This is a genomic window from Caulobacter sp. UC70_42 (assembly GCF_044056025.1).
GTDB lineage: Bacteria > Pseudomonadota > Alphaproteobacteria > Caulobacterales > Caulobacteraceae > Caulobacter.
This window is the reverse complement of sequence record NZ_CP171994.1, coordinates 2,588,645-2,643,208: the sequence shown is the minus strand read 5'-3', so window position 1 is coordinate 2,643,208 and position 54,564 is coordinate 2,588,645. Positions and strand designations below refer to the sequence as shown.

Here is a 54,564-nt window from a genome sequence, read left to right as displayed (position 1 = left end):
AATGCTCCAGCGTGTCGATGATCAGCTTCTGCTCGACCTCGGCGACGGTCGAGCCGACGAAGGTGCGCGAGACGGCGTCGGCGGCCATCTGGGCGCCGCGGGCGACGGCGACATCCGGCGCGGGGGCCAGTTGCTGACCGTCCGGCAGGCGGATGGCGAACTCCTCGATCTCCGGACCGGTCGACAGCAGCACCGCGCGGTGCATGGCGTTTTCCAGCTCGCGGACGTTGCCCGGCCAGCGGTGGGCGATCAGCCGACGGCGGGCTTCGGCCGAGATCGGCTTTTCCGCCACGCCGTTGGCGGCCGAGTACTTCTTCACGAAGAACTCGCACAGGCTGATCACGTCGCCCGGGCGCTCGCGCAGCGGCGGCAGGCGCAGGTTCACGACGTTCAGGCGGTAGAGCAGGTCTTCGCGGAAGACGCCGTCCTTCACGGACTGAGCCAGGTCCCGGTTGCTGGTGGCCAGGATGCGGATGTTGACCTTGACCGGCTTGGAGCCGCCGACGCGGTCGATCTCGCGCTCCTGGATGGCGCGCAGCAGCTTGGCCTGCAGGCGCACGTCCATTTCCGAGATTTCGTCCAGCAGCAGGGTGCCGCCGTCGGCTTCCTCGAACTTGCCGATGCGGCGGGCCATGGCGCCGGTGAAGGCGCCCTTCTCGTGGCCGAACAGCTCGCTCTCCAGCAGGTTCTCGGGGATGGCGGCGCAGTTGACGGAGATAAACGGCGCCTTGGCCCGGCGCGACTTGGAGTGGACGTAGCGAGCCATCACCTCCTTACCCGAACCGCTTTCGCCGGTGATCAGGATCGAGGCGTCGGAGGGGGCGACCTGGTCGGCCAGCTTGATGACCAACTCCATGGCCGGGTCGCGGACGACCATCGGCTTTTCATCGTCGGTGACGGCGGCCAGGACGGCGGCGATCAGCTCGGCGTCCGGCGGCAGCGGGATGAACTCCTGGCGCCGGCCTTGATGGCCGCGGCCGCGCGCATCGGGTCGGCGTCGACGCCGCAGGCCACCACCGGCACCCGCATCCGCTCGGCCTCGTTGGCCGCGATCAGGCCGGCGATATCCAGCGAGTACTCGACCATCAGCAGGTCGGCGCCCTGCCCGGCCCGCAGCGCGTTGGTCGCCTGCTCCGTCGTTTCGACGTGCGAGACCTTCGCGCCCGCGTTCATCGCCATCTTCACGGCGACCGAGAGCTGCCCGTTCAGTTTTCCGACGACCAGAAGCCGCATTTTCCACTCTCCCTCACGGACGGCGGGGCGTTAGCCCTGGTCGCCGTCCTTGATGATTTCCGTCATGGTCACGCCCAGGCGCTCGTCGACGACGACGACCTCGCCCCGGGCGACCAGGCGGTTGTTGACATAGATGTCGATCGCCTCGCCGACCTTGCGGTCCAGCTCCAGGATCGACCCCTGGTTCAGTTGCAGCAGCTGCGCCACGGACATGTGCGCGCGTCCCAGCACGGCCGAGATGTTGACCGGCACGTCGAAGACCGGCGCCAGGTCCGACGCGGTCTTGTCGCTGAGCTCGACCGGCATTTCGGAGGCCAGCATCGAGCCTCCGAATTCGTCGAGCGTGAGATTGTCTTCGGCCATCTTGGATCAGCCTTTTCAGGAGAACAGGGGTTCGGCGTGGAGACCTTCGGCGGCGATGGCCGCTTCCAGCGCTTCGGCGACGCGCTGGGCGGCGCCGTCTGGATCGAAGGCGGCGCGGCCTTCCCCCCAGTCGAAAGTGAAGGCCGCCGGGGCCATGGCGCCGTCGGCGCGGGCGACGATCTGGCCCTGGAAGCCGATCTGGGTCGCCACGTGCTCCAGCGCCTGCTGGGTGCGCTCCTCGAGCTCTGGCGACACCCGCACGAAGATGCGCGGCTGGGCCTCGACCTCGCGGGCCAGGGCTTCGAGGGCCGCCGAGACCGGAGCCTCGGGGAAATGGTGCAGGGCCGCGTCGGCGATCTTGCGGGCGCAGGCCAGGGCCAGCATGGCCGAGCCTTCGCGGTGCTCGTGGGCCACCTGGTTCAGCGACCCGAACGCCTCGCGGATGGCGTGGGCCACCTCGTTCAGGGCGTGGGCCGCCTCCTGCTCGGCGCGGGCCACGGCCGAGCGCTCGCCGTCCTGATAGGCCTGGGCCTTGGCCGCCTCGACCTCCTCGGGCGTGAAGCTCTTCTTCACCTTCGGCGGGGTGTAGGCGACGCCGCCGCGGTCGTCGAAGACCGTGTCGAAGGCGAATTTGCGGTGAGGGGTGTCGTTCATGCCATCCGCCTCAGTAGATCAGCTCGTCGTCGCCGCCGGAGCCGGCCAGCATGATCTCGCCCTTGGCGGCCAGGTCCTTGGCGACCTGCACCATGCCCACCTGGGCGGCGTCGACGTCCTTCAGGCGCACCGGGCCCATGCTTTCCATGTCCTCGCGCATGATCTTGGCGGCGCGCTCCGACATGTTGGAGAAGAACATGTCGCGCAGCTTGTCCGAGGCGCCCTTGAGGGCCAGGGCCAGCTGCTCCTTCGGCGTGCCGCGCAGCAGGGTCTGGATGCCGCCCGGGTCCAGCTTCGACAGGTCCTCGAACACGAACATCAGGGCCCGGATGCGCTCGGCCGCCTCGCGGTTGCGCTCCTCCAGGGCCGCGATGAAGCGGGCTTCGGTCTGGCGATCGAAATTGTTGAAGATCTCGGCCATCATCTCGTGGCTGTCGCGCTTGGACGTCCGCGCCAGGTTCGACATGAATTCGGTGCGCAGGGTCATCTCGATCTTGTCGAGGATCTCGCGCTGCACCGGCTCCATCCGCAGCATGCGGGTGACGCATTCCAGGGCGAAGTCTTCCGGCAGGCAGGCCAGCACGCGCGCGGCGTGATCGCTCTTCACCTTCGACAGCACCACCGCGACGGTCTGCGGGTATTCGTTCTTCAGATAGTTGGCGAGAACGGCTTCGTTCACGTTGCCCAGCTTGTCCCACATGGTTCGACCCGCCGGACCGCGGATCTCTTCCATCAGGGCGTCGACCTTCTCCTGGGGCATGAACGAGGCCAGCAGGCGCTGGGTCTGCTCGTACGACCCCATGATCGCGCCGGTCGAGCTCATGCCCGAGACGAACTCGACCAGCAGCTCTTCGACCACGCTGGCCGAGACCGTGCCGAGGCCGGCCATGGCCTGGGAGACTTCCTTGATCTCCTCGTCGTCCAGGGCTTCCCAGATCCTGGTGTGATCTTCGCCGAGGGCGAGCAGAACGATCGCGGCCTTTTCGGGCCCCGAGAGGTTCTTGATATCGTTGACGGCGACTTTCATAGCCATCAGTTCGACTCGTGCAGCCAGTTACGGAGGATCGCGACGGACTCTTCCGGATGCTTCTCGACGAACTCTGACACGCGCTTGATAGACGAGGCCTTAACCTGCCCCTCGATCTTGGCGATGTCGATGCGCGAGTCGATGTCGGAGACCGGGCCGGCGATGGCGATGGGCTCGCCCGCCTGGTCGATGACCACCTGCTGCTGGGTGCCGTCCGACAGGGTGACCAGACGGGTCACCGGCGCGCCGCCCGGACCGGCCAGGGCCACCGGGCCCGGCGCCGGCGTCGACAGGTTGTTGATGAACGGACGGACCGCGAACAGCAGGATCAGCAGGGCCACGACGCCCAGGACGCCCAGTTCGGCGAAGCGCATGATGTCGTTCTTGTCGAAGCCGGCCAGCATACCCTGCTTCTCCAGACCCTGGTCCTCGGGCTGCGGGAACTTGATGTTGGTGACCTTCACCTGGTCGCCGCGCTGAGCGTCGAAGCCCACGGCGGTCTTCACCAACTCCTCGATCTGGGCGATCTCCTGAGCGGTGCGCGGCGTATAGGCTCCCGGCTTGCCGTCCTTGCCCGGAGGGGCGGAGACGCCGTCGATGGCCACGGCCACGGAGACCTTGCGGATCGTCCCCGGCTCGCGGACGGTCGTGGTGACCGACTTGGAGATCTCGTAGTTGGTGACGCTCTCGTTGGCGTTCGAGCGCGAGCCCAGTTGCTGGAAGCCATTGGCCCCGCCCTGGCCCGGCACGTTCGAGGTCGCGGTGACGCCCGAGGTGTCGTCGTTCTTGGTCTCGCTGTTGCCTTGCTCGTTGGTGCTTTCCGAGCGGACGACCTGACCATCCGGGTCGAACTTCTCTTCCTGGGTGGTCACGCGGTTCAGGTCGAGGTCGGCGGTGACGTTGACGCGGGCCTTGCCCGGGCCGAGCACGCCTTCGATCATGTCCTTGACGGTCTTGGCGATGCGGGCCTCGGCCTCGGTGCGACGATCCTCGGCTTCCTTGCCGGCCAGGCTGTCGTCGCTGGGGGCCGACAGGGTCTTGCCATGCTGATCGATGACCGCGACCTTTTCGGCCTTCATGTTCGGGACCGAGGACGACACCAGGTTCTGGATGGCGCGGACCATTTCCGACGAGGGCTCGCGAGCGCCGACGCCGATGGTGACGGCCGCCGAGGGCTGCTCGGCGTCTTCCTCGAAAAGCTGGCGCTTGGGCAGCACTAGATGGACGCGGACGCTGTTGACGCCCTGCATGGCCTTGATCGTGCGTTCCAGCTCGCCCTGCAGGGCCCGCTGACGGTTCAGCTGCTGGACGAAGTCGGTCTGACCCAGCGCGTTGTTGCCGTCGAAGATTTCGTAGCCGATGGAGCCGGAGCTCACGAGCCCCTTGCCGGCGACCATCAGGCGGGCGCTGGCGACCTTGTCGCGCGCCACCATGATCGTCGAGCCGTCGCCCTTGGTCTGGTACTTGATGCCGGCCTGGTCCAGCGCCTGGGTGACCTGCGAGGCTTCCTTCAGGTCCAGGTTCGAATACAGCAGCTCATTGGGCTCCTTGCCCATGAACATGACGAGGGCCACCAGGACCGCGACGACGCCGGCGCCAACGCCGAGCATCGCGGCCAGACGGCCGACGCCAAACTGCTTGATCGAGCCCAGAAAGCTTTCCACGAAGCCTCACCCTTGATCCCACGCCCCTCCGCGAGGAGGAACCGGCGGGCGAACGAGAACCGCCCATCGGTAGGCAGGATTTACCCAGTACAAGGTAAACGAGGCGTTTATATCTTGGCCCGGAAGGCGGCCTGGGCGGCGCCAAAACGTCGCGGCCGCCCCCTTGCGAGGGCGGCCGCTGAACGTCTTCAAACCTTTGTGGCGCAAGGCCTCGGGGTTCTCAGGAAGAGCAAGGGGCGGTCATAATATCGCACCCCATGGCCTAACGAGCGGCCCTTAACGGTACTGCTGGATCCGGGTGGTCCGCAGGCCCGCCAGGCCGTGCCGGTCGATCGACTGCTGCCAGGCGAGGAACTCCTCGTTGGTCAGCTTATAACGATCGCAAGCCTCGTCGAGCGAGAGCAGGCCCCCCGCGGACGGCGGCCACGACCTCGGCTTTACGACGGATCACCCAACGCTGGGTCTCCGGCGGCGGCAGATCGGACAGGGTAAGAGGAGCACCGGTCGGACCGATGACATACTTCTCACCCCGGCTGTTCGTGCGCTGCTGTTGCAACATGGCTTTACGCCTTTCCCACAACCATCACTGTTGAAGGCCACTATAGGCGCCGCCTAATAACAGCGACTTAATCCCAATAGTAAAGAAGGCCTGAACAGAGTGGCTCCTCTAGCAGTCCGTAGTGTCTCGATGTGAAACACAAGAATTAAAGAGCGTTAATCCCTATGATCAGCGCTTAATATTCAGAAGCTCTTCAAGCATCTGATCCGCCGTCGTGATGATCTTCGACGACGCCGAGTAGGCGCGTTGCGTGGTGATCAGGCCCGTAAACTCAGTAGACAGATCGACCGTCGAAGCTTCCAGCGTCGAGGGCGCCAGGGCGCCGGCCCCGCCCTGGCCCGGAGCCTTCAGGCTGTAGGTGCCGCTTTCGTTGGTGACGCGATAGGCGTTGCCGTTCACGCCCTTCAGGCCGTTCGGGTTCGAGAAGGTGGCCACGGCGACCTGGGCGATCCGGCGGGTGACGCCGTTGTCGAAGATGGCCGAGACGTAGCCGTCGTCATCCACCTCGATATTGGTCAGGTTGCCGAAGGCGGTGCCGTTGGTGTTCACCGACTGGACGACCGACTGGCTGTTGTACTGGGTCAGGCCGCCGGCGGCGTTCGCTAGGTCGATCTGGACGTCCTGGGTGTCGATGCCCAGGGCGTCGGCCCAGATCGGCGGTTGCGGCAGTTGCGCGGCCGGCGGCGCCGGCTGGACCACCAGCGGCGTGCCCGAGGCCTGGACCGAGATCGAGGTCGGGTTGGTGCCGCCGAACAGGTTGCCCGTGTCCTTCAGCTTGCCATCGGTGGTGAATTCGATGATGCCAGAGCTGATCAGGCCGTTGGCGTTGTTGGCTAGGTCGCCCGGCTTGGCGCGCAGTTCGGCGTACCACTGGTTCGGGCCCGGGCCCTTCAGCAGCGACAGGGTGACGGTGCGCTGGCCGCCCTTGGAGTCCGACAGCGGAACCTGGATCTCGAAGTCCGGCTTGACGCCCTTGGTGTTGTCCAGGGCGTAGTCCGACATCGACCACGTGGCCGGATCATAAAGCTTGCCCAGCTTGACGTCGGCGTCGGTCGAGATGCCCAGGTCGACCAGGTCGACGGTGTCGCCGGCCGAGTTGATCGCCGTGTCCGTGGTGTTGCCGGCCGGGGTGGCGGCGCCCTTGTAGTCGATCGTCGAGCTGACCAGGGCGCCCGTCGAGTCGTAGCCGACCTTGCCGGTGGCGACGATCACGCCGTTTTCCTTGATGTCGACCAGGTACTCGTTGTTGCCGGCGACCGGGTTGGCCACGCCCGTCGAGCTGTAGACGACGTCGAAATTGTGGTTGACCAGGGCCGAGTCCTGGACGTTGGTCTTCGACGGCGAGCCGGCGGTGCCGACCTTGTAGGAGACGGCGGCCGCGACCGGCTGTTCCGAGCGCAGGTTGGCGTTGACGCCGACGCGGGTCGTCTTCTCGGCCGTGCCGCCGACGCTGCCGACGTTGATCGACGACAGCTGCATCAGGTCCGACGGGTCGGGCGTGATCATGCCGCTGACCGGATCGGCCAGCCAGCCCTGCAGGTAGAGGCCAGCGTCGTTGCGCAGGTAACCCAGGTTGTCCAGCTGGAACGAGCCCGCGCGGGTGAACGAGCGGGTGTCGGTCGCCGTCAGGTTTTCCGGCTTCTCGGTGGTGACGAAGAAGCCCGAACCCGAGATCGAAAGGTCGAGGTTCGAGGTGGTCGACTGGGTCAGGCCCTGCTGGCTGACATACTGGTGCGTCTGGGCCTTCACGCCGCCGGCGCTGTAGGCCTGGTTCTTCGAGCCCGAGGTCACCAGGGTCGAGAAGTTGGCGCTGGAGCGCTTGTAGCCGACCGTGTTGACGTTGGCGATGTTGTCCGAGATCGCGGCCAGGGCCGACGAGTTGGCGATCAGGCCGGAGACGCCGGCGAGCATGGCGCTGTTGATGCTCATGACTGAATTCCTGCTTCTAAAGGGGTTCGAAGGGTTCAGCGCTGTTTGCGTTTGGGTCCGGGGGAAGACCGTCTTCCGGGGACCGCGTCGGCGTCTTTCTGACGCCCGTTCGATAGGGTGGTGGTCGGCCTAGGCGGCTTTGTCTTCCGTCTTGGTGTCGGTCTTGGTGTCCGAGTTGGCGGCCACGGCGGTGACGCCGATGACGTTGTCGATGGGGACCGGCTTGCCGTTGATGATGACCTGCGGCGAGCCGGTGGAGTTGTCGACCGCCGTGACCACGCCCTCGGTGCGGCCCTTGATGTTCGTCGCCTTGATTTCCTTGCCGTCGGCGCCCTTGGCGGTGACGGCGATGGTGTAGACGCCGCCGTCTTCCAGCTGGGCGCCGCTGTCGTCCTTGCCATCCCAGGTGATGGTGTGGTCGCCGCTCTTCTGGTCGTCCGGATGTAGCGTGCGGACCACTTTCCCGGCCGCGTTCTTCACTTCGACCGTCAGCGAGGTCGAACCGCCCGGCTGGCTCCACGAGAAGGTCGCCTTGCCGTCCTTCAGGGTCGAGTTGTCGGTGGTCGCGGTGACCTGCTTGCCGATCATGTTGACGCCTTCGGACAGGCCCGTGCCGGTGTTCATCCCGACCAGGGCGGCCAGCAGGTCGTTGGTGACCAGTTGCTGCTCGACGCCCGTCATCTGGGTGATCTGGCTGGTCATCTGGGTCGTGTCGGTGGGCGACAGCGGGTCCTGGTTCTTCAACTGGACGGTCAGCAGCTTGAGGAACGTCTGCTCGTTGTTGGCGAGCGACGTGCGCGAGTTGTTGATCTTGTCGAGGACCGAAGAGGTGTTCTGAGACGAGACGGCGGTGGCCATGACTCGGTCCTTCCTTAGATGCGGATGTCGAGACCGCTGTCGGCGACCGTCTTCAGGCCGGGCAGCAGGTCAGCGGGGGCGATGGCGATGTCTTCCTCGCCGGTCAGCGAAGCCTGGAAGGCGCGGCCCGAGAAGGCGCGTCGTCCCTGGTCGCCGAAGTCCTGGAAAGCGAGGAAGGGGTTGGAATTCTGGCCGTTGTTCTGGCTGGAGACGTCGAACGAGAGGCCGTTGTCGGCCACGTTGAAGCCGGCGTCGTTCAGGGCCTGGCGCAGTTCGCCCGCCTTGCCGCGCAGCTCCTGCGCGGCGTGGAGGGTGTCGAACCTCATCGAGGCGGTCACCGCGCCGTCGCGGCCGATCTCGATGCGCACGTCGACCTTGCCCAGGTTGTCCGGGGTCAGGGTCACGTCGAAGCGGGTGGCCTTGTCGGCGCGCTTGAGGATCTCGGCCGACAGGGCGGCGACGGTCTCGGGCGAACCGCGCACGGGGGCCGCCGCCGCGGCCGGCGCGGCGGCGCTGGCGGCCTGAGCCTGGGCGGCCGGAGCCTGGACGGCCATGGCGTTGGTGTCGACAGCGGCCGCGGCGGCGGCGGCGACCGGCGCTTCGGCCGAGACGATCGTCGCGGCGGTCTGGTCCGAGCCCTTGGCGTCGGTGGTCGTTTGCCCCTTGTCCGCCGCGACCGCGGTGACGGCCTGGGCGGTCTCGACGGCGACCGCGTCCGCGGCCTTGGCCTGGGCGGCCAGCGGCGACGGCGCGGTCTTGGGAGCCTCGGCGGTCTTGGTCGTCGTCGGGGCGGCTTCCGGTTCGGCGGCTTCGGCGGCGACGTCCGCGGCGTCCGCGACGACGGTCTCGGCGACGACCGGAGCGGCCTCGACCACCGGCGCCTCGACCACCTCGGCGGCGACCTGGACGGCAGGCGCAACGACCGGGGCCACGGGCGCTTGCGCGGCGGCCGGCTGGGTTGGGGCGGTCTTGGCCGTGTCGACGGTCTTGGCGGCGGCGGCCTTGGGCGCGGTCAGGTCGTCGGTCGAGACCGCCGTCGCTTCGTCGCTGGCGAGGGCGGCCAGGGCCTCGAGCGCGGCGGCGTCGACGGCCTGGCCTTCCGGCGCGGCGGCGACCGGCGCGGCCGTCTGGACCGGCGCCTGAGCAGCGACGGTCTGTTGCTGGGTCGAGGCGGGCTGAGCGGCTTCGGCGGCGGCCGGCGCGGTCGTCTGGGCTTGGGTCTGGGCCGTCTGCACGGCGGCGGCGAAATCGGCGACCTGGTCGGCGGCGACGGCCGTCGCGTCCACGGCCGGCTGAGCGTCGGCGGCGACTTCGGCCGGGGCCGGGGCCGGGACCGGCGTTGTCATGGCGGCGATCAGGGCGGCGGCGGCCTGGGCCGTGGCGTCGGCGGCGCTCGCCGCGTCATCCTTCTGGCCGGCGTCCTTGTCCGAGGCCTTGTCGTCCGCGGCGTCGCTCTTGGCGTCCTTGCCGGCGTCGGCCTTGTCCGAGGCCTTGGCGTCGGCGGCGTCCGCCGTCTTGGAGTCCCGAGCGGCCTTGGCGTCTTGAGCGTCGTCGGCCTTGTCCGCGCGATCGGCGCGCTTGGCGTCGCTCTTGCTGTCCGTCCTGGCCGGCTTGTCGGCGGCCCTGGTGTCGCGGTCGTCGTCGCGAGCGTCGCTCTTCGACTCCGTACGCGACGGGGCGCGGGGGGCGGAAGCCTCTTCGCTCTTGCCGGCGATGGCCAGCAGGGCGTCGAAGCCGTCGCCAGACGACTTCCCGTTCGCGGCCGGAGGCGGCGCGGCGGGAAGAGCGGCGGTGGGGGCGGCGATCGCGGTCATTCGCAGTCGTTGCTCGGTTGAGACGGCGGTCCATGACGAACACGCCTTTGTCCGGCCTCCTTACGCAACGGTCGGGCCAACTCGTCAGAATGACATCAAGCCGTTGTTTTATTTGATTTTAATAGCTTGTTTACGAAGCAAAAACGCTCTCCGCGCGGCGCTTTTTGCCGAGCCCGCCCGGTCGAAAGGGACGGGAGTTGCCGCGTCGCCCCGTCGCGGGGCCAGTCGGCGCCGTCCTTGCGCATGACGTCTTGTCGAATTTCCGACCACCGGAACTTTTCGCAATGAAATTCAGTAGCTTGGCAAATACCGGGAACGCAATTCCCTCTGTGACCCGGCAAGTTTCGCCGGGCAACGACGCGTCGTGCGTTGCGCGGTTTGCCGAGCTTATGGGGGTTACCGCATGTCGCTGAATGCGATCATGAATACGGCGACGTCCGGCATGATGGCCGCGCAGACGGGTCTGCGCGTCACCTCGGACAACATCGCCAACGTCAACACCACGGGCTACGTCCGCAAGACGATCTCCCAGTCGAACCTGCTGTCCAACGGCATGGGCGTGGGCGTCAGCATCGACGCCATCAAGCGCGCGACCGACCGCTTCCTGCAGTCGGCCAGCCTGAACGCCGCCTCGGACAGCGGCCGCACCTCCGTGGTGTCCGACACGCTGAACCGCGCCCAGCAGCTGTTCGGCGATCCCAGCGGCGACACCAGCTTCTTCTCGACCCTGGACGACATCTTCTCGGCCTTCTCGTCGGCCCAGGACGATCCGTCCTCGTCCCTGCTGCGCACCCAGGCGCTGACGCGGATGGACGACTTCCTCAGTGAATCGAGCCGCATCACCTCGTCGCTGTCCAAGCTGGGCAAGGACGCCGACACCCGCATCTCGGCCGATGTCGACCGCGTCAACGACCTGCTGAGCCAGATCGACGGCCTCAACACCGACATCACCCGCGCCAAGGTGGCCGGGGCCGACGCCACCGGCGCCGAGAACGTCCAGAGCGGCCTGGTCGACGAACTGTCCAAGCTGATGAACGTCCAGGTCACGCCCCGCCAGCTGGGCGGGGTCTATGTCCGCTCGACCGAAGGCCTGCCCCTGGCCGGCGACGGTGCGGCCAAGATGACCTACCAGACCTCGGCCACCGCCACGGGCTATCTGACCGTGCAGCTGGCCAACGGTTCGGTGCAGCCCACCCCGTTGAACATCACCAGCGGCGAGATCAAGGGCCTGCTGGACGTTCGCAACACCGAGCTGGTCAACCTGTCCGACCAGTTGGGCGAGTTCACTTCGCGCGCGGCCGAGGAGCTCAACCGCGCCGCCAACGCCGCCTCGTCCGTGCCCGCCCCGACCAGCCTGACCGGCCGCGACACCGGCCTGGACGACACGGCGGCCATGACCGGCTTCACCGGCAAGACCACGATCGCCCTGACCGACAGCAGCGGCGTGATCCAGCGCCGCATCGACATCGACTTCGACTCCGGCACGATGAGCATCGACGGCGGGGCCGGCCCCACCTTCAACCCGTCCGACTTCACGGCGCAGCTGAACACCGCCATGGGCGGCATGGGCGCGGCCGGCTTCTCGGGCGGAGCCCTGACCCTGACCGGAAACGGCGGCCTGGGCGTGGCCATCCAGGACGACGCGACCAGTCCGGCCACCAAGGCCGGCAAGGGTTTCAGCCACTATTTCGGGCTGAACGACATCATCCGCACGAACGGCTACTCGCCGTACGAGACGGGCCTGACCGCGACCGATCCGAACGGCTTCACCTCGGGCTCGATGACCATCCGCCTGACCGACGTCGAGGGCGGCCGGATTCGCGACATCGTCGTGGACCCGCCCGTCGGCGGCACGATGCAGGACATGCTGGACGCGCTGAACTCACGCGCTTCGGGCGTCGGCCTCTATGGCCAGTTCACGCTGAACCCCAAGGGGCAGATCAACTTCCAGTCGAACGGCGTCACGCCGGTGACCATGTCGGTCCAAGCCGACACCACCCAGCGCGGCGTCGGCGGCCCGTCGGCCAGCCAGCTGTTCGGCATCGGCCCGGCCGAGCGCAGCACCCGAGGCGAGAAGTTCTTCGTCAATCAGGCGATGAACGAGAATCCAAAGCTGTTGCCTCTGGCCCAGCTGGACCTGACCCAGGCCGTCGGCGGCAATCCCGCCCTGGCGGTCGGCGACGGCCGTGGGGCCCTGGCCCTGGCCAAGGCGGGCGACAACACCGCCGGCTTCTCGGCCGCCGGCGACGCCAGCGCCGTCAACATGAGCGTCAATCGCTACGCCTCCGACTTCAGCGGCGCGATCGCCCGCAAGTCCGCCACCGCCGCCAGCCGCAAGGACGCCGCCGACGCGGTGTCCAGCGAGGTCGACAGCCAGCGGCAGTCGGAAGAGGGCGTGAACCTCGACGAAGAGCTGATCAATCTGACCACCTACCAGCAGGCCTTCAACGCCTCGGCCCGCCTGATCCAGGCGACCAAGGACATGTTCGACGTGCTCACCGGAATCCTGGGGTAAGCCATGACCCGCGTCTCAACCGTTCAGAACTACAACATCATGACGGCCAACCTCATGAAGGCGCAGATCCGCCAGAATGACGTGGGCGCCCAGGTGTCCAGCCAGAAGGTCGCCAACGACCTGAGGGGCTACGCCAAGAACGCCGAGATCCTGACCGCCATGCGCGGCACCCAGAAACGGATCAACGGCTTGCTCGATCAGTCAAAGCAGGTCGGAAATCGCCTCGAGATGCAGGATACCGGCCTTGGCCGCGTCGCCGACGCCACCGGGAGCGCGCGCGCGGCCATCGCCAACGCCCTGGCCGCCGGCAACGCCACCACCCTGATGCAGCAGATGCGAGCCGCCTTCGGCGACGTGGTCCAGGGGCTGAACACCAAGTCGAACGGGCTCTACGTGTTCTCGGGCGCCAAGACCGACACGGCCACGACCTCGGCGACCACCATGGCCGACCTGACCGCCGCACCGACCACCGCCGACCTGTTCCACAACGATCAGTACATCACCACCAACCGCATCGACGAGCAGACCAACGCCAAGACCGGCGTGCTGGGCGACGCGATCGGCACGGACGTGTTCGACGCCTTCAAGCAGGTGCAGGCCTATGTCGACGCCAACGGCGACTTCACCGGCAAGCTGGACGACACCCAGGTCCAGTTCCTGACCGGCCTGCTGAGCACGTTCGACGCCGCCCAGAAGGGCGTGGTCGACCTGCAGGGCAAGAACGGCGTGACCCAGAAGCGCTTCGAGGCCGCGACCACCGACCTGTCGAACCAGGCCGACACCCTGACCGGCATGGTCGGCGGCATCACCGATGTCGACATGGCCGACGCCGTGACCCGCCTGGAAGCCGCCAAGCTGGCCGTCCAGGCCTCGGCGCAGGTGTTCACCAGCCTGCAGGCCTCGTCGCTGCTGAACGTGCTGAAGTAGAAGCGCCCTCCGCCAACCTCGCAAAAGCGCTCCCTAGCCGCTATATGGCGGCGATGGACGCCGATCTGCTGACCCCCGCCGCCACGAACGACGCCGACGCGCTCATCGCGCGCGCGGTCGAGCAGGTGCGCGCGGCCGTCGGCCTGCCGGAAGGAACCCGGATCGTCGCGGCCATGTCCGGCGGCGTGGACTCCACCGTCACCGCCGCCTTGCTGGCCAAGGCCGGCTATGACGTCGTCGGCGTCACCCTGCAGCTCTACGACCACGGCGCGGCGATCACCAAGAAGGGCGCCTGCTGCGCCGGCCAGGACATCCTGGACGCCCGCATGGCCGCCGAACGGATCGGCATCCCGCACTATGTGCTGGACTACGAGAGCCGCTTCCGCGAGCAGGTCATCGAGGACTTCGCCGACGCCTATCTGCGGGGCGAGACTCCGATCCCCTGCGTGCGCTGCAACCAGACGGTCAAGTTCCGCGACCTGCTGGATGTGGCCCGCGACCTGGGCGCCGAGGCCATGGCCACCGGGCATTACGTCCAGCGCGCCTTCGCGGGCGGCGGCAACCGCCCGCAGCTGCGCCGCGCGGCCGATCCGGCCAAGGATCAGAGCTATTTCCTGTTCGCCACCACGCGCGACCAGCTGGACTTCCTGCGCTTCCCGCTGGGCGGGATGGACAAGCCGACCGTGCGCGCCGTCGCCGCGGGGCTAGGCCTTTCCATCGCCGACAAGCCTGACAGCCAGGACATCTGCTTCGTCCCCGAGGGCAAGTACACCACGGTGATCGACCGCATCCGTCCGCAGGGCGCGGAGGCTGGCGACATAGTGCATCTGGACGGCCGCGTGCTGGGCCGCCACGAGGGCGTCACCCGCTACACCATCGGCCAGCGCCGGGGCCTGAACATCGCGGTCGGCGACCCGCTGTTCGTGGTCAGGATCGACGCCGACAAGCGCCAGGTCATCGTCGGCCCGCGCGAGGCCCTGCTGACCGCGTCCCTCACCCTCAAGGAAGGCAGCTGGCTTGGCGGCCAGGACAGCCTGGAAGCGGCGGCGCAGGACGGCCAGCCGGTGTTGGCCCGCGTCCGCTCGACCCGCGAGCCGGTCGCCGGCCGCCTGGCGATCCGGAACGGCAAGGTCTCTGTGGTGTTCGACGGCGCCGAGGAAGGCGTCGCGCCCGGCCAGGCCTGCGTGCTCTACGATCCGGCCGATCCGGAACGCGTGCTGGGCGGCGGCTTCATCGCCGGCACGACCCGGATGGTGGATCTCGCGGAGACCTGAACGCGGCCCGGCTGTCGCCGAAAGCGTTGCTCCAGCCCCCAGGACGAAAAACCCCCCGCCGGCGAACCGACGGGGGCTTTTTGCGTCAAGCTGACGAAGCGATGCTTACGCGCCGCCCGGGAAGCGGAAGGGAACCTTCACCGAACCGGTCTTGGCGCCCATCGGCAGCTTCTCGGCGATGCACATGGCGGCCTTGTCGAAGCCCTTGCCCGCGGCGCTGTTGTCGACGACCTTGCAGTCCGACAGCTTGCCGGCGTCGGCGGTGCATTCCAGCATCACCTGGGCGGCGTCACGGGTGTTCGCGAACTGCTGCAGGCAACGGCCCATCTGGTCTTCGAAGCCGCCGGCGGCCGAAGCGGCTTGAGCGACGAAGAAGCTGCCAGCGATACCGGCGGCGAGCGCGATCGAGAGTTTCATGTGTATTCCTGCCCCTTGCGGCGTTCAAATCTGATGTGACTGTTTTACGCAGGCAGGCGCCAAGGAATGGCTAAGGTTCGCGGTTAATCATTTCCAAAAATGGTGAATGACAGCGGGCGGATGAATCGGGACGGTCGAGGCTTTGGGCCACAACCGCCGACAACGAACGGATGGGACCGTGACGACCAAGCCCCGCATCTATGCGATGAGGTTCGCCAGCGTGTATCCGGCCTATGTCGCCAAGGCCGAAAGGAAGGGCCGCACCCGAGCCGAGGTCGACCAGATCATCCTCTGGCTCACCGGCTTCAGCCCGGAGGCGTTCGCGGCTCAGCTCGCCAACAAGACGGATCTCGAGACCTTCTTCGCTCAGGCGCCCCGGTTGAACCCCGCCCGCGCCGAGATCAAGGGCGTGGTCTGTGGCGTCCGCGTCGAAGAGGTCGCCGAACCGCTGATGCGCGAGATCCGCTACCTGGACAAGCTGATCGACGAACTGGCCAAGGGCAAGGCCATGGAGAAGATCCTGCGCGGCTAGTCGATCTCGTCGAACGCCAGGCCGATGCGGAACAGGCAGTAGCCCGTCTCGTCGACCAGTCGAGCCACGTCCGGGTTCGTGTCCGCGCGCTCGCGAACGCGGGTGAAGCGCCAGTCTTCCTCGCGACCGCTCGCCGGAAACGGCGCGCCGTCGGCGGTGACCAGACGATAGTCGGGCTTGGTAAGGTGAACGTAAAACCGATAGCGGCTCATTCCGCCGCGATCTTGGCCGCTTCCAGGGCCTCGCCGACGGTCAGCCCTCGCTCGGGCGGCGCGCTGCGTTCCAGGTCGCGGCGCTGGACGACCTCGCCGCAGGCCTCGCAGGCCAGCACGGGATGGAAGGCGCAGCCGCAGCCCTTGTGATTGAACAGCACCGGCGACTGGTCGCGACCATAGACGTAGCGGTCGCCCCACTCCGACATGGTCAGCAGCACCGGCGACAGGGCCAGGCCCTTTTCGGTCAGCCAGTATTCGTGACGCGGCGGACGCTCGGAATAACGGCGGGTTTCCATGACGCCGTGGGCGACCAGGGTCTTCAGCCGCGCGGCCAGGACGTTGCGAGCGACGCCCAACCGCTCCTGCCACTGCTCGAAGCGTTTCACCCCCGCGAAGGCGTCGCGCAGGATCAGCAGCGTCCACGGATCGCCCACGACTTCCAGCGTGGCGGCCACCGAGCAACGTTCGTTCGTATAGTCAGCTGTACGACCCATTTCGCGAGGTTGAGGCGTTCCGCGAGGGAAAGCAAGAGAGCGTTGCGTTTGAAGATGAACCAGAGTAGGTTTTTTATCGCAATTGACTCTCTCGGTTGCCACCTGGCGAGCGGAAGCCGGCGAAATCCGTCGACGGCCGCTCGCCCCTTCTCATCACAATCTCGCAAACCCCTTGCGCGCGATGAGGCGGTGGGGGTCTATCCCGCCTTAAAATATATCCATCGTGGTTCGGCTTGCCGAACGACGCCAATTCAAAAAGCCGGAGCGTGATAGCCGCCGAAACCGGCTTCCACTTTCGGCTATCACGCTCAGGGAGCTAAACCATGTCCGCGTCCGATCCCGTCGTCATCGTCTCCTACGCCCGCACGCCGATGGGCGGCTTCCAGGGCGCCCTGGGCGGGGTGAAGGCCACCGAGCTGGGCGCGACGGCGGTCAAGGCGGCCATCGAACGGGCCGGCGTTGCGGGCGACAAGGTCGAGCAGATCTTCATGGGCTGCGTGCTGCCGGCGGGCCTGGGCCAGGCGCCGGCCCGCCAGGCGGCGCTGGGCGCGGGGCTTCCCCTTTCCGTCGAGGCCACGACCGTCAACAAGATGTGCGGCAGCGGCATGCAGGCCGCGATCCTGGCCCACGACGCCCTGAAGGCCGGATCGGTCGATGTCGTGGTGGCCGGCGGCATGGAGAGCATGACCGGCGCGCCCTACCTGATGTCCAAGCACCGCGGCGGGGCCCGCATCGGCCACGACCAGCTGTGGGACAGCATGTACCTGGACGGGCTGGAGGACGCCTATACGCCCGGCAAGCTGATGGGCGCCTTCGCCGAGGACACCGCCGCCCAGTACCAGTTCACCCGCGAGGCCATGGACGACTACGCGACCAAGGGCCTGATGAAGGCCAAGGCCGCCGTCGAGAGCGGCGCCTTCAAGGCCGAGATAACCCCGGTCACCGTCGTCAGCCGCAAGGGGACCGAGGTGGTCGACACCGACGAGCAGCCGGTCAAGGCCGATCCGGCCAAGATCCCGACCCTGCGCCCGGCCTTCAGCCGCGACGGCGGCGTCACGGCCGCTAACAGCTCCTCGATCAGCGACGGCGCCGCGGCCCTGGTCATGACGCGCGAGAGCGTCGCCAAGGCCCTGGGCCTGCCGATCCTGGCCCGCGTGGTCAGCCACGCCGCCCACGCCCACGAACCGGCCCTGTTCGCCACCGCCCCCGTGCCGGCCATGCGAAAGGCGTTGAAGAAGGCCGGCTGGTCGGTCGAGGACGTCGATCTCTTCGAGATCAACGAAGCGTTCGCCGTGGTGCCGATGATCGCCCAGCAGGAACTGGGCTTCGACGCCGACAAGCTGAACGTCAACGGCGGCGCCTGCGCCCTGGGCCACCCGATCGGCGCCTCGGGCGCGCGGATCCTGTGCACCCTGATCAACGCCCTGCAATCGCGCGGCAAGACCAAGGGTCTGGCGTCCTTGTGCATCGGCGGCGGCGAAGCCACCGCGATGGCGATCGAGCTGGTCTGACGTTCGGGCGCGCCTTGCCGCGATGCCGCAACGGCTTACCTAAGCCTTAGCATCCCTTCTCCGTAAGGCGCGTTCCCCCGTCATGACCGACACCTTCCGCCACAATCCCGAACTCAGCCGCTACGAGCTGGAGGTCGACGGCCTGCTGGCCGTGGCCGACTATCAGCGCTCCGGCCATCGGCTGGTGATCCCGCACGTCGAGGCCGACATGGCCCTGCGCGGCACGGGCGCGGCCGGACGGCTGATGACCAAGGTCGCCGAGACGGCGCGGGCGGAAGGCATGCGGATCACGCCGCTGTGCTCCTACGCGGCCGCCTGGCTGAAGCGGAACGATCCGGACCTGATCGCCTAGGCCTACGGTTGGCGGCCACCGGCGAGGTCGGGGCCACGCCCACCCTTTTCACCCCTTGGCCTGGCGCTCCGCCATGAAGGCCACGCGGGCCAGAACCTCTGGTCCCGCCGCCGGTCCTGGGGCGTAGGCGAAGTGCTCGCTGGTGATCGGCTTGCCGCTGACCCGGTCGACCATGATCGGCTCGGCCGGGACACCCGTCTCGCGATCGACCAGCTGTCCGGCCACGCCCTCGAGGGCGAAGTGCCGGTTTCCGAAGGCCAGCATGGCCGTCAGCACCGGCGCGAAGTCCCGGCCCCTGTCCGTCAGCAGATATTCGTAGCGCGGCGGCCGTTCGCTGTAGGCGCGCTTCTCAAGAAGTCCGTTTTCGACAAGCCCCGCCAGCCGCTTCGTCAGAATGTTCGGCGCGACGCCAAGGCTCTTCTCGAACTGGTCGAAGCGGGTCAGGCCCTGGGCCGCGTCGCGCAGGATCAGCAGGGTCCAGCCGTCGCCCACGCGCTCCAGCGTGCGGCCGACCGGACATTGGGTGGCGGGGCGTTCAGATTTGCTCATGACGAAAGATTTGGCCACTCACTTGCGAAAAGCAAGTTACCCCATAGCTAGAGCTGGAAGCCGGACCACCAGGGCCTTGGCGAGAACTGAGGACTAACACGATGAGCGACACCAACACCAAGGGCTCGGCCCTGATCACCGGCGCCTCGACCGGCATCGGCGCGGTCTATGCCGACCGCCTGGCCAAGCGCGGCTACGACCTGATCCTGGTCGCCCGCGACGAGGCCCGCCTGAACGCCCTGGCCGAGCGTCTGCGCGGCCAGACCGGCGTCAAGGTCGAGGTCATCAAGGCCGACCTGACCGACAAGGCCGATCTGCTGAAGATCGAGCAGCGCCTGGCGACCGATACGGCCATCACGGCGCTGGTCAACAATGCGGGCGTGGCGGGCGCCAACGACTTCGTGGCCACCGATCCCGACGCGTTCGAGAAGATGATCCAGCTGAACGTCACCGCCGTGACCCGCCTGGCGGCGGCGGCGGCCCGCAACTTCGTGCCCCGCGACAAGGGGACGATCATCAACCTGGCCTCGGTGGTGGGCTTGATCCCGGAACTGGGCATGCCGGTCTATGGCGCGACCAAGGCCTTCGTGACCTACCTGACCCAGGGCCTGCGCGTGCAGTTCGCCAACTCGGCCGTGCGCCTGCAGGCGGTGCTGCCCGGCGCCACGCGCACCGAGATCTGGGAGCGCTCGGGCTCGGACATCGACGCGATGGATCCGAACACGATCATGGATGTCGACGACATGGTCGACGCGGCGCTAGCCGGCTTCGACAAGGGCGAGCTGGTGACGATCCCGTCCCTGCCCGACATCGCCGATTGGGAGGGCGCCCTGGCCGCCAAGGCCAAGCTCTATCCGAACCTGTCGCGCCGCGAGCCGGCGGCTCGCCTCCGCAAGGCCTAAGAGCCTGTCCGTTTCTGATGGAAACATCAGAAACGGATAAACAGGCTCTATCTCAAACACTTGGAGCGTGGCAGGCGCCGAAACCGCTCACACTTTCGGCTGCCACGCTCTGACAGCGGAAAGCTCGCCGGCGCGGCGCTCACTCCCGCGCCGGCGAGTCCGCCTGATGGCCTTTCCCGGGTTGATGCGCACCGGGAAAGGCCACCTGGAACGCAAACTCTTAGCTGAGCACCATCACCACGACGCGGCGGTTCTGGGCCCGGCCTTCGCGCGTCTCGTTGGGGGCGACGGGGGCTTCCTGGCCGTATGAGATCGTCGCCATGCGGTTCAGGGCGACGCCGTGCTGGCTGAGGAACTTGCGGACGGTTTCCGCGCGCTTTTCGCCGAGCTCGTCGTTGTATTCCTTCGAGCCCGAATTGTCGGTGTGGCCCTGGATCTCCAGGTACACGTTCTTGTTGTCGGCCTTCAGCTTCTCGGTGAATTCCGACAGGCGCTGCTCGGCCTCGGGCGACAGGGTCGCGGCGTTGACCGGGAACTTCACCGAGTCATCGCTGAGCACCAGGGCGTACTGGAACTTGCCCTCGGCCAGCTTGCCGGCCGCGATGGCGCGGTCCAGGGCTTCCTTGGAGGTCTTGTCGAGTTCGCCGATCTGGGTGTCGTGAGCGCTGACCCGCGTCTCGACCTGGCCGACCTGCTGATTGACGAACTTCTTGGTCGCGCAGCCGCTGACCGACAGGCCGCCCATCACCAGGGCGGCGGCGACCATCATGGTCTTCGTGCTTGCTATCATTGTTTGGGTCTCGTCCGTAGAATGGGGGCGCGAGACGTCCTGCAACGCTCGCGGTGACAAATCGGACAGCAGAACTTGACCAAAGATGGGCGCGATTCCGGCGCTTCGGGGTCAAGCTAGACCATTGATACTTCAGTTTATTTCATCGACTTCTATACCGCGCGCAAGCGCCGTTGACCAAGATTGGTTCCGAAGATTTTTTAGTTTTCGCGGAAGCTCGAAAGCCAATCCAGGAAGGCCCCGAGGGCCGGAGTTTGGCCCCTGGATTTCAGCCAGGTCAGCCAGTAGCGGCCGGCGCTGACCTGAGTCTCGAAGGGCTGGAGCAGCCGCCCTTCCCGCAGATGACGCTCGAACATCATCGGCGGGGCCAGGGCGACGCCGGCGCCCAACAGCGCCGCTTCGACCATCACCCAGGAACTGTCGAACACCGGACCACGGATCGGCGGCGGCGACAAGCCAGCGGCGGCGAACCAGTCCGGCCAGTCGGCGGCGCGATAGCTGCGCAGCAGGGTCTCGGCGAACAGGTCGGTCGGATCGGAGAGTCGCTCGGCCACCGCCGGCGCGCAGAGCGGACTCATCGGGGCCTCGAACAGCGGCGCGGCCTCCGTGCCATGCCAGGCCCCGTCGCCGAACCGCACCGCGCAGTCCAGCCCTTCGCCCGCCAGATCGGTGCGGTTGTTGTTGGTGAACAGCCGCAGATCGACGAACGGATGGGCCTCGCGGAAGGCCGGCAGGCGCGGCAGCAGCCAGCCGACGGCGAAGGTGCCCACCACCCCGACGCTCAGGACCTCCAGCACCCGGCCGCCCTCGAAGCGGGCCAGCACGTCGCCCAGCTTGTCGAACGAGTCCCGCACGCTGGGCAGCAGGGCCAGGCCCTCGTCGGTCAGGGCCAGACCGCGCGGCAGGCGACGGAACAGCGCCGCGCCCAGCCGGGCCTCCAGCCCCTTCACCTGGTGGCTGACGGCGGCCTGGGTCACGCACAGCTCGATCGCCGCCCGGGTGAACGACAGATGCCGGGCCGAGGCCTCGAAGGCGCGCAGGGCGTTCAGCGGCAGTTGGGCGCGACTCATGCGGACCGGAACTCCAAAGACCCAAATTCAGCTAGGGGCTCCGCCAAGGTATCGTCGTTTGCGGCCAAGGCCAGCCCCAGGCAGGTTCGCCGGGCAAGGAGACCCCATAAATGCTTGATCGTCGCATGTTTCTGACGGCCCTGGCGGCCGCGCCCGTCCTCGCGCCCGTACCGTCCCAGGCCGCCGTCTTCGCCAGTCCGCCTTCCTCCGCCCTTAGCTCACATATTAACGAATTGGAACGACGCAGCGGCGGTCGCCTCGGGGTGGCGGTGCTGGACACCCAGGATGGCCGTCGGTTCGCCTGGCGCGGCGACGAGCGATTCCGCATGTGCAGCACCTTCAAGATGCCGCTGGCGGCGGCCATCCTGCGCCGGGTCGACCAGGGCCGCGAGCGCCTGGACCGCCGGGTGACCTATGGCCGCGAGGTGCTGATGGGCAATTCGCCGGCGGTCGAGAAACACCTGGCCCAGGGCATGACCATCGGCGAGCTCTGCGCGGCCACCATCACCCTCAGCGACAACGCCGCCGCCAATCTGCTGCTCGACGCCCTGGGCGCTCCCACCGACCTGACCCGCTTCCTGCGGGCGCTGGGGCGACCAGACCACCCGCTGCGACCGCCGCGAGCCCGAGCTCAACACCGGCGCCCCGGACGATCCGCGTGACACCACCACGCCGGCGGCCATCGTCGAGACCTGGAAAACCCTGCTGACCACCGACGCCCTGTCGACCGCCTCCCGCAAGCGACTGACCGCCTGGGTCGTGGCCAACCGCACCGGCGACAAGCGCCTGCGCGCCGGGCTGCCCCGCGGCTGGAAGGTCGGCGACAAGACCGGCAACAACGGCCAGGACCAGACCAACGACATCGCCGTGATCTGGCCGCCGGGGCGCAAGCCGCTGTTCGTCGCCGCCTTCCACGACCAGGGCTCGGCGGATGACGACGTCCGCAGCGCGGTGCTGGCCGACGTGGCGCGGGCGGTCGTGGGCGCAGGGTTCGGGGCCTAAAGTTATCCACAGGGGCGGGGCGACCTGCGGCTCTCCTCCCCTGCTGGGGGAGGTGGCGCGGCGCGAATACGCGCCGTGACGGAGGGGGACAGCGCGGACCCAATTGGCGCGGCGCAGACTCCCTCCACCGCCGTCGCCGTTCGGCGGTCCCCCTCCCCCAAGAGGGGGAGGAGAAAAGGAGCGCTGCGCCCGCTCCTGTCCCCGCTCTATCGCCACACTTTCCCAGTCTTCACAGCGCCTTACACAAAAACACCCGTTTCTTATCCCCGCCTGTCGCGACGCCCTCATGCTCTTCCCCATGAGCGCCTCCCCCACCCCCAGCGCCTGGTGCGCGGACCTGCAAGTCAAGTTGATGGCCGCCCTCGACGCAGCCTGGGCGCTGGCCGAGGCCAGCGACGACCCGGCCGTCATCGCCAAGGCTCGCGACAAGGCCAGACTCTGCGGCCAGCTGGCCGCCGAGGCCCGCAAGGTCGCCGCGCTGGTTCCCCAGCCCAAACCGCGCCAATTACCGGCCATGATTCACGAGGCGTTCGACCGGCTGGACGCGGCCACCGCGCCGCTGGTCGCCGAGGCCGCGCGCCAGGAAGCGCGCGACGCGGGCAAGCCGCCCGCCGCCCAGGCCCTGGCGATGCAGGCGGCGCTGAAGAAACTGAAGCGACGATAGCGCGCGACCGCGCCCGAGGCCCACAGGCCCCAGGCGCTATGCCGCGAGCCTAGAACGTTTCCCCGACCAGCTTCTCGCTCAGCGCCCACAGGGCCTGGGCGTGGGCGGGATCGAGGGCGTAACTCCGGACGCCGGCGCGGATCTGCGAGGCGTCCTCGGCCAGTTCCGCGACGTGACAGTCTTCGCAATAGAGGCCGCCGACCGTCTCGACCGGGGCGACGACGCCAGCCCAGACGCTGGTGGCCGCGCCCTGCGGAATGGTCTTCCACTCGATCGGCGGCTGGCCCTCGGCCGCGGCCTGGGCGTTCAGCTGCTCGATCCAGCCCTGGATGAAGGCCGGGTCGAGGTGGCGGGCCAGCTCGGTCTGGATGCCGCCCGGATGCACGGCCACGGCCCGCACGCCGCGTTCCTTGTGGCGACGATCGAACTCGACGGCGAACAGGATGTTGGCGGTCTTGGAGCGGCCATAGGCCTCGAACGGCACGTAGTCGGTGGTCTCGAAGTTCGGGTCCTCGAGATTGACATCCGAGAAGCGGTGCCCCGCCGAGGCCAGGGACACAACGCGCGCCCCGGCCTTCAGCAGGCTGGCGATGCGGTTGACGAACACGAAGTGGCCCAGGTGGTTGGTGCCGAACTGGGTCTCGAAGCCGTCGACGGTCTTGCCGAACGGCGGGGCCATGACCCCGGCGTTGGCGATGACCAGGTCGAAGGCGCGGCCGTCGGCCACCAGGGCGTCGGCGGCGGCGCGGACGCTGGCGAGATCGGCCAGGTCCAGTTCGATCAGTTGCAGCGAGCCGCCGCTCTTGGCCGCCGCCTCGCGGACGACGGCGGTCGCGCCCTCGGCCTTCTTGAGGTCGCGGGCCGCGCCGACGACATCGGCGCCGTGGGCGGCCAGGGCGCGGGCGGTCTCGACGCCCAGGCCAGCCGAGACGCCGGTGACCAGCACCCGCTTGCCCTTGAGGTCGACGCCGGCCAGGACGTCGTCGGTGGTGGATTTGGCGCCGAAGGAAGTGCTCATGACTCTCTCGATCCCTTGCAGGGTTGTTGTCCGAGCCGATCCGGAGGATTAAATGGAGGATGGCTCCGGATATATATTCGGAGGCAGCCTCCGTTTTTCAAGATCGATGCCCGAAGATTCAGAAACCATCGTGGAGAAGGCCCCGCGCAAGCCGCGCGCCGACAGCCTGCGCAACCGCGACCTGTTGCTGACGGCGGCCAAGACGGCCTTCGGCGAGGTCGGGCCCGAGGCGCCGCTGGAAGACATCGCGCGACGGGCCAGCGTCGGCATCGGCACGCTCTATCGCCACTTCCCCACCCGCGAGGCGCTGGTGGCGGCGGTCTATTCGCGGGAGCTGGACCAGTTGGCCAAGGCCGCCGACGACCTGCTGGCCCGGCGCCCGGCGGGTGAGGCGCTCGAAGCCTGGCTGGATCTGCTTATCGACTACATGGCCACCAAGCGCGTGGTGGCCCCGGCCTTGCGCGCCGATCCGGGCGAGGGCTCGCGGGTCTATGCCAGTTCCGGCGCGACCATCCTGCCGGCGCTGCAGCGGTTGACCGAAGCCGCCCTCGCCGCCGGCGACATCCGCGCGGACATCGGCTTCGAGGACATCCTGCGGATGATGAGCGGCCTCAGCCTCGGCTACGAACAACCCGGCTGGGACGCAGGCGCGCGACGGCTGCTCAGCGTGATGATGGCGGGGCTGCGGGCGCGCTAGGCGCCAGCCAGCTGATCGCGATCCGCTCGAAATCCACGTAGGGAACATCGGCCGGATCCAAGCCGAGCGCGTCGGCCATGGCCGGCAGGTCGGCGCGGAAGCGATCATGCGCCGCGACGAGCGCCGGACCGCCTATCACGCCGTGACGACGGGAGACGTTGGCCAGCCAGTTGCGCAAATTCGTCAAGGTTCGAGCGACCTCGCCCCCATGGTCGGCGATATCCATGCCCGCCAGGTCGGAGATGAACTGCTGATATCGATAGGGCGCCACATCCAGGATCAGGCAGCGCTTGGTGTTATGCGCATCGCCTCCGAACCGCTTGGCGCCCAGGAAGATGCCGAGTTCGAGCGGCATGTTGAAACGCGGCAGGCCGCTGGCGGCGTCGAGTTGGGTGCGCGAAAGATCGTGCACGCCGTACCGGCATTGCTCGATGATGCCGTACAACTTGTCGATCCGCGTCTGGCCGCCGTCGTCCAATTCGCGCGCGGTACGGGGGCGAAAACCGCAAGCCAGCACGCCGAAGATCAGGGCCTCGAACTGCGGCGCGTAGTCCCGATCGAAGGGACAGTTGATGAAGACGTCGGACGGCGCGCTGACCTCGACGGTCATGCGTCCTTGCGGTTCGAAGTGACCGACTTGACCACGGCCTCGATCTTCTTCGGATCTATGCCGCCCTTCTTGGGGTACGGGGCCATGATGAACCCGCCGGTTACGGCGCTACGACCCAGGCGCCGGGGAGCCGTGCTCGACTTGGGTGAGATCTTGCTCATGGACGAAAGATGACGTTCGCCCTCTGTTCGCGCAAGAGAAGAAACACGCGCCTCGCCCCGCGTCGCGACCGCCCCTCAGGCCCCCTCCTCGTCGACATAGATCACCACCGGCTTGCCGCGCGACAGCGGCTCCCAGCCCGCCTCGATGGCCGAGGCGATGGCCTTGGCGACGATGCGGACGGGGATCTGCGAGGGCTTCAGCGGCGGGGCGCTGAACTTGGGCTTGGGGCCGGGCGGGAACTCGATCAGCGCCTCGCGCTGGCCTTCCTTGTGACGGACGGCCAGCACCTTGCCGTGCCGCTCCGACGGGTCGTAGTTCCACTGCGGCAGGCGATGCAGCCGCCAGACATAGGGGTTTTCGTCGACCTCGATGTCGAACTCGACGGTGAGCTTGGTGGTTTTGGCCATGCGGGGGAATACCCCGATGTGGCCTCAAGAAAAGGGCCGCCCCTTCCGGAGCGGCTCCCTATGCAACACTAGGCCCGCTCAGAGCCCAGGCCTGACACTCTTTTTAGGGGGCGCGGCAGGATCCGGCGATGGTGTTTCGGGCGTCAAGGCAGCCTTCACCGCGTCATCGACCATGGTTTGCTTGAGAACCGCATTGGGTGTTTCGGTCGTCTTCTTCTGGCCCTCGGCGGATCCCTGCAGATAGGCGAGCCCCGAGACGGCGCTGCAGCGCGAGTGATAAGTCACGACGCCCGCGAGCGCCAAGCTGACTGGCCACGCCTCATAGCTGTCCTCCATCCGGCCAAGCAGCTCGGACTTGACCGCCGCGCGCTCGGCATTGATCCCCGAGACAATCGCGTCGGCCGCGCGGCTGGAAAACACCGCGTCTGCCAGATTGCCGCCAACCCCCGTCGAGATCCCCGCGAGCGCCGCCAGCAGCTTGCTGCTTCGCTCGGGCGTGGTGACCGTGGCCGCGCCCGCCAGAATGGAGGCCGCCATCGTCGAGAAGCCCTTGATGGCGACCTGGTTGCCGCGAAGGTATTGTAGATAGACCTCGCAGTTCTTCTCCGAGGCCATCAGCAGTGCGCCGACGATCTCATTTCGATTTAATTTTAGCTTCTCTTTGTCGCCGGCGGAGAACCCCGCCAGGGCTCTCTCGAAATTCCCACTGCTGTTTTTGCCGGAATAGCTGTCGAGGAAGCCGGGCACATCGATCGTGACAATATCGGCGCTATTCCAGGTCTTGGGGTCGCGCCCCGGCGGCGGATTGGTCTTGCCGGTGCCCAAGCTGGTCCCGAACCCACCCATCGGCGACATCGGCGTCTGGCTTCGATCCTTGACCACGGTGCCGCAACCCGCAAGCAGCAGCGAAGCGCAAAGCGTTAGAAAGACACGCATAACCACCCCCCCAATCGGATTTGCAGCGTGCCTAGCCATCCGCAAAGACACGCATCGAGGGCATTATTAGTTAGTGCAACCAGACTTTCAACATAAAGATATCGTCGTTATGCGAATAATCGCCGCCGATCAAAACGGGCCCAAGACGCCCATTTTGATCGGCCAGCGACGTAGCGCCGTCCTAACCGGCCATTCGACTTCGACGGCGCCCTGCTGCAGCGTTGCCTTGCCGAACGACAGCTGGCCATCTTGGACCCCGACGGCGATGACGCCGCCGTCCTCGATCTCGCCCGCCAGCAGCTTGCGGGCGATCGGGTCGATCAGCTCCTTCTGGATCACGCGCTTCAAGGGGCGCGCGCCATAGACCGGGTCGTAGCCCTTGTCGGCCAGCCAGTTCAGGGCCTCGGCGTCGATCGCCAGGCTCATGCGACGGTCGGCCAGCAGCTTCTCGACCCGCTGCAGCTGGATCGTGACGATATCGCCCATGTTGTGGCGCGACAGGCGCTTGAACAGGATGATCTCGTCGATCCGGTTGAGGAACTCGGGGCGGAAGTGGCCGCGCACCATGTTCATCACCATCGGCCGGACGGCTTCCACGTCCTCGCCCTCCTCCTGGTTGGCCAGGAACTCGGCGCCGAGGTTGCTGGTCATGATGATCAGCGTGTTGCGGAAGTCGACCGTGCGACCCTGGCCGTCGGTCAGGCGACCGTCGTCCAGCACCTGCAGCAGCACGTTGAAGACGTCCGGGTGAGCCTTCTCGATCTCGTCGAACAGCACCACCTGGTACGGACGGCGACGGACGGCTTCCGTCAGCGCGCCGCCCTCGTCGTAGCCGACATAGCCGGGAGGCGCGCCGATCAGGCGGCTGACCGAGTGCTTTTCCATGTACTCGGACATGTCCATCCGGGTGATGGCGTGCTCGTCGGCGAACAGGAACTCGGCCAGGCTCTTGGTCAGCTCGGTCTTGCCCACGCCCGTGGGTCCTAAGAACAGGAACGAGCCGATCGGCTTGGTCGGGTCGTGCAGGCCGGCCCGCGCGCGGCGGACGGCGTCGGACACGGCCGCCAGGGCCTCGTCCTGACCGACCACGCGACCGCGCAGTTCGTCCTCCATCTTCAGCAGCTTCTCGCGCTCGCCTTCCAGCATCTTCTCGACCGGCACCCCGGTCCAGCGGCTGACGACCGCGGCGATCTGCTCGGCGTCGACGACTTCCGGCGTCAGGGCCTTGCCATCGTCCTCGCCAGCCTCGGCCTCGGCCAGGCGGCGTTCCAGGGCCGGGATTTCGCCGTACTGGATCTGGCCGGCGCGGGCGAAGTCGCCGGCGCGCTGGGCGTTGGCGAGGTCGGCGCGCAGGCGGTCGAGGGCTTCACGGGCTTGCGCCGCGCCGCCGACCTTCTCCTTCTCGGCCTTCCACTTGGCGGTCATTTCGTCGCTGCGGAACTGCAGGTCGTCGATCTCGACCTCGAGGTTCTCCAGGCGATGCTTGGAGGCCGCGTCGGTCTCCTTGCTCAGCGCCTCGCGCTCGATCTTCAGCTGCACCAGGCGGCGGTCGATCTCGTCCAGTTCCTCGGGCTTGGAGTCGATCGCCATGCGCACGCGGCTGGAGGCCTCGTCGACCAAGTCGATGGCCTTGTCCGGCAGAAAGCGGTCGGCGATGTAGCGGTTGGACAGCGTGGCGGCGGCCACGATGGCGCTATCCGAGATTCGCACCCCGTGGTGGACCTCGTACTTCTCCTTCAGGCCGCGCAGGATCGAGATGGTGTCCTCGACCGTCGGCTCCTGCACGAACACCGGCTGGAAGCGACGGGCCAGGGCCGCGTCCTTCTCGACGTGCTTGCGGTACTCGTCCAGCGTGGTGGCGCCGACGCAGTGCAGTTCGCCGCGCGCCAAAGCGGGCTTGAGCAGGTTGGAGGCGTCCATGGCCCCGTCGCCCTTGCCGGCCCCGACCAGGGTGTGCATCTCGTCGATGAACAGGATGATCGAGCCCTCGGCCGCCGTGACCTCGCTCAGGACCGCCTTCAGGCGCTCCTCGAACTCGCCGCGGTACTTCGCGCCGGCGATCAGGCTGCCCATGTCCAGCGACAGCAGCTGCTTGTCCTTCAGGCTTTCGGGCACGTCGCCGTTGACGATGCGCAGGGCCAGGCCCTCGACGATGGCGGTCTTGCCGACGCCGGGCTCGCCGATCAGGACGGGGTTGTTCTTGGTGCGGCGCGACAGGACCTGGATCGTGCGGCGGATTTCCTCGTCGCGGCCGATCACCGGGTCCAGCTTGCCGTCGCGCGCCGCCGCCGTCAGGTCGCGGGCGTAGCGCTTCAGCGCCTCGTAGCCTTCCTCGGCGTTGGCGCTGTCGGCGGTGCGGCCCTTGCGAATGGCGTTGGCGGCCGTCTCCAGGGCCTGGGCCGAGACGCCGGCCTCCTTGAACAGCTTGGCCGCGTCGGCGCCTTCCTTGGCGATGGCGATCAGCAGACGCTCGGTGGTGACGAAGGCGTCGCCGGCCGCCTTGGCGCCCTTCTCGGCCTCGGCGAAGACGCGGGCCGTGTCGGGCTTCATGTACAGCTGGCCGCCGGCGCCGTCGACGCGCGGGGTCTTGGCCAGCAGGGTCTCGACGCCGCCGTCCAGCTGGTCGGGGCGGCCGCCGGCGCTCTGGATCAGGGCGCGGCTCAGGCCGTCCTTCTCCTCGAGCAGGACCTTGAGGATGTGTTCGGGCGCGAACTGTTGGTGGCCTCGCGCGAGGGCCAGGCTCTGGGCGGATTGGACGGCCTGTTTGGCGCGGTCCGAGTAGAGGTCGATATTCATGATGTCCCCTTCCTAGGCGGATCGGGGCGCGCCGCCTTGACTAAGCACAACGCGCTCCGATGGGGCATTTAGGTGTGGCGGATCAGCCACACAAGACCTACCACCCCTTGCTGGCGAGATAACGTTCGAGTTCGGAAATCCGCACCGCGTCCGAGGGGTGGGTCGAGCTCAGCTCGCCGCCCGACGCCTGGCCCGAGGCCGCGTCCTGGGCCTGCATGTTGCGCCACAGGACCACCGCCTCGCGCGGCCGATAGCCGGCGCGCTGCATGAAATCGACGCCCAGGCGGTCGGCCTCCAGCTCCTGCTTGCGCGAGAACGGCAGCAGCACGCCGTACTTGGCCGCGTCGCCGCCGTGATCCTTGAGCAGCTTGCCGAAATCGGTGCCGCCGGCCGCCGCTCCGGCGATGCCCAGCAGGATCTTCGAGGTCCGCTCCTGGGAGACCCGCTCGGCGGCGTGGTGGGCGACGACGTGGCCGGCCTCGTGGCCGATCACGGCGGCCAGCTGGTCGTCGTTCTGCACCATGGAGAGCAGGCCGACGGTCACCCCGACATGCCCCCCGGGCAGCACGAAGGCGTTGGGGGCCTCGTCCAGGAACACCGCATAGTCCCACGGCCGGTTCGACAGGCCCGCCGCGGCGATCACCCGCTGGCCGACGGCCTGGACGCGGGCGTTCTTGCGCGGCTCCTTGGAGATGTAGGCGGTGCGAAGCGTGTCGGCCCAGGCCTTCTCGCCCTCGGCGGCCAGGTTGTCGTCATTGACGATCAGGAGCTGGTCGCGCCCGAGATCGGCGTTGTAGGCGCAGCCCGACACGGCGCACGCGGCGGCCATCAGGAGCGGCAGGGCGAGGCGGCGGAGGAAGGCCATGAAGCTCGGCTGTGTTGCGGATGCGACATGAGATTATCGACGGCGGCCTTCGCGCGCGCAACCGCTCAAGCTTAGAATGACCACGCGCAGCCGATGCCGAGGGTGGCGCTGGTCTGGCCGGTCACCTCGTCCTTGACCGCCGCCACGGGCTTGCAGCCGTTCTTCGGCGGTCGCGTCAGATAGGGCCTGGCGTCACGGGCGAAGCGGCCGGTCGGGTCGAGATTCGGGCTCGCCGCCCGCCCCTTGTCCATCGCCTGGGCCAGCCGCTCCTGGCAGCGGGCTCTTTCGTCGGCGGGAAGGCGATCCAGCGCCGCCAGTCGGCAGCCTCCCAGGCCCCGCAGGTCGGGCGCCGGCGCCTCGGCGACGGCGGCGCCCCCGAGAGGACGACGGCGAAGCGGGGGCGGCGGGAACGGCGACCGGCGCGACCGGCGCCGGGGCGGTCTTCGTCGTCGCGCTCGGCGTTCTGGGTCCGCCTCTCGACGCGGGCTTGGACCTGGGCGGAGTCGGCGCGCGCTCCAGCCAGACGGTCATGGCCGGCGGCGCCTCGGCGACGGGCCGGCGGCCCAGATCGAACATGAACAGCAGCACCAGCAGGGCATGGAACACGCCCGAGGCCAGCAGCACGCCCCACCGTCGTCGCCGCACGGTCCGCCCCTCTAAACCCCCGGTCGCGGCACTAGCGCGGAGGTCGATGGCGGAAGTCAGGCCTAAGCGTGGCTTTTAGCTGTTGGTCAGCCGGTCGATCACCCGCGCCAGATGGCGGGGGTCGATGGGCTTGGCGAGCACCGGCGCGTCGCGCAGGTCCGCGCGCACGCCCTGCTCGCCGTAACCGGTCACGAACGCGAAGGGCACGCCGCGCTCGCGAAGAATCTCTGCGGTCTCGAACGAGGTCTGCCCATCGCCGAGATTGACGTCGAGCAGGGCGAAATCGAAGGATTCCCACCGGGCGGCGCGGACGGCCTCCGACGCCGAGGCGGCCGGGCCGACGACGTGGCAGCCCAGATCGCCCAACAGGTCCTCGACAAGCATGGCCACGAACAGCTCATCCTCGACGATCAGGACCCGCAGAGGATCAGGCCGCGCCGCGGATGAAACGGTTTGACTGGCCGGTCTGGCCGAGCTCGGCGTCGATCTCGCAGACGACACCGTGCGGCGGGTACTCGAGGCGGACCTCGCCCCCGAGTTCGCGGGCCAAGCCACCCGTGATGAGACGGGTGCCGAAGCCTTGGCGGGTCGGAATCGAAACGGGTGGCCCATGGATTTCTTCCCACGTCATGCGCAGCCGCTCGCCAGCGTCTGCCTTGCTTCGCCGCCAGACCAACCGCACCTGGCCGCTTTCGTTGGAGAGCGAGCCGTACTTGGCCGCATTGGTCATCAGTTCGTGCAGGGCCATCGATAACGCCAAGGTCGCCTTGGGCGCCAGCCGAACGGGGGGGCCCTCCACGGAGAATCGTTCCGCCTCGCCATGCGCGGCGACCACCGAGGCGACGATATCGGCCAGCTCGGCCCCGTCCCAGCTTTCCCGGGTGAGGATGTCGTGGCCGCGCGCCAGCGCCAGCAGCCGGGTGGTCAGGGCTTCCCGGGCGTCGCCCAGGTCGGAGGCGTTTCTGAGGGTCTGGCCGGCCACCGACTGCACCGTGGCCAAGGTGTTCTTCACCCGGTGGTTCAGCTCGTTGATCATCAGGCGCTGCAGTTCCTCGGCGCGCCGACGGTCGGTGACGTCACGCATGACGCCCGTGAAGAAGCGCTTGTCGCCGTCGTTCCACTCGGCGATCGAGAGCTCCAGAGGAAAGGTCGTCCCGTCACTGCGCAGGCCGCTGACCTCCCGGCCGATGCCGATGATCCGCCGCTCGCCCGTTTCGCGATACCGCGCCAGATAGCCGTCGTGCTCGCCGTGATAGGGTTCCGGCATGAGGATGTGGACGTTGCGGCCGACCATCTCGTCGGCCGTATAGCCGAACAGGCGCTCGGCGGCGGGGTTGAAGGCCTCGATCCGTCCGCGCTCGTCGATGACGACGATCGCGTCGACGGCCGTGTCCACGATGGCTCTGTAGCGCGCGTCAACAGCAGCCACCTTGGCCGCCTTCTGTCCACGCGAGATACGCTTTTGCGATTCCGCCATACCCGGCTCCGCCCTGCCGAAGCCAACCTTATTGTCGGAATCGCGACCTAGCCAGAGGTTCTAGACGGACCCGGTGAGTTTGCGCTCCTTCCGACCTGTCGCGGCCCATCGTCCGCACACGTCCCGATGTGGACCCGGCCCGAGCCCGTTCAGCGCGCGCCAGACGTCATCACCAACGAAAAAGGAGCCGCTTTCGCGACTCCTTCACGTCTTTGGCGCTCAAGCGGCCGGTCAGGCCTCTTCCGGCTCCGAGCTGGCCGGAGCGCCCTCACCGGCTTCGAAGCTGCGCGGGGCGCGGCGACGACGGGGCTTCTTGGCTTCCTCGCCTTCCGCGGCCGGAGCCGGGACCGACGGTTCGGCGGCGGTAGCGGCGGCGGCGGCGCGCGAGGTCTTGCGGCCCAGGAAGGCCGGGGCTTCGCTGACGGCGCCGTCCTGGCCGCGCAGCACCGGCGAGCTGGCGCTCGTCGAGGCGTCGGAGATCGGCAGCGGCGAGGCTTCCGGCTCGATCACGGCCAGCGGGTCGCGGTCAGCGCGCGGCTGCCAGTCGCGATCGCGGTTGCGGTCGCGATCCCGGCCGCGGCGGCGGCCCTCGCGGAATTCGCCCTGGCCCTCGCCGCCCTGCGGCTGCTCGCCCTCGGCGGCGGCCGGACGGTCCTCACGCGGACGATCGTCGCGGGGGCGATCGTCACGGTCGCGGAAGCGGTCTTCGCGAGGACGATCATCGCGGGGACGATCATCACGGGGGCGATCATCACGGGGCCGGTCGTCGCGCGGGCGATCATCACGCGGACGGTCATCCCGAGGACGGTCGTCGCGGTCACGCCAACGGTCACGGCGGCCTTCGCCCTGATTGTTGTCGCGGGGACGATCGTCGCGGTTGCGGTCGCGATTGTTATCAAAGTTACGGTCGCGATCACGGTTGCGGTCGCGATCACGGTTCTCGAAGCGGTCGCGGCGTTGCTCGCCGCCTTCGCCATTCTCGCCGCCTTCGCCCTGGCCTTCCGGCTGAGCGGGGGTCTCGGCGACCTCCTGCTCTTCCGGCGGTTCGGCCTCGAAGTCGATCTCGTAGGCGGCGTAGACGTCCTTGCCGACGATGTCGGACACCGGACGATTCGGCTGGATGGCGCGCAGGACGCGGAAATAGTGCTCAGCGTGCTGCAGTAGTTCTCGGCCAGCACCCGGTCGCCGGACGACGTCGCGTCGCGGGCCAGCTGCTGGTACTTTTCGTAGACGCTCTGGGCCGCGCCGCGAACCTTGACCCCTTCGGGCCCGTTCGAATCGAAAGCGCGGTTGGCGTTGTGCTGTTGAGGCTTGCCGCCGCTGCCACCGCGATTGTTGCGGCCGCGCTGGCGCTTCATGCCTTTGAAATCTCTCATGGTCTCTCTGAACCTGTCCGGAGGTCAGTCTTGCGCTGGCGCGTCCGGCCTTGCTGGTCTCTGAGCGGGTCGAACCCTGTTGAGTTTCAGAGACACTGGTTTCCGTAGAGCCCCCGCCCTGCTCTTTTGGCGCGGCGACCGGCGGACCGGGCGCGCCTGCCAGGGGAGCGTCGCATCCGTTCAACGCCTAGGCGTCATGAACGTATACTTTTCCCGTCACCTGGCGATCTGGAAGGAGACAAGACTTCGTCTAACGGTTCACGCCCCGGTTTCCAAGGGATTTTTCACCCCGGTGACAACGCGGTCGTGCGTCGACAGGTCCTTGATCGTTTTGACCTGCTGGGCGCCGGCCGCCTTGAACAGCGCTTCGACGTCCTTGGACTGGTCGTAGCCGATCTCGACGGCGAACATGCCGCCCGGCTTCAGCACCCGCAGGATCTCCGGCGCCAGCAGGCGATAGGCGTCCAGACCGTCGCCGCCGCCGTCCAGGGCGAGACGCGGCTCGTAGTCGCGAACCTCGGGCTCCAGGGTGTCGATCACCGCCGTCGGGATGTAGGGCGGATTGGAGACCACGACGTCGAAACCGCCATCGCCCAGGCCCGCCGTCCAGTCGCCGTGCATCAGGGCGGCGCGATTGTTGAGGTCCAGGCTGGCGGCGTTGTCGCGGGCCACGGCCAGGGCCTCGGCGGAGGCGTCGACCCCCAGCCCCTTGGCCGCCGGCCGCTCGGCCAGCACCGCCAGCAGGATCGTGCCCGAGCCGACGCCCAGGTCCAGCATCGAGAACGGCATCTGCTCGGGGAAGGCCTTCAGCACCTCGTCGACGATGACCTCGGTCTCCGGACGCGGGGTCAGGACGTTCTTGTTCACCTGCAGCAGGATCTTCCAGAAGCCCTTGCGGCCGATGATGTGGCTGACCGGCTCGCGGCGCGCGCGGCGGGCCAGGTAATCCTCAAGGGTCGCCTGCTGCTCCGTCGTCAGTTCGCGGTAGGGATCGGTGACGATCTCGGTGCGGGTGACGCCCGCGGCCACCTCCAGCATCAGGCGCGCGTCGATCGACGGCTGATCGATGCCGGCGTCCTTCAGACGATCCTTGGCGGCGGTCCAGGCTTTGACGAGAGTCAGGGTCATGAACGGGATTTAGCGTTTCGGAGGCCGGTAGGCGAGATTGAAGATAGTACCAGTTTTTGGTACCATGGCGACATGGCCAGCAAGAACACTTCCGTGAGCCTTGGGGAGCATTTCCAGGCTTTCATCGACAGCCAAGTCGCCGACGGCCGCTACGGCTCGGCCAGCGAGGTCGTGCGGGCGGGACTGCGGTTGCTCGAGGATCAAGAAACGAAACTGGCCGCCCTGCGGGCCGCACTGGTCGAAGGCGAAGAAAGCGGCTTCATCGATGACTTCGATTTCGACGCCTATATCGAAGAGAAGCTGAAAGCCGCCTCCGCACCTCCAGGGTTCCACGAGGAATGACACGGTATCGGCTTTCGCGCCGCGCCAAAGCCGATCTCGACGAGATCTGGGACTATTCCCTAAATAGGTGGGGCGACCAGCAGGCCGCCGCCTATCATCGCCAAATCTACATGGCCATTGGCATGATTGCTGAACGACCAGACCTTGGCTGGCCCGACAGCAATCTGCGTCCCGGATACCGCCGACGCTCGGCAGGCTCCCACGTGATCTTCTATAGGGTCAGCGGCATGGTCGAGATCGTCCGCATTCTCCATCAGAATATGGACGCCAAGTTTCACCTGGGCTGACGTCAGCCCACCGCCACCCCATCCCCCTCGGCCACCGCCCCGCCCCGCGTCACGTTCAGGTAGACGCCACAGAACATGTGGCCGTAGGTGTCGAACAGGGCCTTCACCAGCTCGACGTCCCGCTCGGCGGTCGTCGGATCCACGTGGGTGGCGGCGCAGCGGACGATGGGCTTGAGGACCTCGGCGGTCGCGCCGCCGAGGGTCAGGGTCCTGCCGGTCCAGTCGTTCTCGACCCAGGCCGGCCAACCCTCGACATAGAGATTGGCGCGGAACCGCAGCGGGTCCAGATCGCGGCCGACCCGCTGGGAGAGGTCGCGCACGCTGGCCAGGTTGACGATCGAGACATAGCCCGAGCGGCTGTCCATGAAACGATAGGCGCCCGGCCCCTCGACAACCTTCAGCGGCCCCTTGATCTCGCCGTCCAGCAGGGCGGTCAGCCAGGCCTCCAGACCCGCGCGGCCCGCGGCCGTCCGCAGGTCGCCGGCGAAGTCGGGCGCGCCCTCGGCGCGGGCGCTGAAGATCCCCTTGGCCTCGTCATAGGCCGTGCGGGCCTTGGCGACGGCGGGGATCTTGGCCAGCACCGTGAACTTCATCTTCGAGATGTGGGCCGGCGCGGCGGGATCGAAGCCGCTGGGGCCGTCCTCGACCGCGTACAGCCGGTCGCACGGAAAGCAGGCCCCAGCCTCCAGCGTGGCGGCGGTCAGCCGCTCGGGCGTGAAGCCCTTCACGGGATGGCGGTAGATCGAGGCGATGCGGGCGTCCATGACCGCGAAAATCGTGGACGCCGCGAGTCATGGCAAGGCTTGAGAGGTCTTGGACGGGAACGCGACTCGCCGCGCGGGGTTCTGGTGGCCTGGAGAGCGCTTCATGACCGACGCTTCGCCGCGTCCGATCCTCAAATGGCTTAAGTCACGTCCGTACCATCTGGCGCCGTGGATCGTGCTGCTGGCGGCCGCGCCGCTGGTGCTGCCGCGTAAGAAGGGCCCGGAACAGCCGGTCGCCGATCCGCCGGGCCTGTCGGAGGACCGCGCCATGCCGCCGGCCCAGTTCGACGAGGCCGAGCCCCAGCGCGGCCGCGCCGCGCGCCATCCCGGCCATATCCCGCTGCTGGGCTGGCGCGACATCCTCTGGCGCACCTGGCTGGAGATCGGCGTCGACCGCCTGCCGGCCGTGGCCGGCGGCGTGACCTTCTACACCCTGCTCGCCCTCTTCCCGGCCATCGGCGCCTTCGTGTCGCTGTACGGCCTGTTCGCCGACGTGCGGACGGTGGAGGCGCAGCTGCGCGACATGGCCGGCGTCTTTCCCCCCAGCGTCGTCCAGATCGTCGGCGAGCAGATGCTGCGCCTGGCCAGCCAGGGCCAGGCCAAGCTGGGCGTGGCCTTCGGCTTTTCGCTGCTGCTGTCGATCTGGAGCGCCAACGCCTCCATGCGCACGCTCTTCGACGGGCTGAACATCGCCTATGACGAGGAGGAGAAACGCCACCTCGTGCCGCGCACCCTGCAGAGCTACCTGTTCACCTTCCTCGCCCTGGCCTATGCGGCCGCGGCGTCCGGCGTGCTGATCGTCACGCCCATGGTGTTGAAGGCCGCCCACCTGTCGGCCCTGGAGGACATCTGGGCGCCGATCCGCTGGCTGATCGTGCTGATGATGACCGCCGCGGCCTTCGCCGTGCTCTACCGTTTCGGTCCCAGCCGGGCCCGAGCCCGCTGGCGGTGGGTCTGGATCGGCGCGGCCGCCGCGGCGGCCGGATGGCTGGCCGGCTCCCTGGGCTTTTCGCTCTACGTCAACACCATCGCCCACTACGACGCCACCTACGGACCGCTGGGGGCGGTGATCGCCTTCATGGTCTGGGTGTGGTTCTCGATCATGGCCATCCTGGTCGGGGCCGAGCTGAACGCCGAGATCGAGCACCAGACCGCCGTCGACTCCACCACCGGCCCCGAACAGCCGATGGGCGCGCGCGGCGCGGCCATGGCCGACACGGTGGGCCTGGCCTTCCATCCCTGGGAGATGATCAAGCGCGAGGCGGGCATGGTCCGCCGGGTGACCGGCGGCGCCTGGAACAGAGTGCGCGGCCGTTAGACTTCCCATGGCCGCGCTCGCCGCCTAAGGAACCGGCATGACCCTGCTCCTGCCCTATCGTGACGACGAACTGGCCGACATCGCCGCCCTGGTGAACTCGGCCTATCGCGGCGAGCTGGCGGCCAAGGGCTGGACCAGCGAAAGCTACCTGCTGGGCGGCCAGCGCACCGATGAAGAGAGCCTGCGCGCCGACCTCGCCGCCACCCCCGGCTCCACCATCCTGACCCTGCGCGACGCCGAGGGCGACAAGCCTCACGCCTCGGTATGGATCCAGCCCTCGGAGGACGACGCCTGGTACGTCGGCATGGTCACCGTCTCGCCGCTGCGTCAGGCCAACGGCATCGGCCGTACGATGCTGGAGGCCGCCGAGGCCCACGCTAGAGAGCGCGGCGGCAAGACCATGGAGATGACCGTCATCTCGGTGCGCGACACCCTGATCGCCTGGTACGAGCGACGCGGCTACCGCCTGACCGGCAAGACCGAACCCTTCCCCTATGGCGACGAGCGTTTCGGCGTCCCGCAGCGCGGCGACCTGCATTTCGTGATCCTGGAAAAGGCGCTGTAGACGCGCTAGGCTTGGATCACACGCCGCCGTCGCGGCGAGGATCCCCCATGCATCGCTACATCCTGACCGGCGCCCGGGCGCTGGCAAAACCGTGTTGCTACGCGCCCTGGAGCGCGCCGGCCATGTCGTGGTCGAAGAGGCCGCGACGGACGTGATCGCCCTCGCCCAGGCCGAGGGCGTGGCCGAGCCGTGGACCGATCCGGGCTTCGTGGACGCGATCGTGACCCTGCAGCGGCGGCGCGAGACGCAGGCCGTCGGCGAGGTCGTGTTCTTCGACCGCTCGCCGGTCTGCGCCCTGGCGCTGGCGCGGTTCCTGGGTCATCCGGTTTCGCCGCTGCTGCGGGAGGAGCTCGCGAGAACGGAGAGCCGCTATGAGCGGCGGGTGTTCCTGGCCCGGGGGCTGGGCTTCACGCCCACCGCCGCGCGGCGGATCAGCCCGGAGGACGCCCTGCGCTTCGAGGCGATGCACGAAGAGGCTTATCGGGAACGGGGTTACACGCTGATCCCGATCGCGCCGGGAACGCCCGCCGAGCGGGCGGCGGCGGTGCTGACCAGCATTACCGAACCTTAAGTAGCCCCGCCGCGCGCCTGGCCTCACATGCCGGCGTTCTTGGCTCAGGGGCTCTTCCATGTCGTTCATCACTCGTGTCGCCGCTGGCGCCGCGCTCGCGTTCGCCGTCGCGGCCTCCGCGCAGGCCGCCGTCACCCCGGTTCCCGTCGGCCAGCCCCTGGCGCGGTTCGACAAGCTGCAGCCCGCCACCCACCGCTATCTGCGCTACCGTCAGATGGGCGACACCATCACGCCGCTGGACGTCTGGACCCGCGAGATCCGCATCGAGCCCGACAAGGCCGGGGTCAAGCGCCTGCACATCGTCCAGCACTGGGACGGCTCGACGCCGGGCGTGGTCAAGAAGCTGGACAGCTGGTTCGAGCTGGGCACCTTCCGGCCGTTCGCCCACGAGCGCCGCGTCACCGGCAAGGACGGCCAGACCAAGATCGAAGGCTTCGACTTCAAGCCCGACCGGATCGTCGGACTGAAGGATCTGGAGGGCAACACAACGGCCGCCTACGACATGGCCTCGCCCCAGCCGGCCTTCAATTTCGAGACCGACATGGAGTTCCTGCAGGCCTTGCCGCTGGCCAAGGGCTACGAGGCCTCGATCGTCTTCCACCATCCGGGCGGCGAGGCCCCGGCGGCCTATGTGTTCAAGGTCACCGGCAGCGAAGTCCTGACCAGCTCGGCCGGCGGCAAGGTCGACTGCTGGGTGGTGACCACCGACTACAACCACCCCGAAATGAAACCGACGACCTTCTGGCTGGCCAAGGACAGCCAGGTGGTGGTCAAGAACGTCGCGGTCGCGCCGGACGGCTCGACCTGGGTGAAGACGCTGCTGTGGTAGGCGGCTAGATCACCGCCCTAGACCGCTCCGAGACCTCGCTGGACAGCGCGCTGGCGACGATCTCCAGGCCGCGGCGCAGGACCTCGCGGTCCGGGACCGCGCCCAGGCAGACCCCGGACCCCGCTCTCGTGCCCGGCCTCGACCACCGGGGCCGACGGCGGGGTGACCTCGGCCCCGCCGCGCAGGGCGCGGCCGGCCAGGCGCTCGGCCTCAAGCTCGCTCATCGGCAGCCAGATGTGCGGGGCGGTCTCGGCGTAGACGGTCTCCATGGCCGGCCCCAGGAGCTCCCGCGCCATGGCCATGCGGACGCGGGCCTCGTCGCGGGTCTCGGCCAGGATGGCGTCGGCCGAGCCGTCCTCGATCCACTGGGTGGCGATCAGCCCGCCAAAGGCCGGCGGCGCGTAGCTGACCACGCGCACCGCGTCCAGCACCCGCTCGAAGGTCTCGGCCGCCGGCACGACCAGGAAGCCGGCGCGCAGGCCAGGGGCCAGGGTCTTGGAGACGCCCGAGACGTGGAAGGTCCGCTCCGGGGCCAGCATGGCGAACGGCGGCGGCGCGCCGTCGGCATAGGCGCCGTAGATGTCGTCCTCGACCAGGGTCAGGTCGTGCTTGCGGGCGATGGAGACGATGGCGTCGCGGCGCGCGCGGCTCATGATCCGGCCGGTCGGATTCTGCAGGGTCGGCAGCACGGCCAGCACCTTCGCGCCGGTCGCGCGGATCGCTTCCTCCAGCGCGTCGGGGCGCAGGCCCTCGGCGTCCATCGCCAGGCCCCTAACACGCCAGCCGCTGTGCAGGGCCAGGGCCTTGAGGCCGTGATAGGCCAGGCACTCGGTCAGCACCACGTCGCCCGGGGAGAGCACGGCGCCCAGCGCGAGGGCCAGGCCCTGCTGGGCGCCGGCGCAGCAGATCAACCGCCGCCAGTCGACGCTCTCGTAGCTGCTGGTCCGCGACAGCCAGGCCGCCCCGGCTCGCCGCTGGGTCTCATGACCCGCCGGCGGGGCGTAGGTCAGGTGCTCCAGGAGGTCCGGACGCCGCCGCAGCCGCGCCAGGGCCTCGGGCAGGCGCGCCCCGGCCGGAGCCTGGGCGGCGATGTTCTGGGCCAGGTTGATCGGGCCGTCGCGCTCATAGGGCCGGTGCTCGGCCGGCGCGTTGACGAAGCTGCCCCGCCCGACATGGGCGCTGACCAGCCCCGCCCGCTCGGCCTCGACATAGGCGCGGGTGACCGTGCCCAGGCCCACGCCCAGCCGATAGGCCAGGTCGCGCTGCGGCGGCAGGCGTACGCCAGGGGCCAGGACGCCCGAGGCGATGTCGGCGCGCAGCACCGCCACCAGCCGCTCGTACAGCGGGGCGCCGCCATCGGGAATTGTCGGTGTCCAGGCCAAGGCGGTCGCGCGTCTCGTTTATTGTCATCATGACAATATGCAATTTGACTCACGATACAATGGAAATCATCACCGTGACACCTCGGTTGCCCATACCGAGACACTTGTCAGGGAGACCGGAGATGACCCCCGAACTGCTGCTCGCTTACGTGCTGTTCTGTTTCGCCACGGCGGGGACGCCCGGGCCGAACAACATGATGCTGCTGGCGTCCGGGGCGAACTTCGGCTTCCGCCGGACGGTGCTGCATATCCTGGGGATCAGCTGCGGCCTGGGCTTCATGGTGCTGTGCATGGGCCTTGGCCTGGGCGGCGTATTCCGGGCGTACCCGCTGCTGCACGAGGTGCTGCGCTGGGTCGGGGCCGGCTACATGCTGTGGCTGGCCTGGAAGATCGGAACGGCCAGCGCGATCAGCGACAAGGAGCTGGCCAAGCCGATGACCTTCCTGCAGGCGGCGGCGTTCCAGTGGGTCAATCCCAAGGCCTGGGCCATGGCGCTCGGCGCGGTCACGACCTACGCCCCCGAGGGCAGCGGTTGGACCCTCGTGCCGCTGCTAGCCGGGACCTTCATGCTGATCGGCGCGCCGTGCAGCGCGGCCTGGGCGGGGTTCGGCCAGGGGCTGCGGCCGTTCCTGAACAAGCCGGCGGTGCTGCGGACGTTCAATATCGTGATGGCGGCGCTGCTGGTGGCCTCGCTGTATCCGCTGTTCGTCAGCCATGAGGCCAAGCCGACGGTGAGCCTGGACGCCCTGGCGCAAGTCCCCGCGCCGCCGCCGATGCGGTCGCGCGGGTGAGCGGGCGCTCGGCGCTTTCGCGGGGACGGACGCCGGCATAGGGTGACGCATCACAAGGACCCCCCTATGCGCCTGCTGCTCGCCCTCGCCGTCACGGCCCTGCTCGCCACGACGGCCGCCGCCCAGGATCTCAAGGTCACGGTCGCCGGCCGGGACACCGTCACCCTGAGCCCCAAGGACCTCGCCGCCCTGCCCCGCGCCAAGGCCACGATCACGGTCAAGGGCGCGGCCGTCACCTACGAGGGCGCGCGCCTCGAACGCCGTGCTGGCCCAGGCCGGGGTGGTGCATGGCGAGCGACTGATGGGGCGCTATCTGAACCAGGTGGTCATCGCCCGCGCCGCCGACGGCTTCTTCAGTGTGCTGTCCCTGGCCGAGACCGACCCGGTCTATCGCGCCAATCCGGTGGTGGTCGCCGACACGGTCAACGGCCACAGGCTGGACGACCGCGAAGGCCCCTATCGCCTGGTCGTGGACGGCGACCTGCGGCCCTCGCGGGCGCCGCGCCAGCTGGTGTCCATCGAGGTGAAGCCGGCGTTCTGATGCGGCGGATGCTCCCCCGCAACGCGAGGGAGCATCTTGGGCCCGTCCTAAGCCGCCTTCAGGCGCTCCGGACCGATGCCGAGGAAGTCGCGCTTGCCCAGCGGCACGCCCTTGTGGCGCAGGATGTCGTAGGCGGTGACAACGTGGAACTGGAAGTTCGGGATCACGAACTCCAGCAGGTAGTCCAGGCCGGTGAACTGCAGCGTGAACGTGCCCGCCGGGACCACGACCTCGCGCGTCTCTGCGCCGTCGAAGGCCGAGGCCGGGACGCTCTCGACATAGGCCAGGGTCTTGGCGACGCGCGCCTGCAGGTCGGCGAAGGTCTTCTCCTCGTCGGCCATGGCGGGGGCCTCGAGGCCCGTCAGCCGCGACACCGCGCCCTTGGCCGAGTCGGAGGCGCGCTGGATCTGGCCGGACAGCGGCAGCATGTCCTCGAACAGGCGCGCCTCGAACATAGGCGTCGGGGCTGGTTCCGGCGGCCTCGGCGTGGGCCTTGGCCTTTTCGAGCAGAGACGACAGCGTCTTGAGGCCGCGCGTGAGCGACGTCACGGTGACGGTCTGGATGGTGACGGACATGGAAATTTCCCTCGCAAAGCCCGCCGGACCTCTCCGCGCGCGCTGCATCGCGACCTAAGCACGTCTGGGTTAGTTTTCAATCGCCACGCATGACAATGAGCGTCAGCAGCGCGCCCTTGGCGTCCGCCTTGCTCGCGCGCGGGAAACATTCCCTTCGGCGGGGAAAAGCACTAGGAAGACCGACCCTATCCCTTAGCCATTGCGACATCTCCCTTGCGACTGCCCCAGGCCCGCCTCGACCAGGTTCTCGACCGCTTCCGCGAAGTGGAGGCCCGCATGGGCGCCGCGACGGATGGGACCGAGATCGTCAAGCTCTCCAAGGAGCACGCCGAACTGCGCCCGGTCGCCGAGGCCGTCGAGCGCCTGGCCAAGCTGTCGGCCGAGCGCGCCGAGCTGGACGTCATGGCCGCCGATCCCGAAATGGCCGACATGGTCAAGGACGAGATCGAGAGCCTGGACGAGAAGCTGCCGGCCCTCGAGCGCGAGCTGGCCCTGATGCTGGCCCCCAAGGACAAGGACGAGAACGCCTCGGCCATCCTGGAAGTGCGGGCCGGCACCGGCGGCGACGAGGCGGCGCTGTTCGCCGGCGACCTCTTCCGCATGTACCAGCGCTACGCCCAGCTGCACGGCTGGAAGGTCGAGATCGACAGCATCTCGGAAGGCGAAATGGGCGGCTACAAGGAAATCGTCGCCTCGATCACCGGCGACGGCGTGTTCGGCCGGCTGAAGTTCGAAAGCGGCGTCCACCGCGTGCAGCGCGTGCCGGCCACCGAGGCGCAGGGCCGCATCCACACCTCGGCCGCCACCGTCGCGGTGCTGCCGGAAGCCGAGGACGTCGAGATCGACATCAAGGAAAGCGACCTGCGGATCGACACCTACCGCTCTTCGGGCGCGGGCGGCCAGCACGTCAACAAGACCGACTCGGCCGTGCGCATCACCCACTTGCCGACCGGCGTGGTGGTGACCAGCTCGGAAAAGTCGCAGCACCAGAACCGCGCCCGGGCCATGAAAAACCTGAAGGCGCGCCTCTACGACATGCAGCGCGAGGCCCTGGACAGCGCCCGCTCCGAGGCCCGCAAGAGCCAGGTCGGCAGCGGCGATCGCTCGGAGCGCATCCGCACCTACAACTTCCCGCAGGGCCGGGTGACCGACCACCGCATCAACCTGACCCTCTACAACCTGTCGCGGATCATCGAGGGCGACGCCCTGGACGACGTGATCAATCCGCTGATCGCCGAGGACCAGGCCGAGCGCCTCGCCAGCCTCGAAGAAAGCTTCGGCTGATGGATTGGCGCATGATCCTGTCCGAAAACCGGTTCCCACTTTTCGGGATCATGCTCTGATGGCGTTCACCCGCACCTACGACGAGGACGAGCCCCAGCGGGTCAACAAGTGGCTGGCCCAGAGCGGCGTGTGCTCGCGCCGCGAGGCCGAGGCCCTGATCGCCGACGGCCTGGTGTCGATCGACGGCGAGGTCGTGGAAGACGTCGGCCGCAAGATCCTGCCGGGCCAGACCCTGGTCCTGGCCGACCGCGCCACGGCCAAGCTGGAATCGACCTTCACCTACATGATCCACAAGCCGGTCGGCGTGGTCTCGGCCCAGCCGGATCCCGGCCAGATCCCGGCCGCCCGCCTGCTGACCCGCCAGAACATCTGGGGCGGCGTGCCCGCGCCGATCCGCAGTCGGGCGACCTGCTGCCGCCGATCGGTCGCCTGGACAAGGACTCGCGCGGCCTGCTGCTGCTGTCCCAGGACGGCGTCGTGGCCAAGGCGGTGATCGGCCCGCAGTCGGACCTGGAAAAGGAATACCGGGTCGCGGTGATGGGGGAGCTGACCGAGGAGAAGATCGAGCTGCTCCGCTTCGGTCTGGAGCTGGACGGCCGCGAGCTGCGCCCCGCCGAGGTCGAGGTCATCTCGGACCAGCGCCTGCGCATCGTCCTGCGCGAAGGCCGCAACCGCCAGATCCGCCGCATGTGCGAGCTGGTCGAGCTGAAGGTCGTCGACCTGTTCCGCGTCCGGATCGGTCCGCTGACCCTGGGCGAGATGCCGGAAGGGCGCTGGCGTCCGCTGACCAGCGAAGAGCGGGCGGCGCTGATCGCGGGCTGAGGCCTACGGCGCGACCTTGCCGTAAGGCGCGAACGGACCCAGCAACAGGAAGCTCGCCCCGCCGAAGCGGCTGGCGATCATGGTGTCGTAGCGGCATAGCCGCGCGCCGACGGTGCGGCTGGTCAGGGTTGAATCCCACTTCAGGTCGGCGGCGCCGGCTTCGGGCCGGCTCACATAGAGCCGGCCGCCGGGCATCCGGTAGAGGATGGCGGTGCGGTCGATGATCTCCACCGTCTCGACGGACCTGAGATCGACGCAGTCCAGCGGCGGACCGGCGGTGCGCCCTTCCAGGATCTTGGCCAGCCTGGCCTCGCCCATCAGGCGGGGCTTGGGCGCGGCCTGGGCCGTGGAGGCGAGGGCGACGAGCAGGACGCTCATCAGGATCCACGGGCGCATGTCGATCACTCCTGAATAGGGTGTCAGGCCTTGGCCGGTTTGCGTCGCCGCGGCACGCGGACCACGGCCTCGCCGTCCATGATCAGGTCCTCGCCGACATAGCCGGCGCAGCGCAGGGTGACGCGGGCGCTCTCGGCGTCGATGGCCGCGACGGTGATGCGGGCGATGACCACGTCGCCGACCCGCACCGGACGGTGAAAGGCCAGGGTCTGGGACAGATAGATCGCCCCGGCCCCGGGCAGGATGGTGCCGACGACCGCCGAGCCGAACGACGCCGACAGCAGGCCGTGGGCGATCCGGCCGCGATAGGCGGTCTTGGCGGCGAACGCCTCGTCCATGTGCACGGGATTGAAGTCGTCCGAGGCCTCGGCGAACAGGCCGATCCGCGCTTCGGTGACGGGGACATGCTTTTCGGCGGTCATCCCGACGGACAGTTCGTCCAGGATATAGCCGCCCGAGGGGTGAGGTCCGATCATCCCACGCCGTTAGCCGTCATGACGCGCCATGACCAGCGAAAATGCGCGCCGGATGGCCCGACGCGCGCTTCGCGAGGTTCGATGGCCTAGCGCTGGGCCGGGCTGTAGGGAACGAACTGGCCCAGGCGGACCGAACCGCTGAGCATAAACGGGCCCTCGCCGCCGCGATCGTACAGATGGACGAAGTCCTGGCTGCACAGGGCCGTGTTGACGTTGTTCCACGACACGATCGCTTCGTGATCAAGATTGCGGACGCCGAGGATGGGACGGTTCACATAGAGCTTGTTGTCAGGCATTCGGTAGACGATGGCGGTCCGGTCCATGATCTCGATGCTGACGGCGCGGCGCGGATCGATGCAGCTAACCGGCTGGCTCGCGACGCGGCCGTTGATCGTCCGATCCAGGCTGCGTTCGCCCCTGGCGTTCAACTCGCCAGCCGAGGCCCCGAACGCCGCCGCCACAACCGCCGCCGCCACAACACCTTGAAGCAGTTTGCGCATCGTCGTCTTGCTCCTTGCCGCCCGCCGGAGGCGTCCGCCGCTCGGCCTGAGCGAACACTGTCCGCCCACCTCGCGGGACAGTCAACCTCCGCGATCATCCACCGCCTGAAGTAGAGATTATATTACGGTTTGCCCGGCTTGGCGTACGGCACGAAGTCGCCGAGGTTCACGAAGCCTCGGGGAAAACGCGCCAGCGGGTCGACCAGGGTCACCACGTCGATGTTGCAGAGCTGCGAGGTGACCGTCTTGGTGACCAGGATGTCATCCCGGCGAAGGCTGTCGGCGCCGCCGCGCGGGCGGTTCACATAGAGACGGCCGCCGGGGCCCTTGTAGACGATCGCCGTGCCTTCGATGATCTCGCTGCTGTCGGTGGCGCGCAGGTTGATGCAGTGGACCGGCTTGCCGGCCACGCGTCCCTCCAGAAGCTTGGCCAGCTTGGCTTCACCTTCCGGGTTGGGGTGGTCGGCGGCAGAGGCCCCCCGAAGCCGCCAGAACGAGAGCCGCCGACAGGCCCAGAACGATCGCACGCATGGCGCTCACTCCCTACTCGGCCGCGAGGGTCTCCGCGGCGGTCGCGGCCCGGATCTCGGCCGCCTTCTTCTCAACGAGTTCGACGATGTGATCGATCATCCCCTCATTGGATTGCTTGTGGTCGGGCTTGCCGGCCATGTAGACCATGCCCGCCCCGGCCCCGCCCCCGGTGAAGCCGATGTCGGTCATCAGCGCCTCGCCCGGGCCGTTGACGACGCAGCCGATGATCGAGAGCGACATTGGCGTCGAGATGTGGGCCAGCCGGCTTTCGAGCGCTTCAACGGTCTTGATGACGTCATAGCCCTGACGGGCGCACGACGGGCAGGCGATGATATTGACGCCGCGGTGGCGCAGGCCCAGCGACTTGAGGATGTCGAAGCCGACCTTGATCTCCTCGAACGGGATCGGCCGCCAGCGAGACCCGGATGGTGTCGCCGATGCCGGCCCATAGCATCGAGCCGATGCCGATCGAGGACTTCACCGTGCCGGTCCGCAAGGCCCCCGCCTCGGTGACGCCCAGGTGCAGCGGGCAGTCGATGGCCTCGGCCAGCTGGTAATAGGCGGCCACGGTCATGAACGGGTCGGACGCCTTCACCGAGATCTTGAACTCGTGGAAGTCGTGATCCTGCAGGATGCGGGCGTGGTTGAGGGCGCTCTCGACCATCGCCTCGGGGCACGGCTCGCCGTACTTTTCGAGCAGCTCGCGCTCCAGCGAGCCGGCGTTGACCCCGATGCGCATCGAGCAGCCATGGTCGCGGGCGGCCTGGATGACGTCGCGGACGCGATCGGGCGAACCGATGTTGCCCGGATTGATCCGCAGGCAGGCCGCGCCGGCTTCGGCCGCCTCGATGCCGCGCTTGTAGTGAAAGTGGATGTCGGCCACAAGCGGGACCTTCGCTTCACGCGCGATGGTCTTGAAGGCGGCCGTGCTGTCGACGTCGGGGCAGCTGACGCGGACGATGTCGGCGCCGGCCTCCTCCAGCTGGCGGATCTGCTCCAGCGTCGCCTTGGCGTCGCTGGTCAGGGTGTTGGTCATCGACTGGACGGTGATCGGCGCGTCGCCGCCCACCTCGACATCGCCGACGCGAAATCTTGCGCGATTGCCGACGCGTGATCATGCGCCAGGGACGGACGTGCGTGTGGTCTGCGGCCATGGGCCTAATTTAGAGAAGTCTTGAGGGCGGATAGAAGGCCCAAAGCTCTCGTTCTCCCGCGGGCCTACGGCTGGGGCGTCGCCGCCGCCGGAGCCGCCGCGGGCGCGGCCGGGATCAGCTTGGCCACCGGCGTCTGGTTCGAGGTCAGGCGGCTGGTCAGGCGGCCGTTGTAATAGACATCGAACAGGGACGGTTCGACCACGTCGAGGATCAGGCCCGGCGCGCGCGGGCGCGCGATAGGCGTCGCCGGCCGACAGCCAGCGGGTCATCTGGATCGTGCCGTCGGCGCGGCGCACGGTCAGGGAGCCGGCCTTGCGGGCCTGGATCAGCACGCCCGAGGCCTCGGCGGGGGTCGCGCCCAGGACCTGGCCCTTGAGCTTGAACGGCGAGCCCACCACGAACTGACTGGCCGGATCAACCACGCCGGCCTTGGCGTCGGCCGCGGCGCGCGCCTTGGAGGCGGCGTTGGCCGCGTCGACCGAACCGCCGTTGGCGGCGGCGTCGTCGAGGCCAGGGGTCTTGTAGGGATCGGGCGTGGTCGACTCGACCGGAGCCGGCAGCGGCGAGCCCAGGGCGACCTGGCTGTTGCTGGCGTGCGACTGGACCTGGGTCGAGACGGCGGCCGGGGCCACCTGCGGCGGCGGCTCTTCCTTGGTGATGGCGCGCTGAGCGACGTTCCACAGCAGGATGGCGCCCACCACCAGCAGGCCGCCGGCGAAGATCAGGGCCAGGCGCGGGTCGCGCTCGCGCCGCACGCCGACCGGGGCGCGCAGTTCCGCGCCCTCGTCGGGGCTGTCCTGCTTGAAGCGGGCCACGGCCGCCTCGGCGTCCAGGCCCAGCAGGCCGGCATAGGCGCGAACATAACCAATGGTGAATGGGCGCGACGGCAGATCGTCGAGACGCATGTCCTCGATCGCCTCGATATAGCTCTGGCGAATGCGGGTGCCGTCGGCGACGTCCTGGGTGGTCAAGCCGCGGAACTCGCGGGCCGCCTTCAGGGCCAGGCCGATGTCGGCCCCCTCGTCCAGCGAAGGTTGCGCGACGGCGATCGGCGTATCGTCCACATCAGCGTCCGTGACGAGATGCAAACGCCTCACGTTACCCGTATCCAGCGGCATGACCGACTAAACGCCCCCAATATCGCGCCGCGCGCGAAAGCGCGGAGCCCCCCAACTCCGTATCTCACGGAAGTCTTAACAACTGTTTGTGGATATCAAACTAAGTAGCGGGATTCAATGTACTAAACTGTGACGCTTGGTTAACGGACAAGCTTTCGTCACACCGCCACGTACAGCTTTCTCGCCAGGGTTTCGATCTCGCCGCGCAGCGATCCGCCGGAGCCCTTGAGCAGGGCCTCGACATTGCGCCGGGCGGCCTCGCGATCGCACGACAGGACCATCTGCTTGACCGCCCGATGCCGGCCGGCGGCATGGAAAGGGCGTCAAAGCCCAGGGCCACCAGGGTGAAGGCCTCCAGCGGACGGCCCGCCATCTCGCCGCACACCGACACCGGCGTGCCGGTGTCGGCGCAGGCCTGCTGGATGGTCTTCAGGGCGCGCAGGGCGGCCGGCGACAGGGGGTCATAGCGGTCCGAGACCTTCGGATTGCCCCGGTCGGCGGCGAACAGGTACTGCATCAGGTCGTTGGTGCCGACCGAAACGAAGTCGGTCATCGGCAACAGTGCGTCCAGATGCCACAGCAGCGACGGGGCCTCGATCATCGCCCCGACGTCCAGGCGCGACGGCGCGGGCCGGCCGCGCTTCAGCGCCCAGGCCACTTCCTGGTCGACGAACGAGCGCGCGGCGCGGAACTCGTCGACATTGGCCACCAGCGGGAACATGACCTTCAGCGGCCGGCCGGCGGCCGCCTTGATCAGGGCGCGGATCTGCATCCGCAGCAGGGCCGGACGGTCCAGGCCCATGCGCACGGCGCGCCAGCCCAGGGCCGGATTGTCCTCTCGCTCCAGCTCCATGTACGGCAGCAGCTTGTCGCCGCCCAGGTCCAGCGTGCGGAAGGTCACCGGCATGCCGTTGGCGGCCTCCAGCACCTTTTCATAGAGCGCGGTCTGGGCCTCCAGGCGCGGCAGCTCCTCGGCGACCATGAACTGGAACTCGGTGCGGAACAGGCCGATGCCCTCCGCCCCGGTCTCGGCCAGGATGTCGAGATCGACGGCCAGGCCGGCGTTCATCAGCAGCGTGATCTTGGCCCCGTCCTTGGTGATCGGCGGGGTGTCGCGCAGGCGGGCGAACTCGGCCTTGCGCTGGGCGCGAACCTCCATCCGCACCTTCAGCGCCTTGACGACGTCCGGACGCGGGCGAAGCCAGGCCTCGGCCGTCTCGGCGTCGACCACGACGGGGTCGCCTTCGCTGAGCCGGTCGCGCAGGCCGGCCAGGCGGCCCACGCACGGGATGTCCAGCGCCCGGGCCACGATGCCGGCGTGGCTGGCCGCCGAGCCTTCCTCCAGCAGGATGCCCTTCAGCTTGGTGCGGTCGTATTCCAGCAGGTCGGCCGGACCGAGGTTTCGGGCGATCAGGATGGCGTCGTCGGGCAGCTGACGCACGGCGTGGACGTCGCCCGACAGGTGGCGCAGCAGCCGGTCGTTGAGGTCTTCCAGGTCGTGCAGCCGCTCGCGCAGATAGGGATCGCGGGCCTGGCCCAGGCGGGCGCGGTGCTCGGACCGCACGCGCTCGACGGCCGCCTCGGCGGTCAGGCCCGAGCGCACCGCCTCCTGCAGCGACCGGTTCCAGCCCCGGTCGTGGGCGAACAGGCGATAGGTCTCCAGCACCTCGTAGCTGGCGCCGACCAGGCCGTGCTGGCCCTCCAGCATCTCGTCGATCTGGGTCTGCAGCGCCTCGATGGCGTAGGACAGCCGGGCTTCCTCGGCCAGGGCGTCATCGGACAGCAGGGTCTCGGGCGCGACCGGCTGCTCGTGCAGCACCGCGACGCCATAAGCGAGACCTTCGGCGAAGCGCGAGCCCTTCAGCCGCTCGGGCTTGTGCGGCGCCAGCTCGACGTCCTTGAGCTCGTCGGCGCCCAGCAGCTCGCTGGAACTGACCATCTCGGCCAGCACCATGGCGATGATCTGGAGGTCCTCGACCTCCTCCTCGTCATAGGTGCGCTCGGTGCGGTTCTGGACGACCAGCACCCCGATCGCCCGGCCGCCGCGCAGCAGCGGCACGGCCAGGAAGGCGTGGTACGGATCTTCGCCCGTTTCCGGACGGTACGAGAACTGCGGATGGCTGGCGGCGTCGGACAGGTTCAGCGGCCGGCCCAGGCGCATGGTCTCGCCGACCAGGCCTTCGCCCGGCTTCATCCGGGTGACGTGCACGGCTTCGCGCGACAGGCCCTCGGTGGCGAACAGTTCGAGATCGCCCGAGGCGCGGCGCAGATAGATGGAGCACACCTCGGCGACCATCGAGATGGCGATGGTGCGCACCACCATGTCGAGCTTGGCCTGGGCGGGACCGCCGCCGGCCATGGCCTCGCGTATCTGCCGCAGCAGGCTGCGTGGTCCTCGAACGGCGATGCCGGATGCCGCCATGACGCCTTTACGCGCTCCCTCTCCCTGGAACCGGTGTAGCCCAGCTTGATGCGCCAAGGGTTAAGGCCGGATCCAAGCCTTCCAGATGGGGGCTACAGCAAATTCCGCCAGCGCGATAGCCGGCGCGGACAACCGAACGGCGATTAGGTGCGACCGCGCAGAAAAAGCGCCGCCCAATTTTCAAAGGGGGAGACGGGCGGCGCGAAAAAGCGCCGCCCCGGGAGGGGGCGGCGCAGGTTAGCTCGCTCGGGGAGGGATCAGGACACGAGCGGCCTAGAGGCGGGGCCTAGCGGCGATAGCCGTAGGCGTAGCGGCTGTCGTAGCGGCTGTCGTAGCGGGCGTCGTAACGGTCGTGGCGGTAGCCGCCGCGATCATAGGCGTATCGGTTGTCGTAGCCGTAGCGGCTGTCGCTGTAGCGCGGGGCGGTCCGGTAGCCGTGGCTGTAGCGACGGTCGTACTTGTCCTTGGCCGTCGAGGCGCCCAGGGCCGCGCCGGCGACCGCGCCGATGGCGACCGCTTCGCCCTTGCCGTCGCCGATCGCGGCGCCGGCGATGCCGCCGATCACGGCGCCCAGGACGGCGCGGTTGGTCTTCTCGCCGGCGAAGGCGGCCGAGGCGGGGGCGACCAGCGCGCCGGTGATGGCGACGGCGACGACGGTCTTGGTGAACTTGCCGATGGTCTTCATGGCAGGGCTCCTGTTCCAGAAGCGTCGCCCCCTTTCCCGAAGATGAGACTGGGCGGCGCTGTTGAATGTTGTTTTAGAGGGGCCCGCCTGAACCTGATTTGAACCGCGCCGTTCAGGTTCGGTTTAGGTTTTGAACACAAGCCGACGAAGCTTGACCGGGATCCGCCGGCGAAAGATAGTCGACCGATCAACCTAGAGATAATCGACCGAATGACGCGCGGACTGGCTGTAGCGAAGAGATTGCTGACGCTACATCCTTGGGTGCTGACGGTCCTCCTCTTGGGCTTCAACCTGGCGGCTGGCCCGGTGAGTTGGATAGCGCCCCCTTTAGCGCAGACGCTGAATTGGCTGACCGTTGCGGTTGATATGGGCTGGATCTGGTCGATCTACACCGTATCAACAGCCGTCGTTCCAGAGCGGTCTCGCCCCGCCTGGGAGCCTTGGATCTTCGTCGTTCCGTCCCTGGTCGAGATGATCGCAATGATCGGCAAGCTCTCGATGAACAATAGTCCGGCGGCGCTCCTCTTCTTCGCCGCGTTCCTGTTTTGCATCGGTAGGACGGCAATCGCGCTGGAAACAGCAGACCCAAGCACCGCGCCGACCTCGATGGGCAAGACTCTCGGCACGGCCGCGCTGCTGTTCTTCTCGGTCGTCGGAGTCTGGTGGCTGCGACAACGCCTACTGCGTGTCGCCGCCCGGACCCCCTCGGTCTAGGCCAGCTCCACTCGCGGCCGATGCAGCCGCACCGACCACAGCACGCCGGCCAGCATCAGCACGATCGCCGCCGTCTCCAGGCCGCGCGGCCAGCGGCCTTCGTGCAGGAAGCCGTAGAGCAGCGCGAACAGGGTCTCGAACACGATCAGCTGGCCCGACAGGCTGAGCGGCAGCAGGCGGCTGGCCGCGTTCCACAGGCCGTTGCCGATCACCGAGGCCCCGATCGCGACGGCGAAACTGACCATCCAGAACCAGCCCCAAGCTTCAAGGGTATGGGCCGCCGGCGCGAGGGCCTCGCCGCCCAGGGCGAAGGCCGGGACCACCAGCGCCAGCGACAGCAGGCCGGTGGCCAGGCCGGTCAGCAGCGACCACTCGTGGCTGGTGAACTTCGGCGTCGCGGCCAGGCGGCGGGCGTTCCAGACAGCGTAGGCGGTCCACATCGCCAAGGCCAGGGTCGCGCCCAGCACGCCCACCACCTGCTTGCCGATCCCGACGCCGTGGCTGTCGGTGAACACCGAGACGTTGATGCAGACCCCGCCGGCCACGACCAGGGCCAGGGGCGCGGCCAGGTGGCGGAGCGCAACGCCCTCCCCTGGCTTCGCCCCAACCAGGGTGACCGTCACCGGCAGGAGACCGATGATCAGCGAGGCCAGGGCCACCCCCGCGCTCTGCACCGACACCGACAGGCCGACATAGTAGATCAGGTTGCCCAGCAGGCTCAGCGCGGCCAGGTCCCGCCAGTCCTTGGCCGTCATCTTGGCCATCACCGTCTTCCAGCTCGGCGCCAGCAGCACCGCCGACGCCAGGCCGTAGGCGATGTAGCGCCCGGCCGTCATCTGCAGCGGCGTGAAGGCGGCCAGCAGCTTCGGCGCCAGGAACACCCCGCCCCAGAACGCGCCGGCGATCAGGCCGAACAGCAGGCCCAGAAGGAGATTGCGGGAGGCGCTCATGCGTCCCGGGTTAGCAGGCCCCGCGGCGCCTGGCTTGGCGAAAGCTCCCGGAGGTTTGGCGGTTTCTATTACAGGTTGACTCTTAGGTAGAGCAATGAACTCATTCAATCCTAG

Annotated in this window: 52 protein-coding genes and 10 pseudogenes (1 of these 62 running past the window's edge); 22 read left to right on the top strand and 40 right to left on the bottom strand. The window is 68.2% G+C overall.

Annotation, left to right across the window (positions count from 1 at the left end; genetic code table 11):
• The 9 genes and pseudogenes from flbD to ACHMW8_RS13310 all read right to left on the bottom strand — a co-directional run.
• A pseudogene (gene flbD / locus ACHMW8_RS13350) lies at positions 1-1,233 on the bottom strand (sigma-54-dependent transcriptional regulator FlbD); it reaches 134 nt to the left of the window's first position.
• 30 nt (positions 1,234-1,263) lie between these two features.
• Positions 1,264-1,596, bottom strand: coding sequence for a flagellar motor switch protein FliN (gene fliN, locus ACHMW8_RS13345; protein ID WP_125156048.1), 333 nt, complete (start codon positions 1,594-1,596; stop codon positions 1,264-1,266).
• A 15-nt stretch (positions 1,597-1,611) separates the two neighbouring features.
• The gene (locus ACHMW8_RS13340) at positions 1,612-2,250 is read right to left on the bottom strand and encodes a flagellar assembly protein FliH (RefSeq protein WP_125156047.1); all 639 of its coding nucleotides are present in this window, start codon (positions 2,248-2,250) and stop codon (positions 1,612-1,614) included.
• A gap of 10 nt (positions 2,251-2,260) precedes the next feature.
• Positions 2,261-3,283 (bottom strand): flagellar motor switch protein FliG, encoded by a 1,023-nt coding sequence (fliG, locus tag ACHMW8_RS13335; protein ID WP_125156046.1) that lies wholly within the window; start codon positions 3,281-3,283, stop codon positions 2,261-2,263.
• On the bottom strand, positions 3,283-4,941 hold the full coding sequence (fliF, locus tag ACHMW8_RS13330) for a flagellar basal-body MS-ring/collar protein FliF (protein ID WP_395445796.1): 1,659 nt from the start codon (positions 4,939-4,941) through the stop codon (positions 3,283-3,285). Before fliF ends, fliG begins: the two co-directional genes overlap by 1 nt.
• A 276-nt stretch (positions 4,942-5,217) precedes the next feature.
• Positions 5,218-5,500, bottom strand: a pseudogene (sciP, locus tag ACHMW8_RS13325) (CtrA inhibitor SciP).
• Positions 5,501-5,668: 168 nt separating this feature from the next.
• Positions 5,669-7,429 (bottom strand): flagellar hook protein FlgE, encoded by a 1,761-nt coding sequence (gene flgE / locus ACHMW8_RS13320; protein ID WP_125156044.1) that lies wholly within the window; start codon positions 7,427-7,429, stop codon positions 5,669-5,671.
• A gap of 129 nt (positions 7,430-7,558) precedes the next feature.
• The gene (locus tag ACHMW8_RS13315) at positions 7,559-8,287 is read right to left on the bottom strand and encodes a flagellar hook assembly protein FlgD (RefSeq protein WP_125156043.1); all 729 of its coding nucleotides are present in this window, start codon (positions 8,285-8,287) and stop codon (positions 7,559-7,561) included.
• Between the two features lie 14 nt (positions 8,288-8,301).
• Positions 8,302-10,101: a flagellar hook-length control protein FliK gene (locus ACHMW8_RS13310; protein WP_395445795.1), complete on the bottom strand. Its 1,800-nt coding sequence runs from the start codon at positions 10,099-10,101 to the stop codon at positions 8,302-8,304.
• A 403-nt stretch (positions 10,102-10,504) separates the two neighbouring features.
• Here ACHMW8_RS13310 and flgK point away from each other — a divergent pair, with 403 nt between their 5' ends.
• Genes flgK through mnmA form a run of 3 tightly spaced genes read left to right on the top strand, consistent with a single transcriptional unit; the run spans position 10,505 to position 14,817 of the window.
• Positions 10,505-12,616 carry a flagellar hook-associated protein FlgK gene (gene flgK / locus ACHMW8_RS13305; protein WP_395445794.1) on the top strand — a complete coding sequence of 704 codons (2,112 nt, stop codon included), beginning with the start codon at positions 10,505-10,507 and terminating at the stop codon, positions 12,614-12,616.
• A 3-nt stretch (positions 12,617-12,619) separates the two neighbouring features.
• Positions 12,620-13,543, top strand: coding sequence for a flagellin (locus tag ACHMW8_RS13300; protein ID WP_395445793.1), 924 nt, complete (start codon positions 12,620-12,622; stop codon positions 13,541-13,543).
• Positions 13,544-13,596: 53 nt separating this feature from the next.
• The gene (gene mnmA, locus ACHMW8_RS13295; RefSeq protein WP_395445792.1) at positions 13,597-14,817 is read left to right on the top strand and encodes a tRNA 2-thiouridine(34) synthase MnmA; all 1,221 of its coding nucleotides are present in this window, start codon (positions 13,597-13,599) and stop codon (positions 14,815-14,817) included.
• Between the two features lie 105 nt (positions 14,818-14,922).
• Here the strand turns inward: mnmA and ACHMW8_RS13290 are convergent, their stop codons facing one another.
• Positions 14,923-15,234 (bottom strand): hypothetical protein, encoded by a 312-nt coding sequence (locus ACHMW8_RS13290; RefSeq protein WP_125156040.1) that lies wholly within the window; start codon positions 15,232-15,234, stop codon positions 14,923-14,925.
• 205 nt (positions 15,235-15,439) lie between these two features.
• Between ACHMW8_RS13290 and ACHMW8_RS13285 the strand changes: the two genes are divergently transcribed.
• The gene (locus tag ACHMW8_RS13285) at positions 15,440-15,766 is read left to right on the top strand and encodes a DUF2200 domain-containing protein (protein WP_395445969.1); all 327 of its coding nucleotides are present in this window, start codon (positions 15,440-15,442) and stop codon (positions 15,764-15,766) included.
• Here ACHMW8_RS13285 and ACHMW8_RS13280 read toward each other — a convergent pair.
• Both ACHMW8_RS13280 and ACHMW8_RS13275 read right to left on the bottom strand, forming a co-directional pair.
• Positions 15,763-15,978, bottom strand: a complete 216-nt coding sequence (locus ACHMW8_RS13280; protein WP_125156038.1) for a hypothetical protein — start codon at positions 15,976-15,978, stop codon at positions 15,763-15,765. The genes ACHMW8_RS13285 and ACHMW8_RS13280 overlap by 4 nt on opposite strands.
• Positions 15,975-16,475: a helix-turn-helix domain-containing protein gene (locus ACHMW8_RS13275; protein WP_125156037.1), complete on the bottom strand. Its 501-nt coding sequence runs from the start codon at positions 16,473-16,475 to the stop codon at positions 15,975-15,977. The genes ACHMW8_RS13280 and ACHMW8_RS13275 overlap by 4 nt, the downstream gene beginning before the upstream one ends.
• A gap of 323 nt (positions 16,476-16,798) precedes the next feature.
• Between ACHMW8_RS13275 and ACHMW8_RS13270 the strand changes: the two genes are divergently transcribed.
• The gene (locus ACHMW8_RS13270; RefSeq protein ID WP_395445791.1) at positions 16,799-17,986 is read left to right on the top strand and encodes an acetyl-CoA C-acyltransferase; all 1,188 of its coding nucleotides are present in this window, start codon (positions 16,799-16,801) and stop codon (positions 17,984-17,986) included.
• Between the two features lie 82 nt (positions 17,987-18,068).
• Positions 18,069-18,338, top strand: a complete 270-nt coding sequence (locus ACHMW8_RS13265) for a GNAT family N-acetyltransferase (RefSeq protein ID WP_125156035.1) — start codon at positions 18,069-18,071, stop codon at positions 18,336-18,338.
• Positions 18,339-18,386: 48 nt separating this feature from the next.
• Here ACHMW8_RS13265 and ACHMW8_RS13260 read toward each other — a convergent pair whose 3' ends face one another.
• Positions 18,387-18,887: a winged helix-turn-helix transcriptional regulator gene (locus tag ACHMW8_RS13260; protein WP_395445790.1), complete on the bottom strand. Its 501-nt coding sequence runs from the start codon at positions 18,885-18,887 to the stop codon at positions 18,387-18,389.
• A gap of 101 nt (positions 18,888-18,988) precedes the next feature.
• On the opposite strand from ACHMW8_RS13260, the gene ACHMW8_RS13255 reads away from it, so the two are divergent.
• Entirely contained in the window at positions 18,989-19,789 is an 801-nt protein-coding gene (locus tag ACHMW8_RS13255; protein WP_395445789.1) for an SDR family NAD(P)-dependent oxidoreductase, read from the top strand.
• A 220-nt stretch (positions 19,790-20,009) separates the two neighbouring features.
• On the opposite strand, the gene ACHMW8_RS13250 is transcribed toward ACHMW8_RS13255, so the two are convergent.
• Both ACHMW8_RS13250 and ACHMW8_RS13245 read right to left on the bottom strand, forming a co-directional pair.
• Positions 20,010-20,579: an OmpA family protein gene (locus ACHMW8_RS13250; RefSeq protein WP_125156032.1), complete on the bottom strand. Its 570-nt coding sequence runs from the start codon at positions 20,577-20,579 to the stop codon at positions 20,010-20,012.
• A gap of 200 nt (positions 20,580-20,779) precedes the next feature.
• On the bottom strand, positions 20,780-21,649 hold the full coding sequence (locus ACHMW8_RS13245) for a LysR family transcriptional regulator (RefSeq protein WP_395445788.1): 870 nt from the start codon (positions 21,647-21,649) through the stop codon (positions 20,780-20,782).
• Positions 21,650-21,759: 110 nt separating this feature from the next.
• Here ACHMW8_RS13245 and ACHMW8_RS13240 point away from each other — a divergent pair, with 110 nt between their 5' ends.
• The 3 genes and pseudogenes from ACHMW8_RS13240 (at position 21,760) to ACHMW8_RS13230 (ending at position 23,315) form a co-directional block, all read left to right on the top strand.
• On the top strand, positions 21,760-22,311 hold the full coding sequence (locus ACHMW8_RS13240; protein ID WP_395445787.1) for a serine hydrolase: 552 nt from the start codon (positions 21,760-21,762) through the stop codon (positions 22,309-22,311).
• Positions 22,309-22,651, top strand: a pseudogene (locus tag ACHMW8_RS13235) (serine hydrolase); the annotation flags it as partial. The gene ACHMW8_RS13240 and the pseudogene ACHMW8_RS13235, both read left to right, overlap by 3 nt.
• Before the next feature lie 298 nt (positions 22,652-22,949).
• Complete coding sequence (locus tag ACHMW8_RS13230; RefSeq protein ID WP_395445786.1) at positions 22,950-23,315, top strand: hypothetical protein; 366 nt, start codon at positions 22,950-22,952, stop codon at positions 23,313-23,315.
• Between the two features lie 49 nt (positions 23,316-23,364).
• On the opposite strand, the gene ACHMW8_RS13225 is transcribed toward ACHMW8_RS13230, so the two are convergent.
• Complete coding sequence (locus tag ACHMW8_RS13225; RefSeq protein ID WP_395445785.1) at positions 23,365-24,333, bottom strand: SDR family NAD(P)-dependent oxidoreductase; 969 nt, start codon at positions 24,331-24,333, stop codon at positions 23,365-23,367.
• A gap of 106 nt (positions 24,334-24,439) precedes the next feature.
• Here ACHMW8_RS13225 and ACHMW8_RS13220 point away from each other — a divergent pair, with 106 nt between their 5' ends.
• Complete coding sequence (locus ACHMW8_RS13220) at positions 24,440-25,030, top strand: TetR/AcrR family transcriptional regulator (protein ID WP_395445784.1); 591 nt, start codon at positions 24,440-24,442, stop codon at positions 25,028-25,030.
• Here the strand turns inward: ACHMW8_RS13220 and ACHMW8_RS13215 are convergent.
• The 12 genes and pseudogenes from ACHMW8_RS13215 to prmC all read right to left on the bottom strand — a co-directional run bounded on the left by ACHMW8_RS13215 (position 24,996) and on the right by prmC (position 35,432).
• Positions 24,996-25,640, bottom strand: coding sequence for a hypothetical protein (locus ACHMW8_RS13215; RefSeq protein WP_395445783.1), 645 nt, complete (start codon positions 25,638-25,640; stop codon positions 24,996-24,998). The two genes, ACHMW8_RS13220 and ACHMW8_RS13215, sit on opposite strands and share 35 nt — an antisense overlap.
• Positions 25,637-25,801, bottom strand: coding sequence for a hypothetical protein (locus ACHMW8_RS13210; RefSeq protein WP_395445782.1), 165 nt, complete (start codon positions 25,799-25,801; stop codon positions 25,637-25,639). The genes ACHMW8_RS13215 and ACHMW8_RS13210 overlap by 4 nt, the downstream gene beginning before the upstream one ends.
• Before the next feature lie 75 nt (positions 25,802-25,876).
• Positions 25,877-26,209 carry a hypothetical protein gene (locus tag ACHMW8_RS13205; RefSeq protein WP_125156025.1) on the bottom strand — a complete coding sequence of 111 codons (333 nt, stop codon included), beginning with the start codon at positions 26,207-26,209 and terminating at the stop codon, positions 25,877-25,879.
• A gap of 78 nt (positions 26,210-26,287) precedes the next feature.
• Entirely contained in the window at positions 26,288-27,145 is an 858-nt protein-coding gene (locus ACHMW8_RS13200; protein ID WP_125156024.1) for a hypothetical protein, read from the bottom strand.
• A gap of 213 nt (positions 27,146-27,358) precedes the next feature.
• Positions 27,359-29,941: pseudogene (gene clpB, locus ACHMW8_RS13195) on the bottom strand (ATP-dependent chaperone ClpB); the annotation flags it as partial.
• 97 nt (positions 29,942-30,038) lie between these two features.
• Positions 30,039-30,806 carry a M48 family metallopeptidase gene (locus tag ACHMW8_RS13190; RefSeq protein ID WP_395445781.1) on the bottom strand — a complete coding sequence of 256 codons (768 nt, stop codon included), beginning with the start codon at positions 30,804-30,806 and terminating at the stop codon, positions 30,039-30,041.
• A 71-nt stretch (positions 30,807-30,877) separates the two neighbouring features.
• Positions 30,878-31,057: a hypothetical protein gene (locus tag ACHMW8_RS13185; RefSeq protein ID WP_395445780.1), complete on the bottom strand. Its 180-nt coding sequence runs from the start codon at positions 31,055-31,057 to the stop codon at positions 30,878-30,880.
• 469 nt (positions 31,058-31,526) lie between these two features.
• On the bottom strand, positions 31,527-31,874 hold the full coding sequence (locus ACHMW8_RS13180) for a response regulator (protein ID WP_255414584.1): 348 nt from the start codon (positions 31,872-31,874) through the stop codon (positions 31,527-31,529).
• A gap of 4 nt (positions 31,875-31,878) precedes the next feature.
• Positions 31,879-32,928 (bottom strand): sensor histidine kinase, encoded by a 1,050-nt coding sequence (locus ACHMW8_RS13175; protein ID WP_125156020.1) that lies wholly within the window; start codon positions 32,926-32,928, stop codon positions 31,879-31,881.
• A 231-nt stretch (positions 32,929-33,159) separates the two neighbouring features.
• A pseudogene (locus ACHMW8_RS13170) lies at positions 33,160-34,304 on the bottom strand (DUF4167 domain-containing protein).
• 4 nt (positions 34,305-34,308) lie between these two features.
• A pseudogene (locus tag ACHMW8_RS13165) lies at positions 34,309-34,488 on the bottom strand (hypothetical protein); the annotation flags it as partial.
• Positions 34,489-34,562: 74 nt separating this feature from the next.
• Positions 34,563-35,432: a peptide chain release factor N(5)-glutamine methyltransferase gene (gene prmC / locus ACHMW8_RS13160; RefSeq protein ID WP_395445779.1), complete on the bottom strand. Its 870-nt coding sequence runs from the start codon at positions 35,430-35,432 to the stop codon at positions 34,563-34,565.
• Positions 35,433-35,504: 72 nt separating this feature from the next.
• Between prmC and ACHMW8_RS13155 the strand changes: the two genes are divergently transcribed.
• Positions 35,505-35,774 (top strand): type II toxin-antitoxin system ParD family antitoxin, encoded by a 270-nt coding sequence (locus ACHMW8_RS13155; protein ID WP_395445778.1) that lies wholly within the window; start codon positions 35,505-35,507, stop codon positions 35,772-35,774.
• Positions 35,771-36,061, top strand: coding sequence for a type II toxin-antitoxin system RelE/ParE family toxin (locus tag ACHMW8_RS13150; RefSeq protein ID WP_395445777.1), 291 nt, complete (start codon positions 35,771-35,773; stop codon positions 36,059-36,061). Before ACHMW8_RS13155 ends, ACHMW8_RS13150 begins: the two co-directional genes overlap by 4 nt.
• Before the next feature lie 2 nt (positions 36,062-36,063).
• Here ACHMW8_RS13150 and ACHMW8_RS13145 read toward each other — a convergent pair whose 3' ends face one another.
• Positions 36,064-36,825 (bottom strand): MOSC domain-containing protein, encoded by a 762-nt coding sequence (locus tag ACHMW8_RS13145; RefSeq protein WP_395445776.1) that lies wholly within the window; start codon positions 36,823-36,825, stop codon positions 36,064-36,066.
• 103 nt (positions 36,826-36,928) lie between these two features.
• On the opposite strand from ACHMW8_RS13145, the gene ACHMW8_RS13140 reads away from it, so the two are divergent.
• The 4 genes from ACHMW8_RS13140 to ACHMW8_RS13125 all read left to right on the top strand — a co-directional run bounded on the left by ACHMW8_RS13140 (position 36,929) and on the right by ACHMW8_RS13125 (position 40,108).
• A complete protein-coding gene (locus ACHMW8_RS13140) occupies positions 36,929-38,143 on the top strand; it encodes a YihY/virulence factor BrkB family protein (protein WP_125156014.1) in 1,215 nt (404 codons plus the stop codon).
• Between the two features lie 37 nt (positions 38,144-38,180).
• Positions 38,181-38,708, top strand: a complete 528-nt coding sequence (locus tag ACHMW8_RS13135; protein WP_395445775.1) for a GNAT family N-acetyltransferase — start codon at positions 38,181-38,183, stop codon at positions 38,706-38,708.
• A 91-nt stretch (positions 38,709-38,799) separates the two neighbouring features.
• Positions 38,800-39,279 carry an AAA family ATPase gene (locus tag ACHMW8_RS13130; RefSeq protein WP_395445774.1) on the top strand — a complete coding sequence of 160 codons (480 nt, stop codon included), beginning with the start codon at positions 38,800-38,802 and terminating at the stop codon, positions 39,277-39,279.
• A gap of 58 nt (positions 39,280-39,337) precedes the next feature.
• Positions 39,338-40,108, top strand: a complete 771-nt coding sequence (locus ACHMW8_RS13125) for a hypothetical protein (RefSeq protein WP_395445773.1) — start codon at positions 39,338-39,340, stop codon at positions 40,106-40,108.
• Positions 40,109-40,125: 17 nt separating this feature from the next.
• Here the strand turns inward: ACHMW8_RS13125 and ACHMW8_RS13120 are convergent, their stop codons facing one another.
• A complete protein-coding gene (locus ACHMW8_RS13120) occupies positions 40,126-41,490 on the bottom strand; it encodes a PLP-dependent aminotransferase family protein (protein WP_395445772.1) in 1,365 nt (454 codons plus the stop codon).
• 122 nt (positions 41,491-41,612) lie between these two features.
• Between ACHMW8_RS13120 and ACHMW8_RS13115 the strand changes: the two genes are divergently transcribed.
• The gene (locus ACHMW8_RS13115; protein WP_395445771.1) at positions 41,613-42,281 is read left to right on the top strand and encodes a LysE family translocator; all 669 of its coding nucleotides are present in this window, start codon (positions 41,613-41,615) and stop codon (positions 42,279-42,281) included.
• Between the two features lie 262 nt (positions 42,282-42,543).
• On the top strand, positions 42,544-42,822 hold the full coding sequence (locus ACHMW8_RS13110) for a hypothetical protein (RefSeq protein ID WP_395445770.1): 279 nt from the start codon (positions 42,544-42,546) through the stop codon (positions 42,820-42,822).
• 47 nt (positions 42,823-42,869) lie between these two features.
• Here ACHMW8_RS13110 and ACHMW8_RS13105 read toward each other — a convergent pair whose 3' ends face one another.
• Positions 42,870-43,277 (bottom strand): DUF1993 family protein, encoded by a 408-nt coding sequence (locus ACHMW8_RS13105; RefSeq protein WP_395445769.1) that lies wholly within the window; start codon positions 43,275-43,277, stop codon positions 42,870-42,872.
• Positions 43,278-43,611: 334 nt separating this feature from the next.
• Here ACHMW8_RS13105 and prfA point away from each other — a divergent pair, with 334 nt between their 5' ends.
• Positions 43,612-44,682 (top strand): peptide chain release factor 1, encoded by a 1,071-nt coding sequence (gene prfA / locus ACHMW8_RS13100; RefSeq protein ID WP_125156006.1) that lies wholly within the window; start codon positions 43,612-43,614, stop codon positions 44,680-44,682.
• 58 nt (positions 44,683-44,740) lie between these two features.
• Positions 44,741-45,504: pseudogene (locus tag ACHMW8_RS13095) on the top strand (pseudouridine synthase).
• A gap of 3 nt (positions 45,505-45,507) precedes the next feature.
• Here the strand turns inward: ACHMW8_RS13095 and ACHMW8_RS13090 are convergent.
• The 8 genes and pseudogenes from ACHMW8_RS13090 to ACHMW8_RS13055 form a co-directional block, all read right to left on the bottom strand.
• Positions 45,508-45,900, bottom strand: a complete 393-nt coding sequence (locus ACHMW8_RS13090) for a hypothetical protein (protein ID WP_395445768.1) — start codon at positions 45,898-45,900, stop codon at positions 45,508-45,510.
• Between the two features lie 23 nt (positions 45,901-45,923).
• Positions 45,924-46,376: a MaoC family dehydratase gene (locus ACHMW8_RS13085; RefSeq protein WP_125156003.1), complete on the bottom strand. Its 453-nt coding sequence runs from the start codon at positions 46,374-46,376 to the stop codon at positions 45,924-45,926.
• Between the two features lie 86 nt (positions 46,377-46,462).
• Positions 46,463-46,876, bottom strand: coding sequence for a hypothetical protein (locus tag ACHMW8_RS13080; RefSeq protein ID WP_125156002.1), 414 nt, complete (start codon positions 46,874-46,876; stop codon positions 46,463-46,465).
• A 122-nt stretch (positions 46,877-46,998) separates the two neighbouring features.
• On the bottom strand, positions 46,999-47,403 hold the full coding sequence (locus tag ACHMW8_RS13075) for a hypothetical protein (protein WP_395445767.1): 405 nt from the start codon (positions 47,401-47,403) through the stop codon (positions 46,999-47,001).
• Positions 47,404-47,419: 16 nt separating this feature from the next.
• Positions 47,420-48,561, bottom strand: a pseudogene (gene ispG / locus ACHMW8_RS13070) (flavodoxin-dependent (E)-4-hydroxy-3-methylbut-2-enyl-diphosphate synthase).
• Between the two features lie 64 nt (positions 48,562-48,625).
• Positions 48,626-49,679 (bottom strand): annotated as a pseudogene (locus ACHMW8_RS13065) (helix-turn-helix domain-containing protein).
• Between the two features lie 158 nt (positions 49,680-49,837).
• Positions 49,838-52,101: pseudogene (gene ptsP / locus ACHMW8_RS13060) on the bottom strand (phosphoenolpyruvate--protein phosphotransferase).
• 286 nt (positions 52,102-52,387) lie between these two features.
• Positions 52,388-52,786 (bottom strand): hypothetical protein, encoded by a 399-nt coding sequence (locus tag ACHMW8_RS13055; protein ID WP_395445766.1) that lies wholly within the window; start codon positions 52,784-52,786, stop codon positions 52,388-52,390.
• Between the two features lie 210 nt (positions 52,787-52,996).
• Between ACHMW8_RS13055 and ACHMW8_RS13050 the strand changes: the two genes are divergently transcribed.
• Positions 52,997-53,500 carry a hypothetical protein gene (locus ACHMW8_RS13050; RefSeq protein ID WP_395445765.1) on the top strand — a complete coding sequence of 168 codons (504 nt, stop codon included), beginning with the start codon at positions 52,997-52,999 and terminating at the stop codon, positions 53,498-53,500.
• Here the strand turns inward: ACHMW8_RS13050 and ACHMW8_RS13045 are convergent.
• Complete coding sequence (locus ACHMW8_RS13045; protein WP_395445764.1) at positions 53,497-54,450, bottom strand: DMT family transporter; 954 nt, start codon at positions 54,448-54,450, stop codon at positions 53,497-53,499. The two genes, ACHMW8_RS13050 and ACHMW8_RS13045, sit on opposite strands and share 4 nt — an antisense overlap.
• Positions 54,451-54,564 lie beyond the last annotated feature (114 nt).

Coding starts and splice junctions, on each gene's coding strand:
- ACHMW8_RS13270 (WP_395445791.1), top strand. CDS start 16,799: ATGTCCGCGTCCGATCCCGTCGTCATCGTCTCCTACGCCCGCACGCCG.
- ACHMW8_RS13265 (WP_125156035.1), top strand. CDS start 18,069: ATGACCGACACCTTCCGCCACAATCCCGAACTCAGCCGCTACGAGCTG.
- ACHMW8_RS13085 (WP_125156003.1), bottom strand. CDS start 46,376: ATGATCGGACCTCACCCCTCGGGCGGCTATATCCTGGACGAACTGTCC.
- ACHMW8_RS13050 (WP_395445765.1), top strand. CDS start 52,997: ATGACGCGCGGACTGGCTGTAGCGAAGAGATTGCTGACGCTACATCCT.
- ACHMW8_RS13105 (WP_395445769.1), bottom strand. CDS start 43,277: ATGTTCGAGGCGCGCCTGTTCGAGGACATGCTGCCGCTGTCCGGCCAG.
- ACHMW8_RS13090 (WP_395445768.1), bottom strand. CDS start 45,900: ATGCGCCCGTGGATCCTGATGAGCGTCCTGCTCGTCGCCCTCGCCTCC.
- ACHMW8_RS13230 (WP_395445786.1), top strand. CDS start 22,950: ATGAGCGCCTCCCCCACCCCCAGCGCCTGGTGCGCGGACCTGCAAGTC.
- ACHMW8_RS13315 (WP_125156043.1), bottom strand. CDS start 8,287: ATGGCCACCGCCGTCTCGTCTCAGAACACCTCTTCGGTCCTCGACAAG.
- ACHMW8_RS13135 (WP_395445775.1), top strand. CDS start 38,181: ATGACCCTGCTCCTGCCCTATCGTGACGACGAACTGGCCGACATCGCC.
- ACHMW8_RS13140 (WP_125156014.1), top strand. CDS start 36,929: ATGACCGACGCTTCGCCGCGTCCGATCCTCAAATGGCTTAAGTCACGT.
- ACHMW8_RS13280 (WP_125156038.1), bottom strand. CDS start 15,978: ATGAGCCGCTATCGGTTTTACGTTCACCTTACCAAGCCCGACTATCGT.
- ACHMW8_RS13290 (WP_125156040.1), bottom strand. CDS start 15,234: ATGAAACTCTCGATCGCGCTCGCCGCCGGTATCGCTGGCAGCTTCTTC.
- ACHMW8_RS13150 (WP_395445777.1), top strand. CDS start 35,771: ATGACACGGTATCGGCTTTCGCGCCGCGCCAAAGCCGATCTCGACGAG.
- ACHMW8_RS13145 (WP_395445776.1), bottom strand. CDS start 36,825: ATGGACGCCCGCATCGCCTCGATCTACCGCCATCCCGTGAAGGGCTTC.
- fliG (WP_125156046.1), bottom strand. CDS start 3,283: ATGGCTATGAAAGTCGCCGTCAACGATATCAAGAACCTCTCGGGGCCC.
- mnmA (WP_395445792.1), top strand. CDS start 13,597: ATGGACGCCGATCTGCTGACCCCCGCCGCCACGAACGACGCCGACGCG.
- ACHMW8_RS13155 (WP_395445778.1), top strand. CDS start 35,505: ATGGCCAGCAAGAACACTTCCGTGAGCCTTGGGGAGCATTTCCAGGCT.
- ACHMW8_RS13220 (WP_395445784.1), top strand. CDS start 24,440: ATGCCCGAAGATTCAGAAACCATCGTGGAGAAGGCCCCGCGCAAGCCG.
- prmC (WP_395445779.1), bottom strand. CDS start 35,432: ATGACCCTGACTCTCGTCAAAGCCTGGACCGCCGCCAAGGATCGTCTG.
- ACHMW8_RS13310 (WP_395445795.1), bottom strand. CDS start 10,101: ATGACCGCGATCGCCGCCCCCACCGCCGCTCTTCCCGCCGCGCCGCCT.
- ACHMW8_RS13205 (WP_125156025.1), bottom strand. CDS start 26,209: ATGGCCAAAACCACCAAGCTCACCGTCGAGTTCGACATCGAGGTCGAC.
- ACHMW8_RS13045 (WP_395445764.1), bottom strand. CDS start 54,450: ATGAGCGCCTCCCGCAATCTCCTTCTGGGCCTGCTGTTCGGCCTGATC.
- ACHMW8_RS13200 (WP_125156024.1), bottom strand. CDS start 27,145: ATGCGTGTCTTTCTAACGCTTTGCGCTTCGCTGCTGCTTGCGGGTTGC.
- ACHMW8_RS13125 (WP_395445773.1), top strand. CDS start 39,338: ATGTCGTTCATCACTCGTGTCGCCGCTGGCGCCGCGCTCGCGTTCGCC.
- ACHMW8_RS13245 (WP_395445788.1), bottom strand. CDS start 21,649: ATGAGTCGCGCCCAACTGCCGCTGAACGCCCTGCGCGCCTTCGAGGCC.
- flgK (WP_395445794.1), top strand. CDS start 10,505: ATGTCGCTGAATGCGATCATGAATACGGCGACGTCCGGCATGATGGCC.
- ACHMW8_RS13210 (WP_395445782.1), bottom strand. CDS start 25,801: ATGAGCAAGATCTCACCCAAGTCGAGCACGGCTCCCCGGCGCCTGGGT.
- ACHMW8_RS13340 (WP_125156047.1), bottom strand. CDS start 2,250: ATGAACGACACCCCTCACCGCAAATTCGCCTTCGACACGGTCTTCGAC.
- fliN (WP_125156048.1), bottom strand. CDS start 1,596: ATGGCCGAAGACAATCTCACGCTCGACGAATTCGGAGGCTCGATGCTG.
- flgE (WP_125156044.1), bottom strand. CDS start 7,429: ATGAGCATCAACAGCGCCATGCTCGCCGGCGTCTCCGGCCTGATCGCC.
- ACHMW8_RS13255 (WP_395445789.1), top strand. CDS start 18,989: ATGAGCGACACCAACACCAAGGGCTCGGCCCTGATCACCGGCGCCTCG.
- ACHMW8_RS13250 (WP_125156032.1), bottom strand. CDS start 20,579: ATGATAGCAAGCACGAAGACCATGATGGTCGCCGCCGCCCTGGTGATG.
- ACHMW8_RS13225 (WP_395445785.1), bottom strand. CDS start 24,333: ATGAGCACTTCCTTCGGCGCCAAATCCACCACCGACGACGTCCTGGCC.
- ACHMW8_RS13175 (WP_125156020.1), bottom strand. CDS start 32,928: ATGGCGGAATCGCAAAAGCGTATCTCGCGTGGACAGAAGGCGGCCAAG.
- ACHMW8_RS13285 (WP_395445969.1), top strand. CDS start 15,440: ATGAGGTTCGCCAGCGTGTATCCGGCCTATGTCGCCAAGGCCGAAAGG.
- ACHMW8_RS13240 (WP_395445787.1), top strand. CDS start 21,760: ATGCTTGATCGTCGCATGTTTCTGACGGCCCTGGCGGCCGCGCCCGTC.
- ACHMW8_RS13080 (WP_125156002.1), bottom strand. CDS start 46,876: ATGCGCAAACTGCTTCAAGGTGTTGTGGCGGCGGCGGTTGTGGCGGCG.
- ACHMW8_RS13190 (WP_395445781.1), bottom strand. CDS start 30,806: ATGGCCTTCCTCCGCCGCCTCGCCCTGCCGCTCCTGATGGCCGCCGCG.
- ACHMW8_RS13115 (WP_395445771.1), top strand. CDS start 41,613: ATGACCCCCGAACTGCTGCTCGCTTACGTGCTGTTCTGTTTCGCCACG.
- ACHMW8_RS13260 (WP_395445790.1), bottom strand. CDS start 18,887: ATGAGCAAATCTGAACGCCCCGCCACCCAATGTCCGGTCGGCCGCACG.
- ACHMW8_RS13055 (WP_395445766.1), bottom strand. CDS start 52,786: ATGAAGACCATCGGCAAGTTCACCAAGACCGTCGTCGCCGTCGCCATC.
- ACHMW8_RS13275 (WP_125156037.1), bottom strand. CDS start 16,475: ATGGGTCGTACAGCTGACTATACGAACGAACGTTGCTCGGTGGCCGCC.
- ACHMW8_RS13215 (WP_395445783.1), bottom strand. CDS start 25,640: ATGACCGTCGAGGTCAGCGCGCCGTCCGACGTCTTCATCAACTGTCCC.
- ACHMW8_RS13185 (WP_395445780.1), bottom strand. CDS start 31,057: ATGGACAAGGGGCGGGCGGCGAGCCCGAATCTCGACCCGACCGGCCGC.
- ACHMW8_RS13300 (WP_395445793.1), top strand. CDS start 12,620: ATGACCCGCGTCTCAACCGTTCAGAACTACAACATCATGACGGCCAAC.